The 57,671-nt window shown below is 41.7% G+C and carries 60 protein-coding genes (2 of these 60 cut by a window edge); 14 read left to right on the top strand and 46 right to left on the bottom strand.

Annotated elements, in window-relative coordinates; all coding sequences use genetic code 11:
* Together KXQ82_RS12540 and KXQ82_RS12535 are read right to left on the bottom strand one after the other, a co-directional pair.
* Positions 1–336: the 5' portion of a hypothetical protein gene (locus tag KXQ82_RS12540; RefSeq protein ID WP_219488717.1), read on the bottom strand. Its footprint begins 60 nt before the window's first position; 336 of the gene's 396 nt are visible here — the first part of the coding sequence; its start codon is at positions 334–336; its stop codon lies off the left edge, out of view.
* Between the two features lie 180 nt (positions 337–516).
* Entirely contained in the window at positions 517–3,165 is a 2,649-nt protein-coding gene (locus KXQ82_RS12535; RefSeq protein WP_219488716.1) for a M4 family metallopeptidase, read from the bottom strand.
* A 327-nt stretch (positions 3,166–3,492) separates the two neighbouring features.
* On the opposite strand from KXQ82_RS12535, the gene KXQ82_RS12530 reads away from it, so the two are divergent.
* Entirely contained in the window at positions 3,493–3,930 is a 438-nt protein-coding gene (locus KXQ82_RS12530) for a hypothetical protein (RefSeq protein WP_219488715.1), read from the top strand.
* Positions 3,931–3,998: 68 nt separating this feature from the next.
* Here KXQ82_RS12530 and KXQ82_RS12525 read toward each other — a convergent pair whose 3' ends face one another.
* A complete protein-coding gene (locus KXQ82_RS12525) occupies positions 3,999–6,572 on the bottom strand; it encodes an ATP-dependent Clp protease ATP-binding subunit (RefSeq protein ID WP_255563642.1) in 2,574 nt (857 codons plus the stop codon).
* A 536-nt stretch (positions 6,573–7,108) separates the two neighbouring features.
* On the opposite strand from KXQ82_RS12525, the gene KXQ82_RS12520 reads away from it, so the two are divergent.
* Positions 7,109–7,357, top strand: coding sequence for a hypothetical protein (locus KXQ82_RS12520; protein ID WP_219488714.1), 249 nt, complete (start codon positions 7,109–7,111; stop codon positions 7,355–7,357).
* A 147-nt stretch (positions 7,358–7,504) separates the two neighbouring features.
* Here the strand turns inward: KXQ82_RS12520 and rbp are convergent, their stop codons facing one another.
* The 3 genes from rbp to KXQ82_RS12505 all read right to left on the bottom strand — a co-directional run bounded on the left by rbp (position 7,505) and on the right by KXQ82_RS12505 (position 9,338).
* Positions 7,505–7,852, bottom strand: a complete 348-nt coding sequence (gene rbp, locus KXQ82_RS12515; RefSeq protein ID WP_219488713.1) for an RNA-binding regulator — start codon at positions 7,850–7,852, stop codon at positions 7,505–7,507.
* Between the two features lie 107 nt (positions 7,853–7,959).
* The gene (locus KXQ82_RS12510; protein WP_255563641.1) at positions 7,960–8,688 is read right to left on the bottom strand and encodes an esterase family protein; all 729 of its coding nucleotides are present in this window, start codon (positions 8,686–8,688) and stop codon (positions 7,960–7,962) included.
* Positions 8,689–8,738: 50 nt separating this feature from the next.
* Positions 8,739–9,338, bottom strand: coding sequence for an SGNH/GDSL hydrolase family protein (locus KXQ82_RS12505; RefSeq protein ID WP_219488712.1), 600 nt, complete (start codon positions 9,336–9,338; stop codon positions 8,739–8,741).
* 110 nt (positions 9,339–9,448) lie between these two features.
* Here KXQ82_RS12505 and KXQ82_RS12500 point away from each other — a divergent pair, with 110 nt between their 5' ends.
* The gene (locus tag KXQ82_RS12500) at positions 9,449–9,853 is read left to right on the top strand and encodes a hypothetical protein (protein ID WP_219488711.1); all 405 of its coding nucleotides are present in this window, start codon (positions 9,449–9,451) and stop codon (positions 9,851–9,853) included.
* 88 nt (positions 9,854–9,941) lie between these two features.
* Positions 9,942–10,517: a porin family protein gene (locus KXQ82_RS12495; RefSeq protein WP_219488710.1), complete on the top strand. Its 576-nt coding sequence runs from the start codon at positions 9,942–9,944 to the stop codon at positions 10,515–10,517.
* 61 nt (positions 10,518–10,578) lie between these two features.
* On the opposite strand, the gene KXQ82_RS12490 is transcribed toward KXQ82_RS12495, so the two are convergent.
* Both KXQ82_RS12490 and KXQ82_RS12485 read right to left on the bottom strand, forming a co-directional pair.
* Positions 10,579–11,337 (bottom strand): glycosyltransferase family 2 protein, encoded by a 759-nt coding sequence (locus tag KXQ82_RS12490; protein ID WP_219488709.1) that lies wholly within the window; start codon positions 11,335–11,337, stop codon positions 10,579–10,581.
* Positions 11,334–12,605, bottom strand: coding sequence for a glycosyltransferase family 4 protein (locus tag KXQ82_RS12485; RefSeq protein WP_219488708.1), 1,272 nt, complete (start codon positions 12,603–12,605; stop codon positions 11,334–11,336). The genes KXQ82_RS12490 and KXQ82_RS12485 overlap by 4 nt, the downstream gene beginning before the upstream one ends.
* Positions 12,606–12,695: 90 nt before the next feature.
* On the opposite strand from KXQ82_RS12485, the gene KXQ82_RS12480 reads away from it, so the two are divergent.
* Genes KXQ82_RS12480 through KXQ82_RS12470 form a run of 3 tightly spaced genes read left to right on the top strand, consistent with a single transcriptional unit; the run spans position 12,696 to position 15,491 of the window.
* The gene (locus KXQ82_RS12480) at positions 12,696–13,220 is read left to right on the top strand and encodes a DapH/DapD/GlmU-related protein (RefSeq protein ID WP_219488707.1); all 525 of its coding nucleotides are present in this window, start codon (positions 12,696–12,698) and stop codon (positions 13,218–13,220) included.
* Between the two features lie 3 nt (positions 13,221–13,223).
* A complete protein-coding gene (locus KXQ82_RS12475; RefSeq protein ID WP_219488706.1) occupies positions 13,224–13,973 on the top strand; it encodes a class I SAM-dependent methyltransferase in 750 nt (249 codons plus the stop codon).
* A gap of 3 nt (positions 13,974–13,976) precedes the next feature.
* Positions 13,977–15,491, top strand: coding sequence for a rhomboid family intramembrane serine protease (locus KXQ82_RS12470; protein WP_219488705.1), 1,515 nt, complete (start codon positions 13,977–13,979; stop codon positions 15,489–15,491).
* A 1-nt stretch (position 15,492) separates the two neighbouring features.
* Here KXQ82_RS12470 and KXQ82_RS12465 read toward each other — a convergent pair whose 3' ends face one another.
* The 6 genes from KXQ82_RS12465 to typA all read right to left on the bottom strand — a co-directional run bounded on the left by KXQ82_RS12465 (position 15,493) and on the right by typA (position 22,457).
* The gene (locus KXQ82_RS12465) at positions 15,493–16,395 is read right to left on the bottom strand and encodes a glycosyltransferase family protein (RefSeq protein ID WP_219488704.1); all 903 of its coding nucleotides are present in this window, start codon (positions 16,393–16,395) and stop codon (positions 15,493–15,495) included.
* A gap of 10 nt (positions 16,396–16,405) precedes the next feature.
* On the bottom strand, positions 16,406–17,182 hold the full coding sequence (locus KXQ82_RS12460) for a class I SAM-dependent methyltransferase (RefSeq protein WP_219488703.1): 777 nt from the start codon (positions 17,180–17,182) through the stop codon (positions 16,406–16,408).
* Between the two features lie 32 nt (positions 17,183–17,214).
* A complete protein-coding gene (locus KXQ82_RS12455) occupies positions 17,215–18,705 on the bottom strand; it encodes a lipopolysaccharide biosynthesis protein (RefSeq protein WP_219488702.1) in 1,491 nt (496 codons plus the stop codon).
* Positions 18,706–18,754: 49 nt separating this feature from the next.
* Positions 18,755–19,486, bottom strand: a complete 732-nt coding sequence (locus KXQ82_RS12450) for a class I SAM-dependent methyltransferase (protein ID WP_219488701.1) — start codon at positions 19,484–19,486, stop codon at positions 18,755–18,757.
* A complete protein-coding gene (locus tag KXQ82_RS12445; RefSeq protein WP_255563640.1) occupies positions 19,486–20,517 on the bottom strand; it encodes a glycosyltransferase family 2 protein in 1,032 nt (343 codons plus the stop codon). Before KXQ82_RS12445 ends, KXQ82_RS12450 begins: the two co-directional genes overlap by 1 nt.
* 128 nt (positions 20,518–20,645) lie before the next feature.
* Positions 20,646–22,457, bottom strand: coding sequence for a translational GTPase TypA (gene typA, locus KXQ82_RS12440; protein ID WP_219488700.1), 1,812 nt, complete (start codon positions 22,455–22,457; stop codon positions 20,646–20,648).
* Positions 22,458–22,625: 168 nt separating this feature from the next.
* Between typA and KXQ82_RS12435 the strand changes: the two genes are divergently transcribed.
* Positions 22,626–25,043 (top strand): AsmA family protein, encoded by a 2,418-nt coding sequence (locus tag KXQ82_RS12435; protein ID WP_255563639.1) that lies wholly within the window; start codon positions 22,626–22,628, stop codon positions 25,041–25,043.
* On the opposite strand, the gene KXQ82_RS12430 is transcribed toward KXQ82_RS12435, so the two are convergent.
* Entirely contained in the window at positions 25,044–25,745 is a 702-nt protein-coding gene (locus KXQ82_RS12430; protein WP_219488699.1) for a response regulator transcription factor, read from the bottom strand.
* A complete protein-coding gene (locus KXQ82_RS12425) occupies positions 25,745–27,397 on the bottom strand; it encodes a sensor histidine kinase (RefSeq protein ID WP_219488698.1) in 1,653 nt (550 codons plus the stop codon). Before KXQ82_RS12425 ends, KXQ82_RS12430 begins: the two co-directional genes overlap by 1 nt.
* A 171-nt stretch (positions 27,398–27,568) precedes the next feature.
* On the opposite strand from KXQ82_RS12425, the gene KXQ82_RS12420 reads away from it, so the two are divergent.
* From KXQ82_RS12420 to KXQ82_RS12410, 3 genes are all read left to right on the top strand, one after another.
* On the top strand, positions 27,569–28,219 hold the full coding sequence (locus KXQ82_RS12420) for a DUF47 domain-containing protein (RefSeq protein WP_219488697.1): 651 nt from the start codon (positions 27,569–27,571) through the stop codon (positions 28,217–28,219).
* 19 nt (positions 28,220–28,238) lie between these two features.
* The gene (locus KXQ82_RS12415; protein ID WP_219488696.1) at positions 28,239–29,243 is read left to right on the top strand and encodes an inorganic phosphate transporter; all 1,005 of its coding nucleotides are present in this window, start codon (positions 28,239–28,241) and stop codon (positions 29,241–29,243) included.
* Positions 29,244–29,325: 82 nt separating this feature from the next.
* On the top strand, positions 29,326–30,078 hold the full coding sequence (locus KXQ82_RS12410; protein ID WP_219488695.1) for a DUF4197 domain-containing protein: 753 nt from the start codon (positions 29,326–29,328) through the stop codon (positions 30,076–30,078).
* 59 nt (positions 30,079–30,137) lie between these two features.
* On the opposite strand, the gene KXQ82_RS12405 is transcribed toward KXQ82_RS12410, so the two are convergent.
* From KXQ82_RS12405 to KXQ82_RS12265, 29 genes are all read right to left on the bottom strand, one after another.
* A complete protein-coding gene (locus KXQ82_RS12405) occupies positions 30,138–30,638 on the bottom strand; it encodes a biotin/lipoyl-containing protein (protein WP_219488694.1) in 501 nt (166 codons plus the stop codon).
* Between the two features lies 1 nt (position 30,639).
* A complete protein-coding gene (locus KXQ82_RS12400) occupies positions 30,640–31,296 on the bottom strand; it encodes a DUF4159 domain-containing protein (protein ID WP_219488693.1) in 657 nt (218 codons plus the stop codon).
* Between the two features lies 1 nt (position 31,297).
* The gene (locus KXQ82_RS12395; RefSeq protein WP_219488692.1) at positions 31,298–32,005 is read right to left on the bottom strand and encodes a 16S rRNA (uracil(1498)-N(3))-methyltransferase; all 708 of its coding nucleotides are present in this window, start codon (positions 32,003–32,005) and stop codon (positions 31,298–31,300) included.
* 11 nt (positions 32,006–32,016) lie between these two features.
* Positions 32,017–33,360 (bottom strand): hemolysin family protein, encoded by a 1,344-nt coding sequence (locus tag KXQ82_RS12390; RefSeq protein WP_219488691.1) that lies wholly within the window; start codon positions 33,358–33,360, stop codon positions 32,017–32,019.
* Complete coding sequence (locus KXQ82_RS12385) at positions 33,361–33,909, bottom strand: inorganic diphosphatase (RefSeq protein ID WP_219488690.1); 549 nt, start codon at positions 33,907–33,909, stop codon at positions 33,361–33,363.
* 8 nt (positions 33,910–33,917) lie between these two features.
* On the bottom strand, positions 33,918–34,574 hold the full coding sequence (locus KXQ82_RS12380; protein WP_219488689.1) for a DedA family protein: 657 nt from the start codon (positions 34,572–34,574) through the stop codon (positions 33,918–33,920).
* Between the two features lie 59 nt (positions 34,575–34,633).
* A complete protein-coding gene (locus KXQ82_RS12375) occupies positions 34,634–36,013 on the bottom strand; it encodes an NADH-quinone oxidoreductase subunit N (RefSeq protein WP_219488688.1) in 1,380 nt (459 codons plus the stop codon).
* Between the two features lie 3 nt (positions 36,014–36,016).
* The gene (locus KXQ82_RS12370) at positions 36,017–37,483 is read right to left on the bottom strand and encodes a complex I subunit 4 family protein (protein WP_219488687.1); all 1,467 of its coding nucleotides are present in this window, start codon (positions 37,481–37,483) and stop codon (positions 36,017–36,019) included.
* Positions 37,484–37,501: 18 nt separating this feature from the next.
* Positions 37,502–39,424 carry an NADH-quinone oxidoreductase subunit L gene (gene nuoL / locus KXQ82_RS12365; protein ID WP_219488751.1) on the bottom strand — a complete coding sequence of 641 codons (1,923 nt, stop codon included), beginning with the start codon at positions 39,422–39,424 and terminating at the stop codon, positions 37,502–37,504.
* Between the two features lie 74 nt (positions 39,425–39,498).
* Positions 39,499–39,828, bottom strand: a complete 330-nt coding sequence (gene nuoK, locus KXQ82_RS12360; protein WP_219488686.1) for an NADH-quinone oxidoreductase subunit NuoK — start codon at positions 39,826–39,828, stop codon at positions 39,499–39,501.
* Positions 39,829–39,830: 2 nt separating this feature from the next.
* The gene (locus KXQ82_RS12355) at positions 39,831–40,331 is read right to left on the bottom strand and encodes an NADH-quinone oxidoreductase subunit J family protein (protein ID WP_219488685.1); all 501 of its coding nucleotides are present in this window, start codon (positions 40,329–40,331) and stop codon (positions 39,831–39,833) included.
* Between the two features lie 59 nt (positions 40,332–40,390).
* On the bottom strand, positions 40,391–40,888 hold the full coding sequence (locus KXQ82_RS12350; RefSeq protein ID WP_219488684.1) for a NuoI/complex I 23 kDa subunit family protein: 498 nt from the start codon (positions 40,886–40,888) through the stop codon (positions 40,391–40,393).
* A 6-nt stretch (positions 40,889–40,894) separates the two neighbouring features.
* Positions 40,895–41,944: an NADH-quinone oxidoreductase subunit NuoH gene (gene nuoH / locus KXQ82_RS12345; protein ID WP_219488683.1), complete on the bottom strand. Its 1,050-nt coding sequence runs from the start codon at positions 41,942–41,944 to the stop codon at positions 40,895–40,897.
* A complete protein-coding gene (locus KXQ82_RS12340; RefSeq protein ID WP_219488682.1) occupies positions 41,945–42,943 on the bottom strand; it encodes an NADH-quinone oxidoreductase subunit G in 999 nt (332 codons plus the stop codon).
* A gap of 122 nt (positions 42,944–43,065) precedes the next feature.
* A complete protein-coding gene (nuoF, locus tag KXQ82_RS12335; protein ID WP_219488681.1) occupies positions 43,066–44,433 on the bottom strand; it encodes an NADH-quinone oxidoreductase subunit NuoF in 1,368 nt (455 codons plus the stop codon).
* A gap of 7 nt (positions 44,434–44,440) precedes the next feature.
* Positions 44,441–44,968 carry an NADH-quinone oxidoreductase subunit NuoE family protein gene (locus KXQ82_RS12330; protein WP_219488680.1) on the bottom strand — a complete coding sequence of 176 codons (528 nt, stop codon included), beginning with the start codon at positions 44,966–44,968 and terminating at the stop codon, positions 44,441–44,443.
* Entirely contained in the window at positions 44,961–46,172 is a 1,212-nt protein-coding gene (locus KXQ82_RS12325; protein WP_219488679.1) for an NADH-quinone oxidoreductase subunit D, read from the bottom strand. The genes KXQ82_RS12330 and KXQ82_RS12325 overlap by 8 nt, the downstream gene beginning before the upstream one ends.
* A 2-nt stretch (positions 46,173–46,174) precedes the next feature.
* On the bottom strand, positions 46,175–46,672 hold the full coding sequence (locus KXQ82_RS12320) for an NADH-quinone oxidoreductase subunit C (RefSeq protein WP_219488678.1): 498 nt from the start codon (positions 46,670–46,672) through the stop codon (positions 46,175–46,177).
* Between the two features lie 2 nt (positions 46,673–46,674).
* Entirely contained in the window at positions 46,675–47,217 is a 543-nt protein-coding gene (locus tag KXQ82_RS12315; protein ID WP_219488677.1) for an NADH-quinone oxidoreductase subunit B, read from the bottom strand.
* A gap of 110 nt (positions 47,218–47,327) precedes the next feature.
* Positions 47,328–47,699, bottom strand: a complete 372-nt coding sequence (locus KXQ82_RS12310; protein WP_219488676.1) for an NADH-quinone oxidoreductase subunit A — start codon at positions 47,697–47,699, stop codon at positions 47,328–47,330.
* A gap of 76 nt (positions 47,700–47,775) precedes the next feature.
* A complete protein-coding gene (locus KXQ82_RS12305; protein WP_219488675.1) occupies positions 47,776–49,515 on the bottom strand; it encodes a tetratricopeptide repeat protein in 1,740 nt (579 codons plus the stop codon).
* Between the two features lie 23 nt (positions 49,516–49,538).
* Complete coding sequence (locus tag KXQ82_RS12300) at positions 49,539–50,453, bottom strand: PstS family phosphate ABC transporter substrate-binding protein (RefSeq protein ID WP_219488674.1); 915 nt, start codon at positions 50,451–50,453, stop codon at positions 49,539–49,541.
* Positions 50,443–50,670 carry a hypothetical protein gene (locus tag KXQ82_RS12295; protein WP_219488673.1) on the bottom strand — a complete coding sequence of 76 codons (228 nt, stop codon included), beginning with the start codon at positions 50,668–50,670 and terminating at the stop codon, positions 50,443–50,445. The genes KXQ82_RS12300 and KXQ82_RS12295 overlap by 11 nt, the downstream gene beginning before the upstream one ends.
* 6 nt (positions 50,671–50,676) lie before the next feature.
* Positions 50,677–51,504 carry an energy transducer TonB gene (locus KXQ82_RS12290; RefSeq protein ID WP_219488672.1) on the bottom strand — a complete coding sequence of 276 codons (828 nt, stop codon included), beginning with the start codon at positions 51,502–51,504 and terminating at the stop codon, positions 50,677–50,679.
* Between the two features lie 52 nt (positions 51,505–51,556).
* On the bottom strand, positions 51,557–52,093 hold the full coding sequence (locus KXQ82_RS12285; protein WP_219488671.1) for an ExbD/TolR family protein: 537 nt from the start codon (positions 52,091–52,093) through the stop codon (positions 51,557–51,559).
* 6 nt (positions 52,094–52,099) lie between these two features.
* Complete coding sequence (locus KXQ82_RS12280) at positions 52,100–52,711, bottom strand: ExbD/TolR family protein (protein ID WP_219488670.1); 612 nt, start codon at positions 52,709–52,711, stop codon at positions 52,100–52,102.
* Between the two features lie 81 nt (positions 52,712–52,792).
* Entirely contained in the window at positions 52,793–53,632 is an 840-nt protein-coding gene (locus KXQ82_RS12275) for a MotA/TolQ/ExbB proton channel family protein (protein WP_219488669.1), read from the bottom strand.
* A gap of 373 nt (positions 53,633–54,005) precedes the next feature.
* Entirely contained in the window at positions 54,006–54,347 is a 342-nt protein-coding gene (locus KXQ82_RS12270; RefSeq protein WP_219488668.1) for a translation initiation factor, read from the bottom strand.
* 11 nt (positions 54,348–54,358) lie between these two features.
* Positions 54,359–55,246 (bottom strand): diacylglycerol/lipid kinase family protein, encoded by an 888-nt coding sequence (locus KXQ82_RS12265; protein ID WP_219488667.1) that lies wholly within the window; start codon positions 55,244–55,246, stop codon positions 54,359–54,361.
* Between the two features lie 208 nt (positions 55,247–55,454).
* On the opposite strand from KXQ82_RS12265, the gene metK reads away from it, so the two are divergent.
* The gene (gene metK, locus KXQ82_RS12260) at positions 55,455–56,705 is read left to right on the top strand and encodes a methionine adenosyltransferase (RefSeq protein WP_219488666.1); all 1,251 of its coding nucleotides are present in this window, start codon (positions 55,455–55,457) and stop codon (positions 56,703–56,705) included.
* Positions 56,706–56,757: 52 nt separating this feature from the next.
* On the opposite strand, the gene KXQ82_RS12255 is transcribed toward metK, so the two are convergent.
* Positions 56,758–56,961 (bottom strand): YqaE/Pmp3 family membrane protein, encoded by a 204-nt coding sequence (locus KXQ82_RS12255; RefSeq protein ID WP_219488665.1) that lies wholly within the window; start codon positions 56,959–56,961, stop codon positions 56,758–56,760.
* Positions 56,962–57,059: 98 nt separating this feature from the next.
* Here KXQ82_RS12255 and KXQ82_RS12250 point away from each other — a divergent pair, with 98 nt between their 5' ends.
* Together KXQ82_RS12250 and KXQ82_RS12245 are read left to right on the top strand one after the other, a co-directional pair.
* Positions 57,060–57,524 (top strand): hypothetical protein, encoded by a 465-nt coding sequence (locus KXQ82_RS12250; RefSeq protein WP_219488664.1) that lies wholly within the window; start codon positions 57,060–57,062, stop codon positions 57,522–57,524.
* Between the two features lie 5 nt (positions 57,525–57,529).
* Positions 57,530–57,671, top strand: partial view of an NUDIX domain-containing protein gene (locus KXQ82_RS12245; protein ID WP_219488663.1) — the 5' portion only. 422 nt of this gene lie beyond the right edge of the window; 142 of the gene's 564 nt are visible here — the first part of the coding sequence; the start codon lies at positions 57,530–57,532; its stop codon lies off the right edge, out of view.

The following is a 57,671-nucleotide window of genomic DNA, read 5'->3' as shown; positions in this document are numbered from 1 at the left end:
TGTACCGTTTGATGATTGGATATCAATTTCAACCTGGCCCGTATTATGGCTATAGCTATAAGCAATGCCGTTGTAAACCTCACTTAACTGTTCGTAAACGTTATTACCAAAGGTTACGTAAACTAAAACAGCGCCATGCTGATTAAAATAACTATCAATTTGAGGTACGCTGATTTTGGCAGAGTAGGTTTTGCCTCCATCGGCAGTGGTCCAGGTAGTGCTGCTAATATTGGCATACACCGTTTGGTTAGGTGTTACTGTTTGGTAAGTTTTGGTGCATGACGATGTTGCCAGCAGCAAGATCGGTAAAATGAGCAATGTTAAATAGCGTTTCATAGTTGTAGTATATGTAATTATATAATTCAAAAAACGGCCTAATTGTTTTAAGCTATATTTATGACGATTGTATTTAGCAAAGGTTGCATAACAACTTAAAAAATTATGTTTAGGCTTAAACGCAAAAAAGAGCTTCGCCTTTACGGCGAAGCTCTTTTATATTCATATTGAAATATGTTTTTATTCTTTTATAAAGTTAATGGTTTTAGGTTTATCACCGTCTTCAATAATCAATACATAATACCCGGGTTTTAGCGATGACACATCGATATTTTGAAACATCTCTCCCGGGTTACTTTTCTTTGTCAGCAGGAGTTTGTTTTGTATCACATCGTAAATTTTAGCATTAAACTGGAAGCTTTTTCTTTTTTGTTCAGCGGCAGTACTTTCGGGTGTAGCGGTTTTCAATAACAACGAATTTGTACTGGTGGCATTATCGTTAGCAATAATATTCATGGTGTTGCCAACCGGATTAGGGGCTATGCTATAACGCATAGCTGCATTTTGGTTGTTTGAGTATGTAAAAAACACCAAATAACTTGAGCAGGAGCCATCGTTTACCGTAGGGGTGATGTTGAAATAAAAAGGCACCCCACCCGAGCCTATTGGTAAAGAGAAATTTAAGATACCACCCGAGTAATAAAAATAATCGGGAGTGCCTCCTCCTGATCCTACCGTAACTGTTTTATTAGGGGGCAAATATAAACTAAGGTGCACCATGCAGCCCTGGTGCACAAATGTAGACTGCGATGTTGATGCATACCCACTTTGTGCCGGATGGCTTACACCATAAAATGTACAGGCATCCTGCGTATAACTTGCCGAGATGCTATTACTATTATCGTTCATTATCGGGGTATTATACGTTGCAACTACCGAGCCCGAAACACTTACCACTGCCGTTAATACTGTGGTTACCCCATACCAATGTTGGTTAGTAATAGTTAATTGATTGGTTGATGGTGAATTTTGAGCAAGTTGCAGTACAGGCCCGGCACCTGATGGAATAGACCACGCAACGGTTGCACCCGATGGCAGGCTGTTTACCGAATATACTGATGTGCTGCAAACCACGGGTGTACCACTTATTTGAGTTTGATAAGCCGAACCTACGCCAACAGCATACCACGCATTGGTAACCTCTATTACTTCTAATGAATTTGCCCCATAAAGTGTTGCCGCTGCTGCTATACTTGCCGTGCGGCAATCAATGTATTGATCGGTGCTCATTAAATGGGTAAATGTTTCATACGCTATTGCCTGGGCTTTGGCCAAACCAATGGCAATAACCGAATACGAGTTACTTAAATCGTTAGTGCCTTGCCCACCCATAGATAACAGGTAAAACCATTTGTTGCCTACACCGCTATTGGTATGCACACCGTAATTATCGTATGAGTTACTGGTGCTTTGCCAATTTGTTCCGCCGTAGGTATCAGGTTGGGAGTATGCTTTGGGGTTGGCCATACTGCGAAATGTAATCCCAATATTTTCGCCGATGGTCCAATTTGCCGAACCCGGATTTCCGTAAAACTCGATAGCCGTCCCCATCATATCACTAAAACTTTCGTTTAAAGCACCCGATTCACCAGTGTATGCAAGGTTTGAAGTATGCGCTGTTAATCCGTGTGTTATTTCGTGTCCAATAATATCTAATGTTACAAGGGGTGTAACCGTTGTAGTGCCTATGGTACCACCCCAACCATAAACCATTTCGGTACCATCCCAAAAGGCGTTGATACTATTTGGATATCCCGGGTTGTTTAATGGTAAGTCGGTATTTACAAACCCGTTAATGATATAGCCGGCTCCGTCAATACTATTGCGGTTAAAATTGTTTTTATAAAAATCATAAGTTTGCTCCTGGCCCCAATGTGCATCTAAACAATATTGAACATCGCCACCCCAGCCCGATGCTACAGTAAATGTTGTTGAATTGTTTTGAGGTATTGAGGCATAGGTGCTGATATCGCCCTGGTGCCCCATATTAAACGTGTTTATTCCGTTACCTCTTGTGGTAGTTTCGTTTAAAATATATGTACTTGGGTAAGGATATGATCCCGTGTAATTTACAGTTATACTATGTGTACCACTATAAACAGTTTGCGCCGTGCCTGTAACATCGGTAGGAATAATCAAATCGCGTTTACCCAGTATGGCTCCGCTTTTCGCATCAACAAAAACTATTTGCCTGGTAAACGGATAGTGTGCAAATATATCCATCTTATAGGCCAGCTTTAAATTTGAAGGATCAACAACCCCTTCACCGCTATAATAAACCAGTTCAGGTTTTGGATAATAGGTAGCTGATGCATTCTTTTTAATTTCCTGTATCTTTTTCTCTTCGGCCGGAATTTGCCATTGATAGGTTTTTGCGTTAATATACTGTAAGGCTTTATCAATTGCATTTGCCGGTGATAAGCTTGCACTGCTATTTGAAAGCCGTGTGGTATCCTGTACCCAATTACCACGCTGTAATGTTAATTTTCCATTTTTAACATGCTGTATTAACTGGGCATTTTCAACCGGTACGCCATTAACAGTTTGCTGCCACTTATAGTAACTATAGCCGGTAGTTACATTGCTCTCTTGCGATAGTAAGCGCGATGCTTTAATAACTTTACTGTGCAGGCTATCGGTATATAAAATAATTTCTCCTTTTGTAAAATTGGGTGCCTTATCCGGTATAGCACCAAAATCAACATTTTTAGCATAAAGCCCTTTATTGTTTACTTCAACTTTGGGTTTTGATAATTGTGCGTGCGCAAGCTGGCTTGCACCTATTATGGTTAAAACCATAACTTTTTTTAACATAGTAAAGGTTTTCATAACGTAGAAATTTAGGTTTATAATAATTGATATAAATAGTAATGCTATTATGTATAAAAAGCTTATTAAACAGCAGATGCATAGTACCCTTGCGTAAAAAGCGCATACAGTACTAAAAAGCAAATGATTAATCTAAATATCCGAACGGCAACTTCTAATTGGCACTCTTATTCAATGGGGAATGAATAATATTACCAATCTCGCAAATATTTATTTAATAAAGAAATTAATTTATTAAAATAATAAGTATGCGCCATTGGTTATTGAAAGCTAAAACAAACACCAAACTATTGGGTTATTGTAACATTAATTAAAATCAATAAAATTATGAATACTCCAGACAACAAGCCGGAAGAAAAAGGATTTTTCGAAAAGGTTATAAACAGCATAGAAAGCCTTTGGGATGATACCAAAGATAAAGCCGAAGACCTTAAAGAGGTTACTGAAGAAAAAATTGATGCAATAAAAGAAAAGGTGACAGCCCAAAAACCCACAGTCACTAAAAAAATTGCCGCAACTACTGCAAAAGCTAAAACAGCTGCTGCCGATGTAAAAGCAAAAGCTACCCAAACTGTTAAAAAAGCAACGGACAAAGCTAAATCCACAACTGCCGGGGCAAAAGCAAAAGCTACCCAAACCGTTAAAAAAGCAACGGATAAAGCTAAAACTATAACCGCCGAAGCCAAAACCAAAGCCACAGCTACCGAAAAGAAAGTGGTTGCAAAAGCTAAAGCTGCCGCTCCAAAAGCTACTGCTAAAAGATAGTTATTACAATAAAAGCCCCCCGATTATTAGTCGGGAGGCTTTGTTGTAGAAGAACGTTGGTCAGAAAATTACTTCTCTTCTTTCTCTTCTGTTTTGGTGTTATCCTCTTTTTTAGATGGCTTACTTGGGGCCGCAGTTGCACTTACATGCCTGGCTATAATTTTGACTTCGCTTGTTTCTTTATCAAAATCAACTTCCATCACATCACCTTCGGTCAGTTCGCCTTTTAGTATCTCTTCGGCAATCGGGTCTTCCAGGTATTTTTGGATGGCACGTTTTAACGGACGGGCGCCAAACTGTGAATCATAACCTTTTTCGGCAATAAATTCTTTGGCGGTTAAGGTCAATTCGATTTGGTAACCCAAAGCATGTACACGGCCGAACAATGAAGCCAACTCGATATCAATGATCTTGAATATCTCATCTTTGCCTAACGAGTTAAACACTATAACATCATCTATACGGTTCAAAAACTCCGGAGCAAAAGCGCGTTTCAAAGCAGCTTCGATCACACCGCGCGAGTGCTCATCAGCCTGGGTAACTTTAGCAGCAGTACTAAAACCAACACCTTGTCCAAAATCTTTCAACTGGCGTGCGCCAATGTTCGATGTCATGATGATGATCGTATTCCTGAAATCAACCTTACGGCCTAATGAATCAGTTAATTGTCCTTCATCCAACACCTGTAACAAAATGTTGAATACATCCGGGTGGGCTTTCTCAATCTCATCCAGCAATACAACAGCATATGGTTTACGGCGTACCTTTTCGGTTAACTGTCCGCCTTCTTCATAACCAACGTAACCCGGAGGCGCACCTACTAAGCGTGATACAGCGAATTTCTCCATGTATTCGCTCATATCAATTTGTATCAGGGCGTCTTCGGTATCAAACATAAAACGGGCAAGCTCTTTGGCCAACTCTGTTTTACCCACACCTGTAGGGCCTAAAAATATGAACGAACCAATTGGTTTTTTAGGATCTTTCAATCCGGCACGGGTACGTTGGATAGCTTTAGTCAATTTTTTAATGGCCGGGTCTTGTCCGATAATTTTATCGGCAACCTTTTCAGCCATGTTCAGCAGTTTCTGGCTATCAGCCTGGCCAACACGTTGTACCGGTATGCCGGTCATCATCGATACCACTTCGGCAACATTATCTTCGGTAACGGTATAACGTTTGGTTTTGGTTTCGGCTTCCCAAATTGCTTTGGCCTGCTCTAATTCTTCCAGCAAATGTTTTTCAGTATCCCTTAGTTTAGCTGCTTCCTCATATTTCTGACTGCGAACAACCTTATTCTTTTCTATCTTGATCGCTTCTATCTTAGCCTCAACATCAAGGATGTTTTGTGGCACATGGATATTGGTTAAGTGTACACGTGATCCTGATTCGTCCAAAGCGTCAATAGCCTTATCCGGAAGGAAACGGTCGGTAATATAACGCGCAGTTAAGTTAACGCAGGCCAAAATAGCCTCATCAGTATACGTTACACCATGGTGCTCTTCGTATTTGTCTTTAATGCGGGTTAATATCTCGATGGTTTCATCAGGAGTGGCAGGCTCTACCATTACCTTTTGGAAACGACGATCTAAAGCGCCGTCCTTTTCAATGTACTGGCGGTACTCGTCTAAAGTAGTTGCGCCAATGCATTGTATCTCGCCACGGGCCAAAGCGGGTTTAAACATGTTGGATGCATCAAGCGAGCCCGATGCGCCACCTGCGCCAACAATGGTATGTATCTCATCGATAAACAAAATAACATCCGGCGATTTTTCAAGCTCGTTCATTACGGCTTTCATACGCTCCTCAAACTGGCCGCGGTATTTTGTACCGGCAACCAACGATGCCAGATCCAGCGTAACTACGCGTTTGTTAAACAACACGCGCGATACCTTGCGCTGAACGATGCGTAATGCCAGTCCTTCGGCTATAGCCGATTTACCAACACCCGGCTCGCCAATTAATATCGGGTTGTTCTTTTTACGACGTGACAGGATTTGCGATACCCGCTCAATTTCTTTTTCGCGGCCAACAATCGGATCCAAACGGCCATCTTCGGCAGCTTTGGTCAAATCGCGACCAAAATTATCAAGTACCGGTGTTTTCGATTTGATATCAGAAACTTTTTTAGGCTGGCTAAATGATTCTTCCTCGCGGAAATCATCATCGCCCCCTGTTGATGAACCCGGCATCTCATCCGTTACATCATTTTTATGCGATTCCACTTCTGCTTTAAATATCTCGTAGTTAACATTAAACTGCATCAGTATCTGCGATGCGATATTATCCTCATCACGCAGTATCGACAGCAGCAAATGCTCTGTACCAATTACATCACTTTTAAAAATTTTAGCTTCAAGGTAAGTGATCTTCAATACCTTTTCGGCTTGTTTTGTTAGCGGGATACTGCCTATGTTTACGTTTGTGCCCGATGTGCCTTTAACGGCATCTTCTATTGCACGGCGTAAACGCGCCGTATCAACACTTAAGCTTCTTAATAGCTTTATTGCTACTCCGTCCCCATCGCGGATAAGCCCTAACAACAAATGTTCTGTGCCAATGTAGTCATGTCCGAGGCGTAGGGCTTCTTCTCTGCTATATGAGATCACATCTTTAACGCGGGGCGAAAATTTAGCTTCCATAATATACCTTTCAAAAATATTTTTTCCGACGCTTTAAATCTAATAATTTGCAAAACTAAACCAGCGTGTTTTTAACTAACTTATCAACAACATTGCCAAGCTTAAACCGGCAAGTAAAAACAGACATAATAATGATATAACATTTCATTATTATAAAATCCAAGATCAGGCGGTAGGAACCTGTACCTCACTTTGTAAATATAAACAGGTGTTTTCATTAAAGCAAGCATCCGTAAGCTACATCCTATCCACAATTACATTGTTTTTTAACATTTGCACTTAGCACATTGTTTATCAGCAATAATAAAGTTTTATACTGATTAGACGGATCATTTTTAAAAAAGGTTGTTATATCGGGCAAAAAATTACACTGCGATTAACACTGCCATGTTGGCATCTTGCTAAACCCTGCATCGGCTTTTACGTCATAAACCACTGTTATACATTTCCAAATCAACAATTCAATGTTAAGCACACCAAATTGCTTAACAAAAGCTTAATTATAAGTCAATAATTTATTAACCTAATTTTGCGGGGTGACGAAAAACACCTTACCTACTTACGCAATTGTTGAGTTATTGATCAGGCTATCGCATATCGACCCTTTTATAGGCGATTATAAAGGCCATGCAGTTTATGATGATGGCGTACTGGTAAAAACCACCGGTGGCACTATAACCTTTTCAAAAGCGCTTATTAAACAACAGTTTGATGCGCCCGACCAGATAACAGATGCCGAATTGAAGGTTATAGCGCAATTATTTACCACCGCTAAGCCCCGGTAACACAGGAAGCAGAAACAAAAAATGGGATGGGTATAAAATATAAACTCCATCAGCAAATAATTAACCTGCTGATGGAGTTACTATATGTATAGTCTTCCGGGAAAAATAAAGCTATGGAACCATAGCCCTATACTTGAGTACTCAAAATTATCTTCTGAAACCGCCGCCACCGCCGCTTCCGCCACGGTTAAAGCCGCCGCCGCCATTTCCGCCACGGCTACCACCACGGAAACCACCGCCTGCAGGACGTTCTTTCTTCTCTTCAGCCTGGTTAACCACAATGGTTCTGCCATGTAATTCAGCACCATTAACTTCTGATATAGCTTTTTGAGCTGCCTCATCATCGGGCATTTCAATAAAACCAAAGCCTTTACTACGACCGGTTTCCCTGTCCATAATGATCTTTACCGACGATACTTCGCCATACTCTTCAAATACTTCTTTTAATTCGCTTTCTTCAACTTTAAACGGAAGACTACCTACAAAAATGTTCATTGCTTGTTATTAGTTTTTAAATTTTAGTTTTAACAAAAGTATATTAATTATAATTAGTTGCGCAATTACAGCCACTAAATAATGGTTTTAAGGCAAAAAAGTTTTAGTTATAAATAAATCTGTACCATTTTACGCCAAAAACGGGCTTTATGGGCCTCGCCATCCCAAATATATAATGCGTTTGATACGTTTCTTTGCCATAAAAGTTCGCTCAAATTAACGGTATCTGCTAAAAAAGCATCCTCATTACCAATGGCTAATACAATTTCCATGCTTTTTAAGCAGTGTAAAAGGTACTCGTCAGTAAGGTTGGCAATGTACTGGTTGGGCATATTAAAATAACTGTCTTCGTTGTAATGCCCGTCCAGCAGGTCAATAAAAACGCCCATGTTTTTGGTAAGGTCATACCGGCCGCTCATGCCTACTACTTTATTAAAAAGGTAAGGGTGCTTAAACGCGATATTTACTGCGTGGTAGGCCCCAAGGCTGCAACCCGCCGCGCAAAGAAAGGTACCGGGGTTTTTCTTTTCAGAAAAGGTTATTACCTCCTGCAAAATATATTGCTCATATTGCAAATGTCTGTTTAATCTTTGGGTAGGGTGCGCTTCCCGGTTGTACAGGCTTTCGTGGTCAACACTATCAACACAATATACCTGTAGCCAGCCGTTATCTATCTTATCGCTAATGGCCTCAATTACACGCCAGTTCTCATAATCGTAAAAGCGCGCGCCCCTTGTGGGGAAAAAAATAACACGGGCGCCCGCATGGCCAAAAACCAGCAGCTCCATATCTTTTTGCAATTGCTCGCTATACCATTTATGATATTCCCTTTGCATTAATAAGCCAAATCTAATCAGTAAGCCTACTTATATTTATTATCAAATTGTTAAACCTGCACTACGCCCGATAAATAGTTTAATACGGCAGGTTTCCATAGGTCGTATCCTTTGGCGCTCATGTGCAGGCCATCGTTCAAAAAAAGCTCGTTTTTTGGTTTTCCTTCAGTATTCAGCATACTGTTGTATATATCAATATATTGCCCGTTCGGATATTTTTCCAACTCGCCCGCTATCAATTTATTGGTATATTTAATACTCTCGTTCAAATTCCATCGCACTATGCTGGGTTTAACAGAGATGTACGCAAACGGGATATCGCCATAGGCTGCCTGCACACGCGCCATCATTTGCTGAAAGAATATAAATATCTCTTCGGGATGGCGCCCATCGCCCAAGTCGTTATCGCCGGCATAAAAAACTATTTGCTTTGGGTTTAAGGGCAACAGCAATCTATCAAAATACCAAACACAGGCCGCCAGGGTTGAGCCGCCAAAACCCAGGTTGGCCGGTTTAAAATCAGCAAAATCTGAATACAGCGTTTCCCACATCCTGATGGATGAACTGCCATAAAAAATTGTTTCGGGGTTGTATGTATAGGCAAGGCGCTCTGCCTCTAATCTTTTCACTTCGTCTTCGTACCAAACCATCTAATCGTATTCTAATCAGTTTTAAAGTTAAACTATTTACCTTTAGGATACACCATATATAATTATTACCTATCTTTATTAAGCTATTTTTTAAACCTAAACCTTAAATCATGAACTGGAAACTCATTTTTCAACTCTCGTTGTTCGGGCTGGTAATGGCCTTTGGTACAATTTCGTTAATACCCGATAAAATTGAACCGCTTTTTTGGTTGGCGATCTTTATCGTCGTTGGGTACATCATCGCTAAAACCTGCACTCAAAAAATATTTTTACATGGTTTTTTTGTAAGTATGTTTAATTGCGTCTGGATCATGATAGCGCATGTGCTGTTCTACCGCTCATATGCCCAGCACCACCCCGAAATGGTGAATATGTTTTCAACCAATCCGCTTCACAATCACCCAAGGGTATTAATGCTTATTACAGGTCCTTTTATAGGCGCCTTTTTCGGATTATTCCAGGGTTTATTCGCTTTTATTATATCCCGTTTTGTAAAGCCAAATATAACCAAATGAATATCAATACAATAAGTTTAAAATTCAATTATAAACTATCATAATAGTTTATATATATTTATTTCAATATTTAACCTTAACTATTATTATGAAAAAAGCACTATTAGTACTGGGCCTTATTGCGGGGTCAATTGGTTTTTCTTATGCACAAAAAAGCGCGGTTACCTTTGGCGTTAAAGGCGGGGTAAACTTTGCCAGCCTTACGGCATCTGGCGGTGGGTATTCAGTAAATTCAGGTAACATTACCAGTTTCCACATCGGCGGTGTTGCTGATATCCCTGTGGGCGATTCATTCTCTATACAACCGGGTATACTTTACTCAGGCAAAGGCGCTTCAGGTTCAACATTGGGCTATATCGAAGTGCCTGTAAACTTATTGTATAGCACAGGCTCGGGCTCGGGTAAATTTTTCTTTGGCGCAGGCCCATACTTTGGCTACGGTGTTTCAGCATCAAACGGCAACAAATTTGGCAGTGGCACAAATGATATAGCTAATCCCGATTTTGGACTGAACATTTTAGCGGGCTACCGTTTTGAAAGCGGCTTATCATTTAGCGCGGGCTATGGCTTAGGTTTAGCCAACCTTAATAATGATAAAAGTTCTGGTAACGTCACTGTTAAAAACAACGTAACCAGCATTTCTGTAGGTTATTTCTTTCAATAATTTAACACATTAATTCCTCACATAATAAAAAAGGAGAGCCGGTGGCTCTCCTTTTTTATTATCAATCATTTGTACGCCTGTTCACTATAAAATACCCTGCCAGCCTAAAAAAGATAACAACATGGTAAAACAGCGTGGGCACAATACCATAATACCTGCACATGATCAGAAAACGCTCGGTTAAGCTTTGCAGGTGTTTGTTTTTAGACATGCCGCCAACCTGGTATTTGGCAACAAACGCATGTACATTAATTATTTTATATGCTTTTTGCGCTGCTCGTATTATCCAGTCAATATCGGCACTCAGTTTATAGCGCTTATCAAAGGGCCCCAATAGGCCTACCTTAATGTAAATGGCCTGGTGGCTTATGCTCATGCCATATTTAAAGCCACGCCAGTTAAATTTTTCGGGCGCTTTGTGGCGGCGCTGCCCAAGGCTTTCGCCCTTGTCGTTTATCATTTCGGTTTCGCCATAGTAAATATCGCCTCCCGGGGCTGTGGCAAATACTTTGGCAACAGTATCGGGCGCGTAGAACTCATCGCCCGAGTTCATAAATATAACGTAGTCGCCCTCCGTCATAGTAAGGCCCTTGTTCATGGCATCGTAAATACCGCGGTCCTTTTCGCTCACTATCTTCGTTATTCTATCCCTGTATTTGTTAACCACATCCATTGTCCCATCTGTCGATTTGCCATCAATAACAATATATTGGATATGGGGATATGTTTGATTTAGAACCGAAAGCATGGTACGCTCAATATCGCGTACATTATTATAAACTACTGTAATTACCGATAAAACTGGGCGGATATCCGTCATGATGATGATCGTATCGATTGGTATAATGCTTTGTATTTTGCAGCCACAATTTCATTACTAAAATTGTCAACCACCTTGTTTCTCGCTGCCGATGACAGCATATTACCCTCTGCCGAATTGAGCACAAAATCTATCCCCTTAGCCATATCCTCGGCAGATTTGTATGCCGCAAGATAACCATTTTGCTTATGATCTACCAGATCGGGCAGGCCGCCGGTATTAAAAGCCACCACAGGTGTACCGCAGGCCAGGGCCTCCATTACCATATTGGGCAAATTATCTTCTAACGATGGCAGTACAAAAACATCGGCAAGGCTATAAATTTCGGCCAGTTTGCTTTGGCTGTTAATGATGCCAAGCTGGTGCACCTTAAACGGGATCTGCGCTATGTCAAAACCTTTGTTCTTACCAAATATTACTACTTCTATATTGCCGGGCTGAGGGTAATCAGCCTTTAAACGGTAAAGCGCCTCCACCAAATAGGTTATCCCCTTACGGGTATGGTTAATATTTGCCGCGCCAAAAAGTATTACTTTGGCATTGGCAGCTATATCCAATTTGGCACGTGCTTTACTTTTATTTTGAGGCGAGTACAGGTCGGTATCTATCGGATTGGGTATGGCTTCAATTCTGAAGTCTTTTAACAATGAGCTGCTTCGGGCTACTTCGGCCAGCCAGTTGCTACAGGTTACAAACACCAGGTTTTTAACTCCGGCATACAGTTCCTTTTTTCGTTTCCACCCTTTGCGGGATATATCATTATCCGATGCGTCTTTCAACAAAGGGCAATTACCGCACTCATTCAAAAAACGATCACAATCGCCAGAATAATGGCAGCCACCGGTAAAGGCCCACATATCATGCAATGTCCACACAACAGGTTTGTTCAGGGCGATAAGCTGCCTGATGTTTTTGATGGATAAAAAACCCGAGTTAGTCCAATGCAAATGCAATACATCCGCATTCCTCACCAAATGATTATCTGATATATTCGATCCCGCAGGAGCCGTAGAAAAAGCGAAACGCACCGTTTCATCCCTTTCATGAAATAATATGAATGGGATGCGCTCGCAATAAAAATCAATTTTGGCTTTCAACTCGCCCAGCGCATCATCGGCAACAGCCTCAACACGCTCTTCGGCAGTATATTTATTTTGTGCCAGTAAGTGTACATCAACTCCATCCGGCGCCAGCGCGTTAAGCAAACGCATGCAGGCTGCAGGCGCGCCGCCACCGGCATCGGATGTGTTAATTAATGTAACTTTCATTTTTTAGTGCCATTTGGCAAAGCAAGTATAATAATACTAAATGAAACCTTTACTTTTGAGAAATCAACATTATACGCACACCAGCATAACATGAGTTTTTTTGCCTACTTATTTCAGGACCGCAAAGCCAACCGCGGTAACATTAAAGGGCAGCTTGTTCTGTTTTGTTTCAGGCTGGTGCAACTCATCAACTGTAGCATGGTGGCAAAGGTGGTACTGTTTCCCTACCTGGTTTGGTACCGCGTAACCATCGAGTGGTTTTTAGGTATCGAGCTTCCGCGAAAGCTAACCGCGGGCAAAGGTTTGATCATTTACCACGGGCAGGCATTGGTGGTTAACCAGGGTGTGGTGCTTGGCGATAATGTAGTATTGCGCAACTCAGTAACCATAGGCCATAAAAAGCTTGCTGATGGCAGCTTTTCGGGCTGCCCGCGTATTGGCAATAATGTTGATATTGGCGCCAATGTTTGCATTGTTGGCGATGTAGTGGTTGGCGATAATGTAATTATCGGCGCCGGATCGGTAGTTACCAAAAGCATCCCCGATAATTGTACAGTAGTGGGCAACCCCGCGAGGATATTAGAGAAAAAAGAAGATGTTACGCATCTGATATAAATAATGGATAATAATTTAACCGACCGCGCTTTTTGGAAAGCATTTTGGGAATCAAGAAAGGGCCTCATATTTTACCTTAAACCCAACTATGTTTTTGGCGATCTGCTGGCTAAACTCATTAAAAAGAATGACATTAAATCAGCCATTGAGTTGGGCGGTTTCCCGGGATATTATACCATTTACCTAAAAAAGTATCAAAACCTGGATACCACCCTGCTGGATTACTTTGTGCATGAAGGTTTGGTGAATGAATTGCTGGAAGCTAACGATATGAAGCGGGATGATATCTCGATCATAGAAACCGACCTGTTTACCTATCAGCCCGAAAAGAAGTATGATATGGTGCTCTCATTCGGACTGATTGAACACTTTGCTGATACCAAAGCTATTATTAAAACCCATCTTACCTTACTCAACCCGGGCGGAACACTATTTATTACACTGCCAAACTTTACAGGCGTAAACGGATGGATACAACGCACCTTCGACCCGGAAAATTACAGCAAACACAACATTGCCAGCATGAACCTGGAGCTGCTGCGCAACATATACACCGAGCTTGGCCTTACCGAAATTGAAGTAAGCTACCACGGCCGTTTTACTGTATGGCTGGAGAATAAAGACAGTTCTTCGGCATGGGCCAAATTTGTTACCAAACTAATATGGGTGATAGGAAAAACGATTGTGAAGATCATTCCTTTTGAATCGGAATTTTTATCGCCGTATATTGTTACTTCCGCAAAAGCGAAATAGCATATGGCCTTCGGAATAACACCCTATAAACAAACTATTATTCCACTGGGTGGCTATGACCCGGACCATTACCTTACACTGCTTTACAATGCCATGCTTGGCCTTGGCTGGCACATCAGCTATTTTAATCATGATGGGCTAATTGCCTACACCAATATTTCGTTTGAATCTTATTCCGAAGAGGTATCAGTAAGGGTAACTGAAAACTGGGCTGTTATAAAAAGTGAATGCGTAGGCTACCAGGGCTTTTTGACCGACTATGGTAAAAATGCAAAAAACCTGCGGCTCTTATTTAATGAACTGGAATACACCGACGCTATACTAAGCAGCAACCTGCAGGAAAGAACAAAAGAACTGATGGACAGCATCCCCGAAAATCAGTTTATCAACCTTGCCGAGCCACCAATGGTGGGTAAAGAAAAATTACACGATTTTTTTAACATCATTGTACCGCAACGTTATTATTTCATCACACCCATACTTGTAGCTGTTAATGTTGCGGTATACATATTAATGAGCTTTTTTATGGTGGTGCTGGCCATGATAATGGAAAAGAGCGGTAAGTTTGATATCCACCAAAACCCTTTCGAAAAGCTGTATTTAAACCTTGGCTTCAGCGCGCGCTCAAGTGTATTGCACGGGCAGGTGTGGCGGCTTGTTACCAATACTTTTTTACACTTTTCGCCCCTGCACCTTATCGGGAACATGATCGCTCTTATCTACATCGGCTCGATGATAGAATCAAAGCTGGGCAAGTGGAATTTTCTATTACTGTATCTTCTTACAGGAATATGTGCCAGCACGGCATCGGTATCATGGCATTATTATGGTGTTAGCGGTGGCGCGTCAGGCGCTATATATGGTTTGTTTGGCATTTTACTGGCGCTGGCAAGTACGCCCTTTTATGAGCATAACGCCCGAAGGGCAATACTGATAAGCACCGCCGTGATGCTGGCCATCACCATAGCCCCATGGAGAAACGGTATTGACCATGCGGCGCATTTTGGCGGTCTAATTTCAGGCTATATTTTTGGCTGGATATTTTATTTAGGTATTGCCAACAAATATCGCTTCTCAATTAAGTGGAGTACATGGCTTGTAGCTATTATTACGCTGGTATTTGTAAGTTCAAGTATGGTTATCATACCCGATTATAAAATAAAGGATTACCAAATACTTGTAGAAAAAGTTAAGGTTACCGAAGACAATGTAAAACGTTGTTTTTATATTCAATATGGTAAAAGTAAAGAAGAAATGCTTGATACCATAGAACAGCGCGGCCTGCCTTTATTGAAAGAACTCCGATCCGAAAACAAACAGGTAAAAGCGTTCATCTTACCATCAAAACTAAAAAAGGAAGCCGATTTTCACTCACGGGTTATCGACCTGGAATGCCGGAGTATGGAGCTGTATTATAAAGGCATCAAAGAACAGCACTATGATAAATACCAACCGGCTATAGATAGTATAAAAAACGTTATTTATAACCTGAATGCTGATTTTGTGGCAGAGCAATAAACTATTTGCTGAGTTGCTGCTTTACAAACCGTACCAGCCTTTGCACTAAACTACCTTTACGGTTTTTCAGGAAGTGTTTGATAGCCTGGTGCGCATCCGCGCTCTCCACCAATTTATCCGGGAAATAAACTACGGGCTCATCGGCCATGTTCACTTTATAAATATCTTCGTTATTGGAATGTATGCCGCTACCATCATTCCCAATATTATGTATCAGCGAGCGCGATGGATTAAGCGTTAAACCGCCCTTTAAAAATATAGAAGCATACCAGCGTATGGCCCAAGAGTTATTTTTACCCGCTTTAAACTCTTTTATCTGTTTCCAGAAATTCATGTTTCCTTCGATAGAAAACTGCAGTATCTTTTTATTATCAAACTGACCGATCAAGGCATCTACATCAGGCTCAAAGTACTTCCATGCACGTGCCCAGGTGGCCCAACCCCAGCTTGTGGCTGCGCGGTAAAAAAAGCTTTGTGGTAAACCATCGTTATCAATGGGGTACATGTATGCTCCAATGTGCATTACTTTTTCTTCTTTGGCATATCGTTCCAACGCCTCATTAAAATACGTTAATGTATATGGCGATGACAATAGGTCGTCTTCAAACACAATTACCTTATCATACTCATTAACCAATTGCGTTACACCGGCAATAACAGAGTTAGCTAAACCCAGGTTAGCTTTACGCTCAATAACTTTTACACTTTTAAATCCTTCCACCTTTTTGATCAGCTGCCTTACCTCGTCAACCTTAAAAACATCCGCCTCGCTTTTAGCCGCGTCCGAAAATATGTATAGGCGCGACTCCTCTGCCAATAAATTTTTTTGCAAATACGCCAGCGTGCGGCGGGTATGCTCGGGCCGGTTATACACAAATAAGGCTATTGGCGCAGGGTGCTGCATGGGGCTTAAATTAAAATATTTTAAGGTTCTCGCCTTCTTTACTGCAAAGTATAGTATACGCGCTGGCGCGTTTTTCCTGCATATCTTTACCAAATAACGAGCATAACAGCTTTTTAGCGCCGTATTCTGCAGTTATTTTCAGGTCGGTAACAATGCTCTTGCTTTTCTTTTGGTTAATATAGGTGTTAAAGCGTGTAACCTCGGGTTCTATCATCGATGTCAGGTCATTTATCACCTTAAAACCTTCGGTCAGTAATAAATACCGCACACTGGTTGGCGTATACATATTGATATGGCCGTAAGCCAGGAAGTGTTTAATGCGATTATCAACACCATCTTTATAATCAATGGGCACTTCTATCAGGCACATTTTGGCAACACGTTTCAGCTCACGCAGTAACAGGCGCTCATGTTCTACGTGTTCCAGAACATGCGAAAGGACCACCAGGTCGAACTCATCGTCCCGAAAAGGTAAATGATAACCGTCGAACATTTGCACCAGTTCCAGTCCTTTTATATTAAGCGCTTTAATGCGGTTCACCCCGCTTTCAGAAATTTCGACCGCGGAATATTTTTTAGCAAAATTTTGATCGGACAAAAGCTTTAAAATACTGCCATCGCCGGCACCAACTTCCAGTATCGAGTTAAAAGTATAGCCTTTGCATACATCAATAATATGCTGCACTTTATATTTAGCGCCAAGCAAACGCCAACCATCGTTATCTTTTTCGTAACACTCATCATACGCGGCTTTAACATTAACACTAACAGAATTTTGATCGCCCATGGCACAAAGATAATAATGAATGGAAAATATGTTTAACGTTTGCCCAGGCCTAGTTTATTGAGTGTGGTGTGTACCTTCTCATTCAAATCATCCGACACGTGTAAGTAATAGCATAGTACGGTGTAAAATACGGTTGTTATGCTGCTCCTCACAACAATATCCAGGTAAACATTGGGCATCAGCCAAATATATTTGCCTAAAAAATAGCTGGCAATGGCTATAACAATAACTACTAAATGCTTATAAGTAAAGGGCTGCATTTTAAAACGGCGCTTAATATAAAACCAGTTGAAAAAGTTAAAGGCGGCCATGGTAATGAGATAAGCGAATGCCGCTCCCATGCCGCCATAAACAGGTATAAGCAAATAGGTTAAGCCAATACAAACAATGCAAGCCAGGGCAACTACCACGGTAAGCATACGGTATTTGGTTGATGTATTGATGATGTGCGTATTTAAGCCCCCGGTAATATCAATAAGGTACGTAAGGCCCATTACAAGAAACAAATTAAACTGATCGATATATTCTTTTTTATGGATGATGGCAAACAAGTTCTGCTTGTTGATAATTACTCCTATAAACAACAGGCTGCCAATTACCAGTTGTATAATGGATGTTTTATAATAAACATCGGCAATGCTTTTGAGATTATTTGATCGCCACGCATCGGCAACAATTTGATACGTAGTTCGGCTAAGCGCGGCTGCAGGTACATTAATTACAATGGCAATGTTTGCATAAAAACCATACACCCCGGTTACCGATAATCCAACCATCGCGCCAAGCATAACAATATCTATCTTGGTTAGCAATACATATACGCTGCCGGCCATTAAGGTAAACAAGCCATAATTAATTACATCGCGCTTTTTTACTGATTGGAAACTTACTTTACTTAACCCTAAATAGAACCGTTTTGACAGCGCCAGACTAATTAATAAACAAATAGAAATTACACCGTTAAAACATATATACAATATGATAAACTCTTCAAAGCTGATCCATTTTTGTGCAAAGGCTATGATGCCGATGGTTGTTAAAAGCTTAAGCCCGATCTCTTTTAAAAAGCTTGAAAATACGGATTGATATATGGCTTTCCCGAAAGCTTCGAGCAGGTTATATAAAATGGTAAAACCCGCAAGGGGTATTAACAGATAAAAGTATTGAACAAACAAAGGCGACTGATCAATATAATAAGATACGATAAGCGGCTTTGCTACCAGGTAAATAAGCGTTGACGCGGCAAAACCAATGAGCGATAAACCCAGTATCCACCAAACAAAGCCGTTGTGTTTACGGTCTTCGGTGCGAAAGAATGGGAAATAACGCAGGATAGTGGCGGGCACACCCATTGAAGCGATAAGCGAGTAGATAACGGACAGGCCGATAAGTAACACGTAAAGCCCTAATTGCTGGGTGCTCAAAAAAAGCGGGTATAGTATAACAAGGTTAACATAGCCGATAACCATACCGGTGTACGATATGAAGGCATTTTTATAAACCTGCTTTTTAACTATCCCCATGCTGCATCTGTGATCAGAGTTTTTCTTTTAGTTGGCAACAGTATCAATACTATAAGGTAGCCGCAAACTTTTTAATAAAACCGGTGAAGGTAGCCGGATCTTTAAGGTTTAGTATTTTTTCGCGGTCTGCATCCAGGTCGTTGTAAGACAAGGCCTCAATCTGTTCATCAGTATAATGCAGCATAGCTTCGGGCTTACCGGGCCTTACCATACCCATGCCGTGATCGGTATTGAATACCATAATTTCGAGGTCTTCGCGCTCTGAGCGCAGCTTTGCTATTGATTTCCAAACATCGCCATTCCAAATATTCGCCCAGCCTGCAGGCGCAATGCGCGCGGCTTCTTCTGAGGTATATGCCCGTATTGAAGCGGCAAGGGTTAGCGGGTTACAATCGTGTATTAAAATAACACCATCCTTGTTCAGGTATTGCAGGGCGTTCACAATATCCAAATAGGTTTGTTCAAATAAATGCAGGCCGTCAACAAAAATAACATCAATACCACCTATCTTTTTAATGTAGTCTTTTTGCTGAGCAAAAAAATCATCACTGGTAAGCTCAAAGAACCGATTATTAAAATTGGACAGGTTTTTAATATAGGCTCGTATCTTTTTAGTTGGCTTAATGATAAAGTTAGGATCAATAGCTACTTTTTTATCCGCTTTTATCTTAAAAAAACAAAAACCGGTTTGAACGCCTATTTCAAAATAATTTACTTTTCTTTTTTTTCTTAAAACGTTGATACATTCCTGTATCATGTGGTATCTTTTTAAATCGCTCATTAAAATCTATCGTTATCAGCCTTGCCTAATTTACCGGCGAGGCCATCATTTATTGCCAGCACTAATTTTTTATATTCCTTAACTTTTGAAGATAGCAAACTTACAATTTGTAAGTAAGTTAAGTACAAAGTTTTATTTATTTGGAACACTATCTTGTTCTTTATGGCTACTCTCGAATAAAAATACATACGGTTGCGCACATGATAATAGGTGCGAAAGTTCCATTGATCTAACAGTGGCGAGTGAAACAGCCTTTTTTTATAGCCAATGCCTTGGGATTGTTCAAGGTCGGATATGCGACATGACGGGATGAGCCATATTGTTCCGTGATTTTGTGTGATACGATAAGTGTATTCAGAATCATCGACATAGACAAACATATTCCGATCAGGCAAGCCAATATCGGCAATAAGGCTTCGGTGGAACATTAAACCACCATAAGGCACATAAGGCATTTTAACACGTGGCAGATACGGGCTGTTCTGTTTAAATTTATCCCTTAGTTTGAATAGTTGATTTTGAAATACCCGAAAAACACTGAAGCCTAAAAAATTATTGGCAACAAGGTAATACCTGTAGGGGTCTTCACCTTTGGCTATTTTGATGTGTACGGCCCTGTCTTCGCGCAGGCAAAACAAAGCTTTTTTATTGTTTGGCAATTCGGTCGCGTCCCATTCGGAAATCAAAGTATCAATCACACCTGCGGCGGGTAGGTTATCATCGTCAAGCATGAAAAATAAGTTGGCACAATTACTTTGATAGGCCTGGTTTATGGCTGCGTTATACCCGCCGGCCGAACCTTCATTTTCAGTATTGCTGATTACTTTTATCCTGGCATCGTTAAATTCGTTAACCCGGTCGGCAACGCTGTATGCAGATGCATTATCAACCACAACCACTTCCGCCACATTACTATGGCTTAAAGCGTATTTAATTAATACCTGCAGGTACTGCCACCTGTTGCCGTAGGTAACGGTTAGTATGCTGATTTTATGATCGGGGCTTAACATGCGATTGGCCAAAATTATCATTAATTACCGGCAAAGCAATTTTAAAGGCTACTTGCCTTTACACATATTTATTTAATAGCCTTAAATATTACTCCAAAAAAAAGAGGCAAGCTTTTCGGCTTGCCTCTTTTAATTATATTAAACGCTAATTATTGATTAGTAAACTTTTTAGCGTTGTTGCGGCGCTCGCCTTCGTTCAGGTAAATTTTACGTAAACGCATAGCAACCGGGGTAATTTCAATATACTCATCAGCCTGGATGTATTCCATCGCTTCCTCTAACGAGAATTTGATAGCCGGTGCAATACGCACGTTGGTATCGCTGCCTGATGCACGCATGTTGGTTAACTGCTTGCCTTTGGTTAAGTTAATTACCAGATCGTTATCGCGGATGTGCTCGCCTAAAACCTGTCCTTCGTAAATATCTGCTCCCGGATCGATAAAGAAACGACCACGATCTTGCAATTTATCAATTGCGAAAGCGGTAGTTTTACCGGTATCCATTGATACCAATACACCATTTAAACGGCCGGGGATAGTACCTTTCCAAGGCTCGTAAGCTTTAAAGCGGTGTGCCATAATAGCCTCGCCACCGGTAGCGGTTAATACGTTGTTACGTAAACCAATGATACCACGCGCAGGGATATCAAACTCCAAATGCTGCAAATCGCCTTTAGGCTCCATGATCAGCATCTCGCCTTTACGTTGTGTTACCAACTCGATTACTTTACCCGATACTTCGGCAGGTACGTCAACTATCAAAGTTTCGATAGGCTCACATTTAACACCATCAATTTCTTTTATGATAACCTGTGGCTGGCCTACCTGTATCTCGTATCCTTCGCGACGCATGGTCTCGATCAATACCGACAAGTGGAGGATACCACGGCCATACACCAGGTAAGCATCAGGCGATTCGGTTTCAACAACCTTCAAAGCCAGATTCTTTTCCATCTCTTTGTACAAACGATCGCGTAAGTGACGTGATGTTACAAATTTACCTTCTTTACCAAAAAACGGTGAGTTGTTAATGGTAAACAACATATTCATGGTAGGCTCATCAATTTTAATAACAGCCAGTTGCTCGGGGTTCTCAAAATCGGCAATGGTATCGCCAATGTCAAAACCTTCAATACCTACAACAGCGCAAATATCGCCGCTGCTTACCGATGTAGCTTTAACTTTACCCAAACCTTCAAAAGTATATAGTTCTTTTATTCTCGATTTTTGGATAGTGCCATCGCGTTTTACCAATGATACCGGCATGTTCTCTTTTATAGTACCACGGGCAACGCGGCCTATAGCGATACGACCTACGAAAGACGAATAATCTAACGATGTGATCTGCATTTGCAAAGTACCTTCTTCAATAGGCGCCGGCGGAATGTTAGCCAAAATAGCATCCATTAACGGGAAGATATCTTCTGTTTTTTGTTTGTAGTCGGTGCTCATCCAACCTTGTTTTGACGAACCGTAAATAACCGGGAAATCCAATTGCTCTTCGGTTGCATCAAGGTTAAAGAACAATTCAAAAATTTGTTCGTAAACTTCTTCAGGGCGGCAGTTTTCTTTATCTACCTTGTTTACTACTACAATTGGTTTTAAGCCTAAAGCCAAAGCCTTTTGGGTAACAAAACGTGTTTGAGGCATAGCGCCTTCAAAAGCATCACAAAGTAATAATACACCATCAGCCATTTTCAATACACGCTCAACCTCGCCACCAAAATCGGCGTGACCAGGGGTATCAATAATGTTGATCTTAACATCTTTGTACATTACCGAAACGTTTTTCGATACGATGGTGATACCTCGTTCGCGTTCCAGGTCATTGTTGTCCAAAATCAATTCGCCTGTTTCCTCGTTGTCGCGGAAGATGGCGCAGCTATGTAAAATCTTATCAACCAACGTAGTCTTGCCGTGGTCAACGTGTGCGATGATCGCTATGTTTCTTATTTTTTGCATGAAAATGCTACCTTAATTTTGGCGCAAAGGTACGTTTAATTTATTAGAAAATTACTATCATGCAATAATATAATGGGTTACGTTGTCAAATCAATGCCATAGTTAACCTTATATTAACACATAGTTTTAAAAACAAATAAGCCCGATAAGGCATTCTAATAATAAATTATGAAAATGCCGAAATGGTTAAAGATTAGCTTAAAAGTGCTGAGTTTGTTTATTCTTATCGTTATCCTTGTTATTGGCGGGGTGTTTATCTATATCAGCTCAAACAAAGCCAATGTACTGGCACTGGTGTCAAAAAAGCTTAACCATAACCTTAACGGGAAGTTAACCATTGCCGATATACAGCCTTCTGTATTTACTAATTTCCCGGATGTTTCCTTGTCATTGCGCAATGTTACCTTGCGGGATAGCAAATACCCCGAACATCATCATACCTTGTTAGATGCCAAAATAATGAACGTATCAGTTAATATGCTTGCCCTGCTTAAAGGCACTGTTAGTATTAACCATATCGATATCAGCAATGCCGCGATTGACCTGTACACAGACACCTCCGGCTACAGTAATACCGCTGTATTTAAAAAAGGCTCTAAAAAAGCAAAAGTGGATGATGGCGATAGCGGCGGGCCATCAGCACAATTGCATAAATTTAGCTTAACCAATGTTACTGTTATTATTGATGATGACCATAAGCAAAAACTCTTTAGTTATGATGTTTACCAATTGAACGGAATAATAGATTATCATGGCGATAACTGGCATGCTGAGCTCGGTTTAAACCTGCTGAGCAAAAGCATGGCTTTTAAAACAGAGAACGGCAGCTTTTTAAAAAATAAAACTGTGACCGGCAACCTCATTGCAGATTATGATGGTAAAGCCGAAAGGATAAACGTTAAAGGCAGCAACTTTGAAATAGGCAGTATCCCGTTCGACCTGGAAGCCAAATTCGCGGTAAGCAAAAAAACCAGCGAGTTTATGATCAACGTTGGCGCAAAACAAATCCTTTGGCGCGATGCTTCATCGCTTTTGGCAGCAAACATTACGCCCACCATAAATAAGTTCAACTTTGACAGGCCTATTAATGTTAAGGCTACTATTTCGGGCAGTTTTGGTGGCGGCAGTCCTTATTTACATGTAGAAGCAATTATGCGCAACAATCGCCTTTCCATTCCCGGCGGTGTGATAAATGATTGCAGTTTTAACGGAGTATTTACAAATAATCGCGACAGCAGAAAAGGGAACACCGACTCGAACTCGGTTATCCACCTTTTCCACCTTACCGGCAAGTACAGCAACCTGCCTTTTAGTATAGATACAGGGAGCATTGTCAACTTTGCCAAACCTTATGCTACAGGTAATTTCGTTTCTCATTTCCCGATAGCTAACCTCAATACATTAATGGGTGGCAAAGTGGTTAAATTTGGCAGCGGCATTGCCGATATTCGGTTAAAGTATAAGGCCGATATTGTGGATTATCGTATTAATAAACCGGCTATCGCGGGTACTATCAATTTAAAGAATGCCAACATTAATTATGTATCCCGTGGTTTACAGCTTACCAATAGTTCACTGTCGCTCAACTTTTTGCGTAATGACCTTATCCTGAAAAACATTCGTGTGCAAAGTGGCCGTAGTATTGTACTGATGGAAGGTAAGGTAAATAATTTCCTCAACCTGTATTATAACTCTCCTGAGAAGATTGTGCTCAACTGGCAGGTAACCAGTCCGCAGTTATACCTGGGTGAGTTCCTTGGTTTTTTGAACAGCCGTAAAAACATCAAACCCAAAACTGCCAATAGCGGTAATATTATAGACCAATTGTACAATGTGTTGGATAAAGGCAAGGCCAACATGCATATCCGTGTTGATAAGGTTTATTACAATAAATTTCTGGCGACCAATGCCACTGCAGATATCTTATTATCCGAAGATGGTTTTGTACTTAATAACGTAAGTGTAAAGCATGCAGGCGGCTCGCTCAAACTAAACGCGCAGGTGATAAACCAGGTGGATAATCAAAATAAATTTATCCTGAGCACCATAATCAGCAATGTGGATGTACATGAGTTTTTTTACGCCTTCAATAATTTCGGGCTAACATCGCTCACATCAGATAACCTGAAGGGCTTCTTATCCGCCAAGGCACAAATAAAAGGTGGCCTTAGCGATAAGGGCGTTATGAAACCAAACTCGGTAAATGGCTATGCCACTATTAATTTAAAGAATGCCTCCCTCATCAATTTTAAACCCATTAACGGTATAGGCAAGTTCGCTTTTCCGTTCCGTAATTTGGATAATATCTCTATCCCTAACCTGGACGCTAAATTTGATATGCGTGGCGATAAGGTGATCATTAACCCGATGAAGATCAGTTCGAGTGTGCTCAACATTGACGTGGCGGGTACCTACAGCTTTACCACAGGCACAAACATTGCTATTGATGTACCACTGCGAAATCCAAAAAAGGATTCTACCATCACCGATAAGGATGAGCTTGCCAAAAAGCGTTACAAGGGCATTGTATTGCACCTGGTAGCAAAGGATGGCGATAACGGCAGGATCAAAATAGGTTTGAGGTAGTTACCAAACCAACCTATAACCCACGCCGCGAATATTGATGATCTGCACCGATGGGTCTGTTTTTAAGTATTTGCGCAATTTTGTAATAAACACATCCAGGCTGCGGGCATTAAAAAAGCTATCATCCCCCCAAAGTTCGTTCAGCAACTTTTCGCGCGACAGGGTTTGCTGTTCGCTGCGGCAAAGCAGTTTTAAAATATCGCTTTCGCGTGACGTAAGTTGCTGTACATGTACGCCGTTTATAATGCTGTTTTTATTGGGCTTAAAAACCAAACCGCCAATATTAAACACTTCGTTAGGGTCGTCTTTAAAAAGTTTGGGGGTATTGAGTACCCTGTCTTTACTTAGCAATACTTTTATCCTCACAATCAGCTCTTCAACACTAAAAGGCTTTTTCAAATAATCGTTGGCGCCGGCTTCAAAACCTGTTACTACATCTTTAGGCTGCGAACGGGCAGTTAAAAATATGATGGGGGTACTGCGGTCGGTTTCTCTTATTTTACGGGCAACTTCAAAGCCATCAGCTTTAGGCATCATCACATCCAGTACCAAAATATCAGGCTTGTACTCTTTATATTTTTTTAATGCCTGCTCGCCATCCGCGCAAAGCATTACTTCAAACTCGCGTTCTTCCAAACTTTCGCGTACAATATGCGCCAGCGCCAGCTCGTCTTCGGCCATCAATACTTTTATTTTTTCCATTAGTTTAAAGGCAAGGTAAAAATAAATTGGCAGCCCCTGTATAATTCGCTGTTAACGGTTAGTGTGCCGCCATGCGCCTCAACAATAGATTTTGCATAGCTCAGGCCCAAGCCTGTTCCTTTTACATTATGCAGGTTGCCAGTAGGTACCCGGTAAAATTTGTCGAATATATTTTTCATGTTTTCGTGAGATATGCCAATACCGTTATCTTTTACCTCAAAACAGAGCATACCATCTTGCTTATAAACCGCGATTGCAATATCCACACTATCGTGCGAATACTTAACCGCGTTATCAACCAGGTTGAGCAACACATTTCTAAAATGTAGCTTATCGGCATGGATTGTGCTCACCTTATCTGCATTGGCATAGGTAATATTTACCGTTTTAGTGGCTTTCATTTTTTCAGATGCTATAACACCATTGATCACTTCATCAATATCTACCTCCTCTATGCTCAGGTCGGGTTCATTATTCTCGAAGGATGCAATGTTGAGTACTTTTGTTACCAGGTCATTCAGCTTATTCAACTCATTGCGCGATGTTTCTAAATAGCGCTGCGTTTTTTCGGCATCGTTCAGTGCATTAAACTTTTGCAGTCCCTCAATAGCTACAGTAATGGTAGCTAATGGTGTTTTCAACTCATGCGTCATGTTATTGATAAAGTCGTCTTTTAACTCGGCCAGTTTTTTTTGCCGCAATATGGTGTGTAGTATATAAATAAAACAAGCCGTAGTGAACAGTATCAACAAGGCCGACATGCTCATGGTGAGCATCATATTTTTGATAATGGCATATTGCGGGTTGTTAAATGTGGCCCGTACATTCAATGTTGTGAGTTCATTGCCATGGTCAAAATAAACAAAGCCATGGTATTTATAGCTATGCTGTCCTGTTTCGCTATAGCGCGCCCGCGCTGCTTTGTGTGATATGTCCCTGTCATGCAAAACCAACCGAAAGTTTGCTGTAATATTCATGCGCCTCAGCTCTCTTTTGTATGCACGCGCTATTTTTATGCTATCGGCCCGCCTGTAGTTTTGGGGTAAAGTGATCACTCCGTTATATATCAGCTGTTGTATTTTCTTACTTATTCTTTCTGCATTACCCTTGTCCATATCATTTTGCAGGTAATCAATAATATTTGACGACCCCTGCTTCATATCCATATCCTTTAATAAACCCAATATCCGGGCCATTACCTCAGGTTCGTTAAAAGCAATCTCGGTAAGCAAACGGGGCAGGTCATTTTTATCCCGGTATCGTACTCTTCGTTTGTAGCGCTTGTAGTCTGCTTCGTCTAATCCTGCATCTATCGTTCGCGTTTTTATGTTCTCACCAATATCCTTTTTGTAAAACCGTATATTGTAGCCATACGTTTTAGGCCCGGGATAAAATTGAGTGTCAATCCTGATCTGTATCTCAGGTGACGATAACCGTTTTATCAGCACCACCCGCACCGAGTCAATATAACTTTCTTTGCAATCTCCAATGGCACGTACCAAAGCGGTATCGATATCCCTGTCGAACCGCTTTTTAGTTTGACGATAAGCATTTAATGTCCAATAGCCTTGCACCACAATTATCCCGATAAGGGACAATGCGATAAGCACAAAAGCGGTAATAATATATTCGGGGCGTTTTTTTTGCTGCATACTGTTTTGCTGATATGAAGATAAAAGTACACCCTGTTAATCAAAAACAGCAATCGGTTAACAATCGTTAACAAAAAATAAGATTTTGACCATTTAAAGCCATTTTTTATAATCCAACACTTAACATAAACTTAACATTGACAACTTATATTTGCTGCTCAATACCATAACATGTCACTAAACTCTATATTCCAATATTTCGTTCCAAAAGACCGAAAAGTGTTTTTCCCCCTATTTGAGCAAGCCGCAAGCAATGTGGTAGCAATAGCTACCGTTTTGGTAGAAACCGTTAACTCACACAACGCAGCTACCCGCGATGAGCTTTACAAGCAGATAGATAAATTGGAGAATATTGGCGATGAACTTACTCACCAGATATATTTAGAGCTGGGCAAAAACTTTATCACCCCGTTTGACAGGGAAGATATCCATGCCCTGGCTACCGCGATTGATGATGTTGCTGATAACATTCAGGGTGCGGCAAACCGCATGAACCTGTATGCTGTTGAGGATTTTACCGTTCCCATCAAAAAACTGGCCGACCTGATATTACAGGGAGCGGTTGATATGGAAAAAGCTGTACGCGAACTGAAAGACCTGAAAAATGTACGCAATATAGCCGATTCGTGCATCCGCATTAACAGCATTGAAAACCAGGCCGACTATGTGTTTGACCGTGCCGTTGCCGACCTGTTTTTATACGAAACAGATGCTATTAAACTGATAAAGTACAAAGAGATACTGGCAACACTTGAAAACGCTACAGATATGTGCGAAGATGCTGCCAACGTAATGGAAACCATCTTAGTAAAGAACGCCTAAACATCATAAAAACATTTATATGACCACACTATTGGTTGTTGTAATTGCCTTAGCTATCATATTCGATTTTATAAACGGATTTCATGATGCGGCTAACTCCATTGCGACCGTTGTTTCTACTAAGGTTTTATCGCCATTTATGGCGGTGCTTTGGGCTGCAGCTTTTAACTTCCTGGCATACTTTATTATTAAAGACCATAAGGTAGCCAACACCATAGCCAAAACCGTATTCGAAAACTTTATTACCCTGCATGTTATTTTAGCCGGGCTTGTTGCTGCCATTACCTGGAATTTAATTACCTGGTGGTTTGGTATCCCTTCAAGTTCGTCGCATACGCTTATCGGCGGCTTTGCCGGCGCGGGTATGACGAATGCTATGTTTATGGGTGCAAGCGCTTTTAGCGCCATCAACTCGGGGCCTATCATTAAAACTATCGCCTTTATCTTTTTGGCACCGGTTATCGGTAGTATAATAGGTTACGTAATCAATATCGCTATTCTGCACATCTGCAAAAATTCACGCCCCTCAAAGGCCGAAAAATGGTTTAAGCGTTTACAGTTGGTGTCATCGGGCGCGTTAAGCTTTGCCCATGGTGGTAACGATGCGCAAAAGGTGATGGGTATTATTTACGTTTCGCTGATATCAGCAGGTGTGTTGAAGCATTCTGATGCGATGCCGGAATGGATACCGTTGGTGTGTTACAGTGCCATAGCATTAGGTACCATGTCTGGCGGTTGGAAGATCGTTAAAACCATGGGTACCAAGATCACCAAGATAACACCACTTGAGGGTGTAAGCGCCGAAACCGCCGGTGCTGTTACCTTATTTATTACCGAGCGTTTTGGTATACCTGTTTCTACAACACATACTTTAACCGGTTCAATTATTGGTGTGGGTTTATCAAAACGTATATCTGCCGTAAGGTGGGGCGTTACCATTAACCTTATCTGGGCCTGGATCATTACCATACCTATTTCTGCTTTAATTGCAGGTTTAGTATTTACCCTGCTACGGTCGGTTTAAATAAAAAAGTAATTTTAAGCCAATAATTTCGTTACTTGCAGGTACAAACCTTTATGGTTTATTATTTGCAAATATTATCTACATGAAAAATTTCCGCCTGTTCTCTTTCGCCGCCGCAATACTAATCACTTGCAGTTGCTCAGCACAAATAAAATTACCCGATGCTTTAAACAATGCGGTTAACAAAGTAACCGGCGGAAGCACAAGCGGCACACCATCTACTTTAGAAATAGGCTCTGCCTTAAAACAAGCGCTGGAGCAAGGTACCACCAAAAGTTCAGCCCAACTATCAGCCGTTGACGGTTTTTTCGGCAATGCCGCTGTTAAAATATTATTTCCGCCTGAAGCACAAAAGGTAGAATCAAGGTTGAGGCAATTAGGACAGGGTGCTTTATGTGATAAGATCATCCTATCCCTTAACCGTGCCGCCGAGGATGCAGCTAAAGAAGCCAAGCCTATATTTATTGATGCCGTTAAGCAAATGACTTTGCAGGATGTAACCAACATTTTGTTAGGCAGCAACGATTCGGCTACCCAATACTTTAAACGCGTAACTACGATGGCGCTTACTGCTAAATTTAAGCCTATTGTTGAAGTGAGCTTAAACAAAGTTGGCGCAACCCAATACTATAACCAGGGCGCAACCTTGTACAACAAAATACCCTTTGTAAGCAGAGTAAACCCGGATATTGCCGATTATGCTACGCAAAAAGCCATTGAAGGCTTATTTGTACAGATAGCCGTAGAAGAATTAAACATCCGCACCAACCTGAACGCGCGCCCAACAGCGTTACTGCAAAAGGTGTTTTCTTACGCGGATAAGAATAAGAAGTAGGTCAATATTTTTAAACGAATGTCATTTCTCCCTACGGTCGAAATGACATTGTTGACTGCCTACTTAAACAGTATCAATAACTGCCCTTTTTCAACTTTATCGGTCGGTTTTATTTTTATGGTTTTTACTACGGCATCTGCCGGGGCTTTGATGATATTCTCCATCTTCATGGCTTCAAGTACAAACAAGCTATCGCCTTTTTTAACTTCATCACCTTCGTTCACCAACACTTTTAATACCAGGCCGGGCATAGGGGCTTTTATATCGCTTACCTTATTGGCGTTCAGGTTGCTTAAACCAAGCTGGTCTAACAGTGCATCAAACTGGTCTTTCGCTTTAACATGATAGGTGTTGCCATTCACTTTAATTTCGGCAGTCTTCTCCTCGCGGTTAAAGCTCACCACCTCTGCATTGTACGATTTAAAGTTCTCGATAATATGATAGCCTGAAGCTCCCATCTTTACCACATCGGCATTTACCAACTCATCGTTAATCGTGGTTGCCTTTGCCATTACTTCAACATTAAAATCTGTTTTATCGTTAACCTTTATCTTGTACATATTATTGCGTTAAAACGTATTGAATTAAGTTCGCGCCCATTTTTAAAGCCTTTTGCCTTGCTTCCTGCGTATCGTTAGGGTAGGTCCCAAAGTCTTCCCAGCCATTACCCAAATCGCATTCATAAGTATAAAAGCAAACCAGGCGGCCTTTATATATCAAACCAAAGCCTTGCGCACGGGTACCATCATGCTCATGTATCTTAGGCAGGCCATTAGGGAAATCGTACTTCTGATGATATATCGGGTGATTGGGTGGCAGTTCCACAAACTCCAGCTCGGGAAAAACCTTTTTCATTTGCGGGCGGATAAACTTATCCAAACCATAGTTATCATCAATATGCAAAAAGCCGCCACCGGCTAAATATTTGCGCAGGTTACGTGCTTCCTGGTCGGTAAATATCACGTTGCCGTGCCCTGTAAGGAAAATAAAAGGGTAATTGAATATCTCGCCGCTGCCAACCTCAACCGTTTCATCCTGCGCCTGGAAATTGGTCTTCAGGTTTTCGTTGCAAAAGGCTATCAGGTTGGGTAGCGCGGTGCGGTCGCCGTACCAATCGCCGCCGCCATTGTATTTCACCTTAGCCATTTTATAGGTAGGATCGCCAAAGCTGCTAAACAGCAACAGGCAAATTACAGCTATGGCAGATAAGTGTTTCATTTTAGCGGTTAAGATAGTTGATCTCGAAACAGGCCCCCAAAGCGGCGGTCTCTGTTCTTAAACGACTATTTCCTAAAGTTATTGGTTCAAAACCATTTTGCAAAGCATCTTCAATTTCTTTTGGACTAAAATCCCCTTCAGGTCCGATCAGTATCATGTAGCGGCCATCCGGTTTAACTTTACTTTTCAGGTCGAATTTTTCCCCGGGTTCGCAATGCGCAATAAACTTTTGTCCCGAAAAGGGTTTGATGATCAGCTTTTGAAAAGGCGTTACCTCGTTCAATACCGGGTGATATGCTTTTAATGATTGTTTAATTGCCGCAGTGATGATCTTGTTCAGTCGCTCGGCTTTTGACTCTTTACGCTCCGAGCGCTGGCAGATAATGAGTGATATCTCATCTATACCTATCTCGGTAGCTTTTTCTAAAAACCACTCTAAGCGTTCTATATTTTTTGTTGGCGCTACAGCAATGTGCAGGTAATGGTTGCGCTTGCCAAACTCTTGTTGTTGGGTCAACAAGTTAAGCGCTACTCTTTTGGGATGCTCATCAATGATCTCGGCTTCGTAAAAGCCGCCTTTGCCATCTATCAACTGTACCTTATCGCCTTTTTTTAAGCGTAATACTCGGATGCAGTGTTTGCTTTCCTCTTCGTTCAAATAATAAACCGGGGAGTTATCGGTAAGGTCGGGAGTGTAAAAAAGCTGCATAGCCTAATGGATTAATGCAAGTCTTCCATATCGTCATCATTGATCAGCAATTCCAGCTTTACCGATTCGATGTTCTGGTCCGATTTTTTTAATACGGTAATATTATACCCGTTTGATTCTTTTTGCTCGCCAACCTCGGGTATCTTGCCAAAAATATGCCCCAACCATCCCGATACGGTGTCAAAGTCGCCATCTTCAGGTAGGTCGTGTGGTAAAAACTCATTCACATCATAAATAGGTGCAAGCGCGTTAATAACAAACTCGCGTGGGTTTATTTTATCAACAATAGGCTTCTCCTCATCATACTCATCCTGTATCTCACCAACCAATTCTTCAACAATATCTTCCAAAGTAACCATGCCGGCAGTGCCGCCAAACTCGTCAAGTACAATAGCTATTTGTATGCGTTTTTGCTGCAACTCGGCCATCAGGTCGTTTATTTTTTTCGTTTCCGGGATGAAATATGGCTTGCGTATAATATCTTTTAAAATAATCTCCTCGTTACGTGCCAATAATGGCAATATGTCCTTTGCGTGAACAATACCTACGATCTTATCGATCACATCATCATACACCGGAATGCGGGAATAACCTTCGTTGATAATGCATTCCAATAACTCGTCTTTAGTAGAGCTCAGATCAACGCCCGATATTTTGGTACGCGGCACCATAATGTTCTTCACCACACGTTCGTTAAAATCAAATACATTCTGTATCAGCTCATGCTCACTGGAATCAAGCGCGCCGGTTTCTTTACCCTGCTCTAATAAATACTGCAATTCTTCCGAGCTATGGTGAGCCTCTCCTCCCGGAACCGGGTTAATGCCCAACAGCTTCAATATAAAATTAGCGAAGGTATTTAATGCCCATATAAACGGTTTAAACACAACAAAGAATATCCGCAATGGTACCGATACCGCCAAAACAGTACGCACCGACCGTTGAATAGCCAGCGATTTCGGTGCCAATTCGCCAAATACGATGTGGAATACCGTGATGAGTGTAAAAGCTACGATATGGCTTATGGTAATAATGGTTTTTGAAGTTATAACCAAGCCTATAGCCGAAAAAGCATTCAGCATAATGGCCGAAACTACACCCTCGCCAACAACACCCAAAGCCAGTGATGCAATGGTAATGCCTAATTGAGTAGCGGCAAGGTATCCATCCAGATTATACAGTATGGTGCGGGCTACTTTGGCAACAGCACTGCCTGTTTTGGCCTGTAATTCAATCTGCGAACCGCGAACCCTTACCATGGCAAACTCGGCTGCCACAAAAAAGCCGTTCAGCGCAACTAACGCCAGTGTAGCGAATATGTAGAAACCACTTATATGAAGGTCGGGCTGCTCCATTTAAACTTGTTGAGTGGGAAATGTGGACTTATACAAGTCCAGTGCTTCGTTGATTACCTTGTAGGCATAACGCTGCCCCATCAGGTGCTCAATGGTTACGTTCTTGCCTTCCAGCTTTTTATAATCCTGGAAAAAACGAACGATCTCTTTCATAGCGTGTGGCGGCAATTCTGTTAGTTCGTTAATATAGTTAACCGACATGTCGTTTTTTGCCACCGCTATAATTTTATCATCCTGCTCGCCACCATCAACCATGTGCATCACACCAATAACCTGCGCCTCGATGATCGACATGGGGTAAACATCAACCGAGCATAATACCAATATATCCAGCGGATCTTTATCATCACAATAGGTTTGCGGTATAAAGCCATAGTTGGCCGGGTACATTACCGATGAAAATAAAACCCTGTCTAATTTTAATAATCCTGAATCTTTGTCTATTTCATATTTTGCTTTTGAGCCTTTTGGGATCTCAATAATAGCATTAACAGTAGTAGGAATATTTTCGCCAGGCGAAACCTGGTGCCAAGGGTGTTGTGTACTCATTCGTAGTATTATGTTTTATTATTTATTTCATCGTTTGTTTCCGGTAAAAGCTTCTTCCTTAAAAAAGCGATTAACAGGGGGATGGTAGTAACCACTATTAAACCTATTACAATATACTGTAAATAATCTTTAATCTGTGGATACCTTCGTCCTAAAAAATATCCGCTCAGGGTTAGTGTGGTAACCCAGGCAATACTGCCAATTAAGTTGTAAAAGGTAAACTTCTTAAAATCAACCTTTACAACTCCCGCAAAGATAGGCGCAAAAGTTCTAATTATCGGGAAAAATCTTCCCATAACTAATGCCATGCCCCCATATTTGTTATAAAAATCTTCGGCTGTATGCACATATCGTTTTTTAAAGAAGAGCGAGTCTTCCCTTTTAAATAATACGGGCCCCGTTCGGTAGCCAAACCAATAGCCAACCCAGTTGCCCAAAAAGCCTGCCACAATTAAGCTCACTACCAATAAATAGATAGAAATATCGAGCATCCCCGTAGAGCAGGCAACGCCTGCAAGGAATAAAAGGTAGTCGCCGGGTAAAAAGAAACCGAAAAACAAGCCGGTTTCGGCAAACACTACAACCAATAGCAGGTAGAAGCCACCCTCACTTAGTAGTAGTCCGGCATCCGTTAAATTTTTCAGGTGTTCCCAGAAAGTTTCCATTCAGAGTATCTACCAGTAAAACTACAAATTATTAAATCAATTTGCAGGCTTGGCAGATATTAAATAAGGCCCGATACCAAAACCGGGTAAACCCCGATAACAATAGTAGCTAAAGCCGAAAAGCCCAGCACAAAGGTATAATATGGCGGCACAGCTACTTCGGCAGGTTCTGCAGCATTAAAATACATGGCTACAATTACCCTGAAGTAGTAGTAAATACTGATGATAGCATTAATAACCGCTATGATAACTAAAGCAACCTGGTATTGCGACAAGGCCCCCGAGAACATAAAGAATTTACCTATAAAGCCCGCCGTTAAAGGTATCCCCGCTAGGGAAAGCATGGCTACGGTTAGTGTAAATGCCAGGAAAGGGTTTTTCTTGGCCAGGCCATCAAAAGCTGTAAAGTTATCGGTACCTGCTTGCTGCCTTACCAATATCAATACACCAAACGCGATGATTGATGCAATAGAATAAGCTGTAGCATAAGTAAGCACCGCGTTTGCCGAGCTTGAGTTTAATGCTACAATGGCAAACAACAAATAACCCGCATGCGAGATACTGGAAAATGCCAGCATCCTCTTAAAGCTTTGTTGGTATAAGGCCGTTATGTTACCTATAAATAAGGTAAGCATAGTAATGATCAATAAGGTTGGCACCCAAAAACTTGATATCGGGTTAAAGCAAGTAGAAAACAGGCGTAAAAAGGCAGCAATCCCTGCTGTTTTAACTACGGTTGACATGAATGCCGTAATTAAGGTTGGCGAACCTTCGTACACATCGGGTGTCCAGAAATGAAATGGCGCGGCACCTATTTTAAAGCAAAGGCCAACAATCATCAACAAAATACCGGTATAAAATAACGGATCGATATGGCGCGGGTTCATCAATATCCAGTTGCGGATATCAGTAAGGTCAAACGAGCCTGATGCACCGTATATCAAGGCGATACCGAATAAAAGGAATCCGGTTGAGAAAGCCCCCATCAGGAAGTATTTCAGGGCTGCTTCATTCGAAGCAAAATCGTTCTTTTTGATACCTGCCAAAATGTATAAACTTACCGACATGATCTCGATACCGATAAACAACATGGTGAGGTTATGGTACGATAGCATAACGATAACACCTGCAAGGGAGAACAATATTACGGCATAATATTCTGCTACGTGGTCGCTGATACGCTCAAAGTAATCTTTAGATAATAGCAGGATCAATATGGTAGATACGATAGTAAGTGCCGAGAAAGCGATAGAAAAGTTATTGAACTGCAACATACCGCTGAATGTTGGCGCCGGCTCATTGCCCCATTGGGCGCAGGCAAAACCAAGGGCAGTAAGTAAACCTATAATTGTAACCGGTAACAAAGCTTTTTTTGCTTTGTATAAACCCAGGTATAAAATTATGATGGGTAAAACAGAAATTATGATAAGCGTATTCATGGTTTACTTAACTGAAATTAATTTTTTGTGATTTACCTGCTCTATCAGATCGCGCACGCTGGCTTCCGAAAGGTGTAAGATACATTGCGGGTAAACCCCGATAATTAGAATAAGGGCACAAATTATCCCTAAAACAACACGCTCATAACCTGTAATATCGGTAAACAAAGCGGTTAGGGCATTGCCTTCGCCATGCATTACTTTTTTGTACATGCGCAGCATATAAACGGCACCTAATATAATGGTCAGCCCCGCTACAGCGGATAAGAAAATATCATATTGATAAACGCCGTACAGTAATAAAAACTCACCAATAAACCCATTGGTTAATGGCAAGGCTACCGTACCCAATACAATAATTAAAAAAGCTATGGCAAATTTAGGCGCTACTTTGGCAATGCCACCCAGAGCATCAATATCACGGGTATTTAACCTGCGGCTAATGATATCCATAATAAAGAACAAGCCTACCACATTGATACCGTGGTTGAGCATCTGTATCATAGCGCCTTGTATACCCTGAATGTCCCAGGCAAAAATGCCCGCCGCTATCAGGCCAACGTGTGCTATGGACGAATAAGCGATTAAACGCTTGCCATCTTTTTGATTGAACGCGATTAGCGACGCATAAACAATGCCTATCACAGCCAATACTATCGCGGTTGGCCCCCATTGGCTAAAGCCCAATGGCGAGATTGGTATCAGCCATCGGATAACGCCATAAATACCCATCTTCAGCATAATGCCCGAAAGCAACATAGTACCGGCGCTTGGCGCTTCGGTATACGTATCGGGCTGCCAGGTGTGAAAAGGGAATACCGGCATTTTGATAGCGAACGCTAAAAAGAATGCCCAAAATATAAATGACTGCTGGTGAGCGCTTAAATGTAATGCGTAAAAATCATGTAGATCAAACGTACGGGCAGGGTTTTGGGTATACAGGTAAATAATTCCCAGCAACATAAACAGCGAGCCCGCAAAGGTGTAGATGAAAAATTTAAGGTTGATACGCACCCTATCGCCGCCACCCCAAAGGGTACAGATAAAGTAGATAGGTATCAAAGCCGCTTCCCAGCCTACATAAAATAAAAAGCCATCTAAGGCGGTAAATACCAATAGCAACCCTGCCTGCATAAATAGCACAAGGGCATAAAAAGCATTCGGATTTTTATAATCGTGTTTAAAAGTGCTTAATATGATAATAGGAATTAACAGCGTGGTTAATAAAACCAGCACCATACTGATACCATCAATACCGGCTTTAAAATGTATGCCGTAACGTTCTATCCAGGCCCAGTTAACACCAAACTGACTGGTAGCATCCGGTATAAATTTGGACAAGAAAACGAGAGCGATGGCAAATTCGGCAACAGCAAATAACAGCGCTACGTTTTTAGCGGTTCCGCCTTTAAACAGCAGGGTTGCAAGGGCACCAAGCAATGGTAAAAAAAGTAGAATAATAACCGTCATTTTATATATCGTAATGCCTTAAATCAAATTCATTATGCTGTAAATGCCATATCCCAATACAGCAATCACGCCAATCACCATCATAAATATGTAGAAACCAACGTTACCGTTTTGCAGCAAACGCAGATCTTTACTTGCTTCTATCGAGCCACGGCCCAGGCCGTTCACAATTCCATCGATACCCATCAGATCAACTACTTTATAGAAGAATACTGATAAGCCATCAAGCGGTTTACGAACCAAAAAGTCGTACACCTCATCAATATAAAACTTGTTGTAAGCTAAGCCTGTCAATGGTGAACGTTGCTCCGTATCGGCAACAGGTACGTGGCCTTTGCTGATGTATTTACTGTATGCAAATATCAACGCGATAAAAGCTCCCCCTACTGATATACCCATCAGCATCCACTCGGTTGATGATGATAATTCTGCAGGGTGCAACTCTTGTATTTTTGTGCTTGCCTCAAACACCGGGGCAAGGTAGTTTTGTAACCAGTGATGGCCGCCTAATACATGCGGCACATTGATGAAACCTCCTACCATAGAAAGTACTGCAAGTACCATTAAAGGAATTGTCATTGATGATGGCGACTCGTGCAAATGGTGTTCCTGCTCATGTGTTCCCCTGAACTTTCCAAAAAAGGTAAGATAGAGCAGCCTAAACATATAGAACGATGTAAACATGGCCGCAATAACGCCAAACACCCACAATACAGGGCTTTGTTCGTAAACGTGAGCCAGTATCTCATCTTTAGAGAAAAAACCTGCAAAAGGTGGTAAGCCCGCTATGGCCCATGTGCCGATGAACATTGTAATAAAAGTTACCGGGAGCTTGCCGCGCAATCCACCCATTTTACGCATATCCTGCTCGCCGCTTACGGCGTGGATAACAGAACCTGCGCACAGGAACAACAATGCTTTAAAGAATGCGTGTGTTAATACGTGGAAGAAAGCGCCTGTATAAGCGCCAACGCCCAAACCTAAAAACATATATCCTAATTGCGATACGGTTGAATAAGCCAGTACCTTTTTAATATCTGTTTGCGTCATCGCGATAAGCGCGGCTATTAGTATAGTAGCTAAGCCTATAATGCTGATCACGTGTAACGTAATTGGCGCAAGCGTGAACATGATGTTCGAGCGCGCTATCATATAGATACCTGCCGTAACCATGGTTGCAGCGTGTATCAGGGCAGATACTGGTGTAGGGCCGGCCATCGCATCGGGTAACCAGGTAAATAGTGGCAATTGAGCCGATTTACCAGTAGCACCTACAAATAGTAATAAGGTAATTAAAGTTAAAGTTGGGTTACCTGATTTCATGTGACCGGCGCCTTCTAATACTGTGCTGAAGCTAACGCTGCCGAATGTTTGCGCAATGATGAATACCGCGATAAGGAAACCCAGATCGCCAATACGGTTCATTACAAAAGCTTTCTTTGCCACATCGGAGTACGAAGCGTTCGAGTACCAGAAACCGATGAGCAGGTATGAGCATAAACCTACACCTTCCCAACCAATGAACATGATGATATAGTTTGAACCCAATACCAACAATAGCATGAAAAAGATAAACAGATTAAGGTAAGAGAAGAACTTACCAAAACCTTCATCATCGTGCATGTAGCCTGCTGAGTAAACGTGTATCAGGAAACCAACTCCAGTAATGATCAGCAACATAATGCTGCTCAGTTGATCTACAAGGAACGAGAATGGTATAGTTAAGCTGCCTACGCTTATCCAATCAAAGTAAGTAACCTCAATAGGGGTATGTGATGAGTTGATCTGTAAAAAGGCGAGTACGCTTAATACAAAAGAAGCAAGCACTACTGTACTGCCAATAAAGCCTATCACACCTTTTGATAAGGTATTTCTGCCCAAGCCGTTGATGATAAAACCAACTAATGGTAATATGGGAATAAGCCAGAGTAAATTGTTTATCATTTATATATATATATTCTTTTGAACCTTTCGGCTCGTCTTGATTCTTGCCTCTTAATTCTTGATTCTATTCTTTACCACTTCAGCCTGTTCAGTACGTTAATATCCAACGAATTGGTATTGCGGTACACCATTACAATGATGGCCAAGCCAACCGCTACTTCGGCAGCAGCCAAAGCCATAATGAAAAACACGAACACCTGACCAGTAGCATCTCCGCGGTAAGCAGAGAATACGGTAAGCAACAGGTTAACCGAGTTCAGCATCAGCTCAACCGACATGAAAATTACGATAGCGTTCCTGCGGGTCAATACACCAATTACACCTATCGAAAATATGATAGCGCACAGAATGATGTAATGGTTCAGCGGAACTACTTTTATACCGTTTAATAAACTTTCCATAATTAAGCTTTAACTGGTTTATCTTTAGTTGCCAATAAAACCGCGCCCACCATTGCCGAAAACAGCAATAGCGACGATACCTCGAAAGGCAATAAAAACTGGCCAAACAATATTTTACCGAGGTTTTTTACCAAACCCAGATCTGCTTGCTTTAAAATTACCGGGTCCGATTTGCCTAAGGCCTTAACTGCGGCTACAATAACTACCAGCAAACAGGCGCCACCGATTATCCCCGCAAATTTTACAAGACTTGATTTTACCGGCTCGGTATCCTTGTTGAGGTTAAGCAACATGATAACGAACAGGAAAAGCACCATAATGGCCCCCATATAAACAATAAAGTTTACGATGGCCAAAAACTGTGCGTTCAGTAAAACGTAGTGGATGGTAAATGTGAAAAACGTTAATATCAGGTACAATACGCTATGAACCGGGTTTTTCGAAAAGATAACCAGCAGTGCAAACAGTATGGATAAAAACGCGATAAAGTAAAATAAATTCATCTTTATAATTACAAAATACCTATGCCCGGTTAAACGACGGGCAAAGGTATAAAACTTCCTTATTGATTTAGTGGCTCCTCCACTAATTTGTCCTTACCATAAATAAAATCCTTCCTCAAATAATTTGATGGAACGATGTCGCCGTCAAGATAAATCGCTTCTTTCGGGCAGGCCTCTTCGCATAATCCGCAGAAAATGCAACGCAGCATGTTGATCTCATAAACGGCAGCGTATTTTTCTTCGCGGTATAAATGCTCTTCGTCGTGCTGACGCTCAGCAGCTATCATGGTAATGGCTTCTGCCGGACATGATAACGCGCACAAACCACAGGCCGTGCAACGTTCGCGGCCTTCTTCATCGCGCTTAAGCGAGTGCATGCCACGGAAATTTTCGCTAAATTCACGTTTTTGCTCCGGGTAACGAATAGTTACGCTTTTGCGGAAAAAGTGTTTACCTGTTATTCTTAAACCACTCAATATGGCAGGCAAATACGCACGCTCCAAAAAGTTAAGTGGTTTTGATTCTATTAATTTACGTTTACCGGATAATGATTCCATATATGCCTATTTTAAAAACGTACTTACTAAACCTGTTAAAACAATGTTGGCAATAGCCAACGGGATGAGGATCTTCCAACCCAAATCCATCAACTGATCATAACGGAAACGCGGGATTGTCCAGCGCACCCACATGAAGAAGAAAATGAACAATACAATTTTGAGGAATAATACACCTACGCCAAACAGCGGGCCCCAGGTTCCACCCAAAGCGTTGTTCACCGCATCCATATACGGGTAGTTGTAACCACCAAAATATAAGGTTGCCATTACTGCCGATGATACGAACATGTTGATATACTCGGCAAACAGGTAAAAACCTAATTTCATTGATGAGTACTCGGTATGGTAACCCCCTACAAGTTCGGTCTCACACTCAGGTAAGTCGAACGGTGTACGATTGGTCTCCGCGAAAGCACAAACCATAAACAGTATAAAGCCTACAGGCTGTTTAAAAAAGTTCCAGGTAAAATAACCGTGTGCCCAAAAGCCGTGTTGTTGCTCAGTAATTTCGCGCAAGCTTAAGGTTCCGGTGATCATCAATAAGGCGATGATGGATAAACCCATTGCTATCTCATAACTGATATTTTGTGATGCCGCACGTATTGCGCCAAGCAATGAGTATTTATTGTTTGATGCCCAGCCGCCTATCATTACGCCATAAACACCTAACGAAACTACTCCGAAAAGGTACAATACGCCAACGTTAATATCGGTAACCTGCAGGTCAATTAGATTTGAACCTATTACGATCTGTTGCCCCCAAGGAATAACCGCGGTGCCAATACAGGCAGTAAGAATTGCTAATGACGGGCCAACAATGAAGAGTAAACCACTCGCCCTTGTGGGGATGATCTCTTCTTTCATAAACATTTTGGCACCATCGGCTAAAGGCTGCAATATCCCCAGCGGACCGGCGCGGTTAGGACCAACCCTGTCTTGGAAAAAGGCTGCTACCTTACGCTCGGCATAGGTGGAGTACATGGCCACCACCAGGCTGATGCCGAATATGATGGCAACCAATATAAATTTCTCTATTACTAAACTTAATTCCATTTATAAGCGTGTTGTACGTTCAAACTGTTCTTTATTTGCCTCAACCAACAGCGGGTTTGTTTTAACCACCGGCAGTGGGTGCAAAGTTTCGTAATGATTTGAGCTGATCACCGAATGATTTGATATCTGGCGCGGGCCTTCAATTACCCAATCGGCTGTTTTCTTTTTATCAAAACGGCAGGTGTTGCAAATAAATTCTTCAACCTCACCATAAACATCTTTGCGGGCGGTAACGCGTATCACATCCTCGCCTTTGTACCAAAGGGTTACTTTACCGTTACACTTTTCGTGATCGCAATCGCGGTGGGCATCAACTGGTTTAGTAAACCATACACGGTTTTTAAAGCGGAAGGTTTTATCGGTTAAGGCGCCTACAGGGCATACATCAATTACGTTTCCGGAGAAATCGTTATCAACGGCAGCTTTAATGTAGGTCGATATTTCTGAGTGGTCTCCACGGTTTAAAATGCCATGTATACGGTGGTCGGTAATCTGGTCGGCAGTAAATACACAACGATAGCACAGTATGCAACGCGTCATGTGTAGTTGTATCTTATCGCCAATATCTATTTTGTGGAAAGTACGGCGGTCAAACTCGTAACGGGTTTTGGCCAGGCCGTGTTCGTAACCCAGATCTTGTAAGTGACATTCGCCTGCCTGGTCGCAAACAGGGCAATCCAGCGGGTGGTTTATCAGTAACATCTCCACAATACCTTTACGCGCCTCGATCACTTCGGGCGAGGTAATGTTTTGCACTTCCATACCATCCATCACACCGGTACGGCATGATGCGATGAGCTTTGGCATAGGGCGCGGGTCTTTTTCGGATCCTTTGCTTACTTTAACCAAACAGGTGCGGCATTTACCGCCACTACCTTCCAACTTGGAATAATAGCACATTGCAGGCGGAACTATATCGCCACCTATCTGCCTCGCGGCATTCAGGATGGTTGTTCCTTCCGGTACTTCAATGCTTATTCCGTCTATTGTAACCTTCATTTTAAGTCAAAATTATATCTTCCATCTCGTCATTGCGAGGCACGAAGCAATCCTAAACTATGTATTAACGCCTACCTATCAATCGAGGATTGCTTCGTTCCTCGCAATGACGGTCTTGTTTGTTAGCCCGCTGCCGGAGCAGGTTCTAACACCGGCAACGGATCAGCGTAATGAGCTAAACCATAGTTCCTGCTTGTAGCTTCTGCTCCATTGGTCACGTGCCATTCAAATTCATCACGGAAGTGACGAATAGCGCTGGCCACAGGCCATGCTGCCGCGTCACCCAACGGACAAATGGTATTACCTTCTATCTTTTTCGATACATCAACCAACAGGTCCATATCGCTTAATTTACCGTGGCCATATTCCAAACGGTGCAATACTTTTTCCATCCAGCCTGTACCTTCACGACAAGGCGAACATTGTCCGCAGCTTTCGTGGTGGTAAAAGCGGGTAAAGTTCCAGGTGTTGCGCACAATACACTGGTCCTCATCAAAAGCGATAAAGCCCCCTGAGCCCATCATAGTACCTGTAGCAAACCCACCATCGGATAATGACTCGTAGCTCATTAACCGCGGTTGGTTATTTACTGTTTTCAGAATGAGGTTAGCCGGTAAAATTGGTACTGATGAACCACCTGCAACAACCGCTTTCAAACGCTTGCCGTTAGGGATACCACCGCAATATTCGTCGGAGTAGATAAAGTCTTCTACTGATACACCTAATTCAATTTCGTAAATGCCGGGTTTATTGATGTTACCCGATGCAGATATCAGCTTGGTACCTGTACTGCGGCCAATACCTATTTTAGCGTACTCATCGCCACCATCGCGAATGATGGGTACGATAGCCGCAATAGATTCCACATTGTTTACCACGGTAGGGCAACCCCATAAACCCGCGATAGCCGGAAATGGAGGTTTGATGCGCGGGTTACCACGCTTGCCTTCCAGCGATTCAATCAGCGCGGTTTCTTCGCCGCAAATGTAGGCGCCGCCGCCGGGTTGTACGTAAAGTTCAAGGTCGTAACCCGAGCCTAATATGTTTTTACCTAAAAATCCTTTTGCTTTTGCTTCCGCGATGGCTTTCTCCAAAATGCGGATCTGTGGCATCATTTCGCCACGTACGTAGATGTAAGATACATTCGCACCTAAAGCATAGCTACCGATGATCATTCCCTCTATCAATAAGTGAGGGATGTATGTCATTAAATAACGGTCTTTAAACGTTCCCGGCTCAGATTCATCAGCGTTGCATACTAAGTAACGTGCTTTGCCTTCGGGCTTAGCCAAAAAGCTCCACTTCATCCCGGTAGGGAAACCCGCGCCACCACGGCCACGCAGGCCTGATTTCTTCACCTCCTCAACAATATCGTCGGTTGACATTTTGAGGGCTTTGGCAACAGCATCATAGCCACCTTTTGAGCGGTAAACATCAAAAGTTTCGATGCCCGGTACGTTTATATGTTCTAAAAGTAATTTGCGTCCCATTGTGCTATCAGTTTTTTGCTTGAGCTGTTAAGTCCGCCACCAGCTTATCAACAGAGGCCGGCGTTAAGTTTTCGTAAAAAGTATATTCGGGGCCAATTTGCAATACCGGGGCAAAGCCGCAGGCAGCAAGGCACTCCACACCGCGCCAGCTAAACAAGCCGTCGGGAGTAACGTCACCTTCTTTTACACCCAGCTTTTGCTCAATGTATTTCATTATATCTTCGGCACCGTTAAGGCAGCAAGGGCCGGTGCGGCAAACCTCTAAAAAGTATTTGCCTTGTGGCTTCATTAAATACATGGTATAAAATGTAGCCACTTCATATACTTCAACAGGTTGTATGTTGAGGTAGGCAGCAACTTTATCCATTGCAGGAGCGCTTACCCAGCCAAATTCGGCCTGTACCAAGTGTAATATAGGCAGCAAACCTGCTTTTTGTTTTCCTTCCGGATAACGGCTTACTACATCGTCAAATTTGGCAATGAGTGCGGCCGAAAACTCTACCGGGGTTTGTATGGTGTCTTCAACTCTAAGCATCTAATTCTCCGGCTATAACGTTTAAACTACTCATGTTAATAATCGCGTCAGAAAGTACCATGCCGCGGCTCATTGGCGCGTACATCTGGTAATTGATAAAACTTGGCCTGCGGAAATGCAAACGGTATGGCGAGCGGCCACCATCGTTAACCAAGTAAAAACCAAGCTCGCCGTTAGCACCTTCAACCGAATGATATACTTCGGTTTTTGGGGTATCAATCTCGCCCATCACAATTTTAAAGTGATAGATCAAAGCTTCCATGTTATTGTAAACTTCCTCTTTTGGAGGCAGGTAAAACTCAGGTACAGGGGCATGGAATATTGTCGGGTCTTCTTTCGATATCTTGTCCATCGCTTGCTCAATCATGCGCAGGCTCTGCCACATTTCTTCGTTACGCACCAAAAAGCGGTTGTAAACATCGCCATTGGTACCAACGGGTACTTCAAAATCAAAATCCTGGTATGAGCTGTAAGGCTCTTGCGCACGCACGTCATAGTCAACACCGGTAGCACGTAGTATCGGGCCGCTCCAGCTATAGCTTAACGCGGTTTCTGCAGTTACAGGGGCAACGTCTTTGGTACGGTCAACAAATATCCGGTTACGATTAAACAATGCTTCAAACTCTTTCAACACTGCCGGGAACTTATCCAGCAATACCCTTATCTTATCAAAAGCAATATGATTAAAGTTACGTTCAAAACCGCCAATGCGACCAATGTTTGTGGTCAAGCGTGAGCCGCAGATCTCTTCATAAATTTCGTAGATGTGCTCGCGCCATTGCATCATATATAAAAAGCCGGTGAAAGCGCCGGTATCTACACCTAACACACCATTACACACAATGTGATCGGCAATACGGGCAAGCTCCATTACAATAACGCGCATATAGTCTACGCGTTTTGGCATTTCTATTTTCAGCATTTTCTCAACCGTCATGTGCCAGCCCATGTTGTTGATGGGTGATGAGCAGTAGTTTAAACGGTCGGTAAGTGGTGTTATCTGGTAAAATGGCCTGTGTTCGGCAATTTTTTCAAAAGCACGGTGAATATAACCTATGGTAGATACGCCGCTTACTATACGCTCGCCATCCAACTGCAGCACATTCTGGAACACGCCATGCGTGGCAGGGTGCGTTGGCCCGAGGTTGAGCGTTGAAAGCTCATTTTGCGGATCGTTATCTGATATTAGAAGGTGATTATGCATTTTTATCTTCCAAAGAAATAATCTTTTTTATCAATACGGTTAGGGTCCTCCAAAGGATATTCTTTCCTCATCGGGAAGGCTGTCATATCATCAACATTTAAAATACGGCGCAGATCGGGGTGGCCATCGAATATGATCCCAAAGAAATCGTACGTTTCGCGTTCCATCCAGTTGGCGCCTTCCCATATCTCGCTCGCTGTCGGGATGTGTACATCATCGGCAGTTAAAAATACTTTGATGCGGATACGGATACCACCTGCCAGGTTATGAACATGGTAAATAACCCCGAAAGGCTTTTCCAACTCAGGGTAATGAATAGCGGTAATATCGGTAAGGTGGATAAAGTTTTGCTCGACTTTCAAAAAGCTCAATATGCTGATGATGCTCTCGCGGGTTGTTTCGATGGTGAGCAAACCGTAAGGGTCGCCCAGTTGGCTTATCTTATCGCCAAATTTTGCAACCAATGTTTGAAGCAATTCTTCGTTAGATATTTTGCCCATTATTATAGGATTCCGTATTTAGCTAATAATTCCTGGTATTTAGGATCCTCGCGACGGCGACCTGATTCTGTTTGTACCAGTTTTTGAATGTTTATAAAACCATCAATAATGGCTTCGGGGCGTGGCGGGCATCCTGGAACGTAAACGTCAACGGGGATGATCTCGTCAATACCCTGCAAAACTGAATAGGTATCAAATATGCCACCGCTTGATGCACATGCACCCACAGCCATTACCCAACGGGGTTCGGCCATTTGCAGGTAAACCTGGCGTAAAACGGGCGCCATCTTCTTTGCAATCGTTCCCATAACCATCAAAAGATCGGCCTGGCGTGGCGAAAAACTAAGACGCTCGGCACCAAAGCGGGAAAGATCATAGTGCGAACCCATGGTTGCCATAAACTCAATACCGCAGCATGATGTTGCGAATGGCAATGGCCATAATGAGTATGAACGTGCCAAACCCACGGCTTCATCAAGCCTGGTGGCAAAAAATCCCGATCCTTCAACACCCGGTGGGGCTTCAACAATTTGAATATCACTCATAACTCAAAATATAAAAACTCATCCCTTACAGGATGAGTACAAAATTAGCATATTATCGTTTCAACAGTGTCAAAAAAACACTAAGTGAGGGTATTTGGAATCAATCTAAATTAGTCCCAATCTAATGCACCCTTTTTCAGGATATATATAAAGCCAAGTAGCAATGTTCCCATAAAAATGAACATCTCGATCATTCCCTGTGTACCAAGGTCTTTAAAATTAACAGCCCATGGGTACATAAAAATAACCTCCACATCAAACAATACAAACAGTATAGCTACCAGGAAGTATTTGATGGAGATGGGAGTACGCGCGTTACCAATAACCTCGATACCCGATTCAAAAGTACTCAGTTTATCAGCGGTAACACGTTTAGGCCCAATTTTGTGGGTAACAAACATGGTTGTAATAACAAAACCCAATGCCACCAACATCTGGAAAATGATAGGGAGATAATTAACCGGTAAACTTGTTGATTCCATGCGGCAAATATAGTGTGAAGACGTTAAATAAAAAAGGCATCAGTTAGTTAACTGATGCCTTTTAAAAATGCTGTAATTATTTGCCTTTACCAGCCGCACCGCCCTTACGGGTAAAGTAGGCCTGCACCGACTTGTTGGTTGGGTCGAGGTCCTTGGCCTTTGTCCAGTTCTCTAATGCTTTTGCATCATCTTTGCCAACAAACTCATAGTAATATCCTAAATACGCGTAAGCGTTAAATAATGATTTTTTAGTTTTATCATCGGTAGGGTTGGTTGGTGCAACCAGGCCTATGTATTGCTCATAATAAGGCTTGGCATAACCTTTATAGTTATTGGCCCTATCGGTTTCACGGGCATCGGCAACCATGGCGCGATATTGCACAATACCCGCATTTGCCGGTTTACCACCTGCTGTAATTTTAGCGTTTACATATCCAAACGCGGTATCGGCTTTTGATAGTAAGCTGGTATCGGCCTTAATATGAGTTTTGGCTTCGGCATCTTCCTGGTTACCATAGGCAAGGTAATAGCTATAGCCCATTGAAATATAATCGCTCAATAAAATACCATTTCTGCTTTTATGTATGTAAGCATCGTAAGCTTTAGCTGCATCCAGGTATTTACCTTTACCGTAATATGCTTTTGCTATCTCGCCGTATAAAGCAGCCTGTGTACTATCTTGTGCAACAACATTTTGCAAAGTAACAATACCTAATGAATCCTGACCTGATTTCATTTGTAAACGGCCCAGGTACAGGTAGTCTTGTGGTATGATACGTTTTGGATCAGCTTCTTTTAACCATTTATTAATGGCGGTTAAACCTGCAGCATAATTCCCGTTCTCATAAGCAGAATAACCCAAATAACGGTAAACACGCAGGTTTGAGCCTTCTGTTTTAGCCATATCATTAGTTTCAGCTTCCAATGTTTTATAATCGTGGGCCGATATCAAAAAGTCGGCATAACGCAGGCGAGATTCTATAGACCTATCGGTAAGGTCAAGGTATTTTTTGTAATGCTCAACGGCTTCTTTGTCTTTAGCTATCGCATTCTTTTTATCGGCATTAGCCTGCAAGTAGTTGGTTTCTGCCCATTCGCGGTAAGCAGGCCCAAAGCTTGGGTCTTTAGCCAGTGCAGCCTGGAAATTCACAATAGCATCATCAAAGTTATTGGCATTTTTAACCAATACACCCAGGTTAACCAATATTTTAGGGCTATTTGGATCAAGACCTTGTGCCGAAGTATAATTGATATATGCCTGGCTGCTATTACCTTGAGCGCGGTAGGCATCGCCTATTGCAACAAAATAATCAGGATCCTTAGCGCCAAATACTTTTGCCTTATCCAAAACAGCTAAAGCCGAAAGCGGATCGGGAGCTACCTGTGGTTTTACTTCGCCAGGTTTAACATAATCATAAGCTTTAGCTACGTATATATATGGCTTTGCATCTTTACCGGCCATAAGCATGGCTTTCTCAAAGTTGGCTTTAGCCGATGGCAGATTTTTCTCCAAACGATCAACTGTTCCTAAACCTACATAGTTTAATGCCGATTTTGGATTGATGGCAATACCTTTATTGAATACTATACGTGCAGAATCAGTATAATCCTGATCAATATATGCTAAGCCCAGGTAAAAGAAGTTTTCATCTTTTGTGGGCTGAGTAACCGTCAGGTTTTTCAACATGCTTTTCGCTTTCTGATATTGTTCGGCATCCAGCGCTTTTTTTGCATCTGCCAGGCTTTGAGCAAAGCTCGCCGTGCCTGCTAAACTAAGGCCAAGTGCAACAATAGCTGCTTTATTTACTAATTTCATGGTTCACTATTATATTAAAAAATTTATTTACCCATTATTACTTCCCGTGGCGGTATTGAATCAGGCAAAATTCCCGATCGTAAAATAATACGCTGCCCCCTTTCACTTGCTAAAAATGCCGCAAACCCTGTGCCTAAACCGGTGCGCCCCGTACTGTTAATTATATATAAAGGCCTGATAAGCGGATATTGTTTTAGAGCCAGTGTTGTTTGCGATGGTTTAAAGCAAGTTTTGGTATCTTCTTTATATGACTCATTGCTGACACCAACAATTTTAACTTTTCCAACCAGGTCGGCGTATGATTTGTCGGGATCATTCAGCCAGGTAAAGCTTACAAAGCCTATCGCATCCTTATGTTCACTCACGTACTTAATCACTTCAACGTTTGATTTAAGGGCGTAAATGTTTTTTTGCTGAAGGGTTTGGTTGCCCGAAAACTCCTTCAAATATCTTGTTATGCTTGAGTTAGGATTATCAAAAACAATATTTCTGTCTGTTTTTGTCTGACCATTAAGCATTTTTTTTATTTCGCCTGCCGAAGTGATGGTATCTGCTGATTCTTTGTTTACAATCAGGGTAACGGCATCGTATGCAAATAAATTTATTTCGGCAGTGAGGGTTTTGCTTTTCAGCAATTTTTGCTCATCGGGCCTTAAGTTGCGGGCCAAAATAGCAATACGAATACTGTCGGTTAAAAATAGGTTTAAGGCATTGCGTTCTGATGTATTGATAAACTGAGGTTTTGCCTTGTTATACAAAGCCTTAAAAACGTAGGCTTCTTCATCAACAATTGGAGCGAACGATTCATCAACAACAAACCTGGTTGTACCTTCTATAAAGCCGTCTGTACCTTTGTCTTGCCGGGCGGGGGCATCACAGCCAAAGCCTAAAGCCAGTACTAATAAAAACGACAATATGTAAAAGCCTTTATTTTTCATTGGTATCTTTTCTTAGCAATCGCGGAAAACGCAACAAAGCGTAAATGATCATTACTCCGCCAAATAACTGCCTTGTAGTTTTTGGCATGTCCAAAGGCATCCCATTCCAAAAAATAAGTACAAGGCCCAAAATGGCTAATGAGCCAAATACCAACAATCCTAAAATAAGCAGAAACCGCCTTTTGAGCGATTTCTGCTTTTCTTGATTACTTAGCATCAATTTTTACTGATCTCCCAGGCTAAAGTTAACCGGGATAGTGTATTGTACACGCACCGGTTTTCCGTTTTGGATACCCGGTTTCCATTTAGGTGCTAATTTAAGAACACGGGTTGCCTCGTCTCCTAAACCATTACCTGGTTCGCGCATAACTTTAATATCTGTTAAACTACCGTCCTTTTCAACAACGAACTGTAAAATAACTCTTCCCTGCGTACCGGCTTCTTTTGCCGCATTAGGGTACTTAATTTTGTTACCCAGGAAGTCATAAAACTTCTGCATACCTCCTGCCGGTTCAGGCTCAACCTCAACCGCGGTAAATATCTGGTTTCCATCGCCTTCAGTTACTGCCTGAACATCGGCATTACCTACCGGCTCATCAACACGTATCTGTGCATTCGGATCACCTTTTTGTTCCTTCGGACCCGGATCTGCTACCTCTAATTGCTTATCAGTTGGCGGATCTTTTTCGCGTACCTCGTTATCGGGTTTTACAACCGGAGGAGGGAAACGAACCTGGTCAACCTTGGGTTTCGGAGGCTCCTTTGGTGGCGGCGGTGGTGGTTTAGTTTGATCAATTGGTGGCGGTGGCAAAAGTACCACATCGGTAACTTTTACCTTTTCATCCCTTTTCGGAATGAATCCCATAACAACGTTATAAATGGTCGGGCTGGCCAGTACGATAACAAACGATGCCACAGCAATAATGAGCGCCTTATTGGTATTTTTAGGGTTCTCTTTGCGCAGTTCGTAAGCTCCGTAAGCCTGGTTACGACCTTTAAACACGACGTTAAGCCATTCGGGATTGAAAATATCTATTTTGTCTCCAAACATTTTTTTTTGGCTTTACTATTTATTTAACAGTTAATTATCTCTTTTGTTGTAATTAATACAACCCGTTCTTTTTTAAGTCTTCCACTTCTATAGGCATAATATCAACAACAGCGTGGATATCGATACCTGTAATGTTCAACTCATCAAGCGCTGCAACAAAGTTAGCGTAGTTTGATTTATCGCTCGGTTTAATCAAAACAATCATCGGCTGTCCGCCATGTTCTGCTTTAACTTTATTACCATTTTCTATAAGGGCTTTGCGTAAACCGTCTTTACCAAAATTATCAATTGTTGGTGTCGATTTTCCGGGTAAACCCATATACCACTCAATTTTGTCGTGGCTACCTAAAAGAATGGTCATCGTTCTTGATTCAGCTACTGCCAGCTCATCTTTCTTTTGATCATCTTTATCGGGCATAACCATATCCATCGCTTTTGATTTGGATAAGGTTGTAGTTAGCATAAAGAAGGTGATAAGCAAGAAAGCCAAATCAACCATCGCGGTTAGATCCACGCGGGTTGACGCTTTTTTCGAGCGAACCTTGCCACCTTTATGCTTACCCCCGCCGGAGGTGTCTAATTCTGCCATTGTATGTTATTTAGGCGCCGCTTTTAGCGCTGTAATTAAACTAAATTTGTTAACTTTTTGCTTTTGCAGAGTAGCAATAACCGTTTTAATGGTTGGGTACTCTTGTCTTGCATCACCTTTAATGGTGATACGCAAAGCTTTTTGATTTAATACTACATCGGCAACGCGGGCTTGTTTTATCCAGTTGAACAATTCATTACTTACCGAATCCGTAGGGATACCGGGTTGCTGAATTTCTTTACGTTTATCAGGATCCATGCTTAAATAACCTTTTAACTGGGCTATTGGCATACCAAATGTTGGCATGGTAACAAACGTATTAGTTTCTTCGGGAGTGAATGTGATGCTGTAGATCTTACCAACCTCTTCAAGCATTTGCTTGCGGATAGGTATACCTTCAACACCAAAAAACACTTTACCCTGGCCTATTGTGAGTGTAGCAATATTATCCTCAGGTAAAACAACAGTTTTGGTATAACCCGGAATATCAACCGGAACCGGATCTGCTGTTTTAAACTTGGATGTTAGGATGAAAAATGTTAGCAAAAGGAAAGCTACGTCGCACATGGCTGTCATGTCGGTGGCTGTACTTTTACGTGCTATTTTAACTCTTGGCATATTCTGTTTAAATTATTATTAGTGAGAAATTAGGTCAGATACAGGCTCGGGGTTAGCCGTGCCTTTACTCATTCCGCACTATTAATGGCTTGCTGATTTATGTGAAGCAGCAAATGTTTGAACGATGCTAAAGCCTGTTTCGTCAATAGCATAAGTCAATTTATCAATTTTAGATGTAAAGATGTTATACATGATGATTGATAAAGCTGATGTACTGATACCTAACGCAGTGTTGATCAACGCTTCAGAAATGTGAGCAGAAAGATCGGCCTGGTTTGGAGCACCTGATGTTGCCAGTGTTTTGAAGGCCTTGATCATACCGATTACAGTACCTAACAAGCCCATCAATGTACCGATAGATACCAATGTAGCAATGATAGTTAAGTTTTGCTCTAACATTGGCATTTCCAATGAAGTTGCTTCTTCGATATCTTTTTGGATAGCCAAAGTTTTCTGATCTACGTCAAGTTTGGTTTCCAATTCCATTTCGCGGTATTTTTTCAAACCTGATTTGATTACGTTAGCAACCGAACCTTTTTGTTTATCGCACTCTGCACTTGCAGCTTCGATATTACCGGCGTTTAAGAATGCTTGTACTTTTTTAACAAAAGAATCAACACTACCTGAACCAGAAGCTTTGCCAATAACAACAAAACGCTCGATAGAGAAAACGATTACCATTAATAACATGGTCATGATGATAGGTACAATTACCCCACCTTTGTGAATGATACCGAAGATATCAGTTGGATCAGACTCAGGGTCGCCACCTTTAAAGTGACTTCCATTTCCCAATACGAGAATGAACGTAGCTAATGCTACTACAAAACAAATAGGTATAGCCAGCGATGAAAACATGCTCGCTGCTCCTGAGCTTTCTTTTTTAACGGTAGTTGGTTTTGGTGCTGGTGCGTTTGCCATTACTTTAAAATTTAGTTTTAGTTTTTAGTTTTATAAATGTAAGTTAATTAATGCGCTGTTATGTGCCGATAGCAAATTTATAATATTAATGGGTAAAAAAAACCGCTTTACCTCATTGTTTACAATAAATTAATATTGGCGTGGTTTACAAATGGTGATTAAAGAACGATAGAAAATAAAATTATTGTATTTTTTGGATACAATTTTCTACAATACAAACCATTTTTTTTTACAAACGCAAACAATACATTAAAATTTATTTGTAACTAAAACGATACTGGCAGCCCATCGCTTTAGTACAATATAGATAGAGATGCAAATGAGGAAGCGGATTCCATAAAGAATAAAAAAAATAAACCACTTATTAAAAAGTTTATCCGCCCGCTTTTTTAGCCTTGTATCCGTCTTGAATGAGAAGGGTTAAAATTTTGTCCCTAAAATCGCCCTGAATGAGTATTTCATGGTCTTTTACCGATCCGCCGACGCCGCATTTCGATTTCAACTTTTTACCGATGGCCTCAAGTTCATCAGCCGGGCCAACATAACCTGTTATACGGGTAACCAATTTGCCGCCGCCTTTGCGATCGAGGTATATTTTAAGGTTTTGCTGCTGGGCCGGCAATGCTTCGGATGCGTTATCATGCTCAACGTTATATTGAAAACCCGGGTCGGTAGAATAAACAACGCCGGTAATGTTTTTATTTTTTTTCGACATGCAAATTTAACTCAGGGTTTATAATTGGCGCCTACTATTACATTTAACGCGTTGGGTACTACTTTTATTTCGAGTATGGGGCCGGTAATTTGCGGCTCGCCATCCAGGTGCAAGGGGCCATCGCCTTTGCGGGATACTTTTATATCGCGGCCACGTATTATTTGTACGTATTTTGAACTCTCTACCTTTTTAAACAGCATACGCAGGCCCATTTCCAATAAGCGGATAACGGGGAATTGCTTTACAATAACTACATCTATCAAACCATCGTGCAGGGACGCATCGGGCGATACGTGTGCATTGTTGCCAAATTGTGATGAGTTGGCAAAGCAGAGCATAAATGCATTCCTCTCATAAACATCACCATCAATTTCTATGTGGTAATCTTTCGCCTTATATTTTGAGATCTCTTTTACCGACGACTCAAAGTACGACCTAAAGCCCCGGTGTTTAGTACGGGCGAACACTTCGCTGATGTGGGCATCAAACCCTATGCCTGCCATGTTAAAAAACCACTGGCCATTTACCTTACCGGCATCCATAATTTGGGTGTGGCCCTCATTAATGGCAGCAATAGCCTTAACGGGATCCATCGGTATCTGTAAAAAGCGCGAAAGCCCGTTACCCGAGCCGTAAGGTATAACAGCCAATACTTTATCTGTTCCGGCTATTGCCGATGCGATCTCGTTAACTGTGCCATCGCCGCCCACGGCTACAATAATATCATAACCGGCCATAGCTTCTTTGGCTATGGTGCGGATGGGCTTTTCGAGCGTGCTATGTACAATGGTATAATCAAAGCTGTTTTTGTCGAAATGTTTACCTATCAGACCCGGTACGCTATCCTTGTTTTTGCCGCCCGAAACAGGGTTAATTATAAATAATGCTCTCTTTTTCAATCTCTGTATTATAAGCGGCGCAAAAGTACTTGTATTTTTGACTTTTATAAAATTGTTTTAACTTAGCCGCACGAAAGTGGACTGATTTGGAAAGCCTTAGGGCCGGATTGCAACCACGTAAAAAAGTGCTAAAAAACCGCTTCTTTTTTTACCTCCAATCCCTCTCTTGCCGTCTATTCTTTCGTATATCAATAAATTTTAAAAAATTATGTCTTATTTATTTACTTCAGAGTCGGTATCAGAAGGGCACCCGGATAAAGTTGCCGATCAAATTTCGGATGCATTAATTGACAATTTTCTGGCATTCGACCCTGAATCAAAGGTTGCCTGTGAAACTTTAGTTACTACCGGGCAGGTTATTTTGGCCGGCGAAGTAAAATCTAAAACTTACCTTGATGTACAGAAAATAGCCCGCGATGTGATCAACAAAATTGGTTACACCAAGGCCGAATATATGTTTGATGGCTCATCATGTGGTGTGCTATCGGCTATACATGAGCAATCACCGGATATTAACCAGGGTGTTGACCGCAAAACAAAAGAAGAACAAGGCGCGGGCGACCAGGGTATGATGTTTGGCTACGCTACCGTTGAAACTGATAACTATATGCCATTGGCATTGGATATTGCCCACGCTATATTATTGGAGCTTGCCGCGATACGCCGCGAAAACAGCGATATTAAGTATTTACGCCCTGATGCAAAATCGCAGGTAACGCTGGAGTATGGCGATGATAACCAGCCGGTGCGTATTGATGCCATTGTTGTATCAACCCAGCACGATGATTTTGACGAAGAAGCTAAAATGCTTGCCAAGATCCGTGAAGACATTATTGGTATCCTTATTCCGCGTGTAAAAAGCAAATACCCTAAATATGGTCACTTTTTTAATGATGATATTGTTTACCACATTAACCCAACAGGTAAATTTGTTATTGGCGGCCCGCATGGTGATACCGGCTTAACAGGCCGCAAAATTATTGTGGATACTTATGGCGGTAAAGGCGCGCACGGCGGTGGTGCATTTTCGGGCAAAGACCCATCAAAGGTTGACCGCTCTGCTGCTTACGCAACACGCCACATTGCTAAAAATCTGGTTGCTGCCGGTTTAGCCGATGAGATATTGGTACAAGTTAGTTACGCCATTGGTGTTGCTAAACCAATGGGTATTTATGTAAACACTTATGGTACCGCTAAAGTAAAATTAACAGACGGCCAGATAGCTGAGAAAGTGGAAAGCCTGTTTGACATGACACCTTACGCCATTGAAACCCGCTTTAAACTGCGTAACCCTATTTATAGCGAAACCGCTGCTTACGGTCACTTTGGTAAAGAGCCGCAAACGGTAACCAAAACGTTTACCCTGCCCGATGGCTCAGCAAAAACCTTCGAGGTGGAATTGTTTACCTGGGAGAAACTGGATTATGTAGATAAAGTGAAAGCCGCGTTTGGTTTATAACTAAGCCCCGATAAATATTTAAACGCTCCGTTTACACCGGGGCGTTTTTTGTTTAAGCGTAACCGTTTCTGCGCATTACCCGTACCAATTTACGGTGCCTTTTAGCGGCATAGTAATCCTGTGTTACCAGTATGGCATGTATAATGCCGGGTAACCAAAAACAAATGGTGAGGATAATACTCAATATAAAGGCACCGATGCGCCCGGTGGTTAAAACAGCCGCCGGTGGAAAGATGATGCAAAGGAAGTAACGCATAATACCCTTTAGAGTGTTGAAATATACCAATGTTACAGCAAAAACTATGTAGGGTTTATTATTTGATTAGTTTTATTACATTAGGCTAAATAATCATCATGAAAAAATTATATATTTTAGTTATTGTACTTTTCGTTTTTACCGGGTGTAAAAAATCTTCTACTTCTGAAAACACAATTATTGGCAAATGGAAAATAACACAAGAGCTGGCTATTTATTATGTTAATAATGTTGAAGTATATCGGGAAATTTTAGCCCTCTCTGGCGGGGCAAACTCTTATGTTGAATTTAAACCCGACGGAAGCTTTATTTTAAATGGCTCTGTAAATGGCAGTTATATAACTTATACAGGCACATACATACTAACAAATAACAATACATCACTACGGACTACTATTACGGGCTCGTCCCCCGGTCCAGACCAACTGTTTACTTTTGTTGATAACAATACGTTTACCACCAGTAATACTGCAACAGGTGGTGGCACAACTACTTATATCAAAAATGGCGTAAACTACACTGCTAACGGCGAAACTGTTATAACTACATTTGTACGGTTTTAAATATTATGGACCACCCTAAAGAAAATCCCTGGACAATAACCTCCGAAAAAGTAATTTATGATAACCCATGGATAGGCCTTACCGAATACCAGGTGCTCAACCCATCGGGCAACCCGGGTATTTATGGTAAGGTTAGGTTTAAAAACA

This window comes from Mucilaginibacter rivuli (genome assembly GCF_019391655.1).
In the GTDB taxonomy this organism is placed as follows: Bacteria; Bacteroidota; Bacteroidia; order Sphingobacteriales; family Sphingobacteriaceae; genus Mucilaginibacter; species Mucilaginibacter rivuli.
Note: the sequence above shows the minus strand (reverse complement) of the source record. Positions and strands in the feature narration are given on the sequence as shown.

Excerpts from the sequence above, each read along its gene's own strand:
- KXQ82_RS12535 (WP_219488716.1), bottom strand. The coding sequence starts at position 3,165 with ATGAAAACCTTTACTATGTTAAAAAAAGTTATGGTTTTAACCATAATA.
- KXQ82_RS12530 (WP_219488715.1), top strand. The coding sequence starts at position 3,493 with ATGAATACTCCAGACAACAAGCCGGAAGAAAAAGGATTTTTCGAAAAG.
- KXQ82_RS12525 (WP_255563642.1), bottom strand. The coding sequence starts at position 6,572 with ATGGAAGCTAAATTTTCGCCCCGCGTTAAAGATGTGATCTCATATAGC.
- rbp (WP_219488713.1), bottom strand. The coding sequence starts at position 7,852 with ATGAACATTTTTGTAGGTAGTCTTCCGTTTAAAGTTGAAGAAAGCGAA.
- KXQ82_RS12510 (WP_255563641.1), bottom strand. The coding sequence starts at position 8,688 with ATGCAAAGGGAATATCATAAATGGTATAGCGAGCAATTGCAAAAAGAT.
- KXQ82_RS12505 (WP_219488712.1), bottom strand. The coding sequence starts at position 9,338 with ATGGTTTGGTACGAAGACGAAGTGAAAAGATTAGAGGCAGAGCGCCTT.
- KXQ82_RS12500 (WP_219488711.1), top strand. The coding sequence starts at position 9,449 with ATGAACTGGAAACTCATTTTTCAACTCTCGTTGTTCGGGCTGGTAATG.
- KXQ82_RS12495 (WP_219488710.1), top strand. The coding sequence starts at position 9,942 with ATGAAAAAAGCACTATTAGTACTGGGCCTTATTGCGGGGTCAATTGGT.
- KXQ82_RS12490 (WP_219488709.1), bottom strand. The coding sequence starts at position 11,337 with ATGACGGATATCCGCCCAGTTTTATCGGTAATTACAGTAGTTTATAAT.
- KXQ82_RS12485 (WP_219488708.1), bottom strand. The coding sequence starts at position 12,605 with ATGAAAGTTACATTAATTAACACATCCGATGCCGGTGGCGGCGCGCCT.
- KXQ82_RS12480 (WP_219488707.1), top strand. The coding sequence starts at position 12,696 with ATGAGTTTTTTTGCCTACTTATTTCAGGACCGCAAAGCCAACCGCGGT.
- KXQ82_RS12475 (WP_219488706.1), top strand. The coding sequence starts at position 13,224 with ATGGATAATAATTTAACCGACCGCGCTTTTTGGAAAGCATTTTGGGAA.
- KXQ82_RS12470 (WP_219488705.1), top strand. The coding sequence starts at position 13,977 with ATGGCCTTCGGAATAACACCCTATAAACAAACTATTATTCCACTGGGT.
- KXQ82_RS12465 (WP_219488704.1), bottom strand. The coding sequence starts at position 16,395 with ATGCAGCACCCTGCGCCAATAGCCTTATTTGTGTATAACCGGCCCGAG.
- KXQ82_RS12460 (WP_219488703.1), bottom strand. The coding sequence starts at position 17,182 with ATGGGCGATCAAAATTCTGTTAGTGTTAATGTTAAAGCCGCGTATGAT.
- KXQ82_RS12455 (WP_219488702.1), bottom strand. The coding sequence starts at position 18,705 with ATGGGGATAGTTAAAAAGCAGGTTTATAAAAATGCCTTCATATCGTAC.
- KXQ82_RS12450 (WP_219488701.1), bottom strand. The coding sequence starts at position 19,486 with ATGAGCGATTTAAAAAGATACCACATGATACAGGAATGTATCAACGTT.
- KXQ82_RS12445 (WP_255563640.1), bottom strand. The coding sequence starts at position 20,517 with ATGATAATTTTGGCCAATCGCATGTTAAGCCCCGATCATAAAATCAGC.
- typA (WP_219488700.1), bottom strand. The coding sequence starts at position 22,457 with ATGCAAAAAATAAGAAACATAGCGATCATCGCACACGTTGACCACGGC.
- KXQ82_RS12435 (WP_255563639.1), top strand. The coding sequence starts at position 22,626 with ATGAAAATGCCGAAATGGTTAAAGATTAGCTTAAAAGTGCTGAGTTTG.
- KXQ82_RS12430 (WP_219488699.1), bottom strand. The coding sequence starts at position 25,745 with ATGGAAAAAATAAAAGTATTGATGGCCGAAGACGAGCTGGCGCTGGCG.
- KXQ82_RS12425 (WP_219488698.1), bottom strand. The coding sequence starts at position 27,397 with ATGCAGCAAAAAAAACGCCCCGAATATATTATTACCGCTTTTGTGCTT.
- KXQ82_RS12420 (WP_219488697.1), top strand. The coding sequence starts at position 27,569 with ATGTCACTAAACTCTATATTCCAATATTTCGTTCCAAAAGACCGAAAA.
- KXQ82_RS12415 (WP_219488696.1), top strand. The coding sequence starts at position 28,239 with ATGACCACACTATTGGTTGTTGTAATTGCCTTAGCTATCATATTCGAT.
- KXQ82_RS12410 (WP_219488695.1), top strand. The coding sequence starts at position 29,326 with ATGAAAAATTTCCGCCTGTTCTCTTTCGCCGCCGCAATACTAATCACT.
- KXQ82_RS12405 (WP_219488694.1), bottom strand. The coding sequence starts at position 30,638 with ATGTACAAGATAAAGGTTAACGATAAAACAGATTTTAATGTTGAAGTA.
- KXQ82_RS12400 (WP_219488693.1), bottom strand. The coding sequence starts at position 31,296 with ATGAAACACTTATCTGCCATAGCTGTAATTTGCCTGTTGCTGTTTAGC.
- KXQ82_RS12395 (WP_219488692.1), bottom strand. The coding sequence starts at position 32,005 with ATGCAGCTTTTTTACACTCCCGACCTTACCGATAACTCCCCGGTTTAT.
- KXQ82_RS12390 (WP_219488691.1), bottom strand. The coding sequence starts at position 33,360 with ATGGAGCAGCCCGACCTTCATATAAGTGGTTTCTACATATTCGCTACA.
- KXQ82_RS12385 (WP_219488690.1), bottom strand. The coding sequence starts at position 33,909 with ATGAGTACACAACACCCTTGGCACCAGGTTTCGCCTGGCGAAAATATT.
- KXQ82_RS12380 (WP_219488689.1), bottom strand. The coding sequence starts at position 34,574 with ATGGAAACTTTCTGGGAACACCTGAAAAATTTAACGGATGCCGGACTA.
- KXQ82_RS12375 (WP_219488688.1), bottom strand. The coding sequence starts at position 36,013 with ATGAATACGCTTATCATAATTTCTGTTTTACCCATCATAATTTTATAC.
- KXQ82_RS12370 (WP_219488687.1), bottom strand. The coding sequence starts at position 37,483 with ATGACGGTTATTATTCTACTTTTTTTACCATTGCTTGGTGCCCTTGCA.
- nuoK (WP_219488686.1), bottom strand. The coding sequence starts at position 39,828 with ATGGAAAGTTTATTAAACGGTATAAAAGTAGTTCCGCTGAACCATTAC.
- KXQ82_RS12355 (WP_219488685.1), bottom strand. The coding sequence starts at position 40,331 with ATGAATTTATTTTACTTTATCGCGTTTTTATCCATACTGTTTGCACTG.
- KXQ82_RS12350 (WP_219488684.1), bottom strand. The coding sequence starts at position 40,888 with ATGGAATCATTATCCGGTAAACGTAAATTAATAGAATCAAAACCACTT.
- nuoH (WP_219488683.1), bottom strand. The coding sequence starts at position 41,944 with ATGGAATTAAGTTTAGTAATAGAGAAATTTATATTGGTTGCCATCATA.
- KXQ82_RS12340 (WP_219488682.1), bottom strand. The coding sequence starts at position 42,943 with ATGAAGGTTACAATAGACGGAATAAGCATTGAAGTACCGGAAGGAACA.
- nuoF (WP_219488681.1), bottom strand. The coding sequence starts at position 44,433 with ATGGGACGCAAATTACTTTTAGAACATATAAACGTACCGGGCATCGAA.
- KXQ82_RS12330 (WP_219488680.1), bottom strand. The coding sequence starts at position 44,968 with ATGCTTAGAGTTGAAGACACCATACAAACCCCGGTAGAGTTTTCGGCC.
- KXQ82_RS12325 (WP_219488679.1), bottom strand. The coding sequence starts at position 46,172 with ATGCATAATCACCTTCTAATATCAGATAACGATCCGCAAAATGAGCTT.
- KXQ82_RS12320 (WP_219488678.1), bottom strand. The coding sequence starts at position 46,672 with ATGGGCAAAATATCTAACGAAGAATTGCTTCAAACATTGGTTGCAAAA.
- KXQ82_RS12315 (WP_219488677.1), bottom strand. The coding sequence starts at position 47,217 with ATGAGTGATATTCAAATTGTTGAAGCCCCACCGGGTGTTGAAGGATCG.
- KXQ82_RS12310 (WP_219488676.1), bottom strand. The coding sequence starts at position 47,699 with ATGGAATCAACAAGTTTACCGGTTAATTATCTCCCTATCATTTTCCAG.
- KXQ82_RS12305 (WP_219488675.1), bottom strand. The coding sequence starts at position 49,515 with ATGAAATTAGTAAATAAAGCAGCTATTGTTGCACTTGGCCTTAGTTTA.
- KXQ82_RS12300 (WP_219488674.1), bottom strand. The coding sequence starts at position 50,453 with ATGAAAAATAAAGGCTTTTACATATTGTCGTTTTTATTAGTACTGGCT.
- KXQ82_RS12295 (WP_219488673.1), bottom strand. The coding sequence starts at position 50,670 with ATGCTAAGTAATCAAGAAAAGCAGAAATCGCTCAAAAGGCGGTTTCTG.
- KXQ82_RS12290 (WP_219488672.1), bottom strand. The coding sequence starts at position 51,504 with ATGTTTGGAGACAAAATAGATATTTTCAATCCCGAATGGCTTAACGTC.
- KXQ82_RS12285 (WP_219488671.1), bottom strand. The coding sequence starts at position 52,093 with ATGGCAGAATTAGACACCTCCGGCGGGGGTAAGCATAAAGGTGGCAAG.
- KXQ82_RS12280 (WP_219488670.1), bottom strand. The coding sequence starts at position 52,711 with ATGCCAAGAGTTAAAATAGCACGTAAAAGTACAGCCACCGACATGACA.
- KXQ82_RS12275 (WP_219488669.1), bottom strand. The coding sequence starts at position 53,632 with ATGGCAAACGCACCAGCACCAAAACCAACTACCGTTAAAAAAGAAAGC.
- KXQ82_RS12270 (WP_219488668.1), bottom strand. The coding sequence starts at position 54,347 with ATGTCGAAAAAAAATAAAAACATTACCGGCGTTGTTTATTCTACCGAC.
- metK (WP_219488666.1), top strand. The coding sequence starts at position 55,455 with ATGTCTTATTTATTTACTTCAGAGTCGGTATCAGAAGGGCACCCGGAT.
- KXQ82_RS12255 (WP_219488665.1), bottom strand. The coding sequence starts at position 56,961 with ATGCGTTACTTCCTTTGCATCATCTTTCCACCGGCGGCTGTTTTAACC.
- KXQ82_RS12250 (WP_219488664.1), top strand. The coding sequence starts at position 57,060 with ATGAAAAAATTATATATTTTAGTTATTGTACTTTTCGTTTTTACCGGG.